This window comes from Pseudomonas sp. CFBP13528, assembly GCF_005233615.1.
Taxonomy (GTDB): Bacteria; Pseudomonadota; Gammaproteobacteria; order Pseudomonadales; family Pseudomonadaceae; genus Aquipseudomonas; species Aquipseudomonas fluorescens_AM.
Window position 1 is genome coordinate 676,240 of record NZ_QGAJ01000001.1, and the last position, 56,358, is coordinate 732,597.

At 60.4% G+C, this 56,358-nt stretch carries 51 protein-coding genes and 1 tRNA gene (2 of these 52 cut by a window edge); 24 read left to right on the forward strand and 28 right to left on the reverse strand.

Annotation, left to right across the window (positions count from 1 at the left end; translation table 11 throughout):
* Window positions 1–1,249 carry the 5' portion of an NAD(P)/FAD-dependent oxidoreductase gene (locus PspCFBP13528_RS03180; protein ID WP_101219922.1) on the reverse strand. The gene continues 434 nt to the left of window position 1, outside the view, so 1,249 of the gene's 1,683 nt are visible here — the first part of the coding sequence; the start codon lies at window positions 1,247–1,249; the stop codon falls past the left edge of the window.
* Between the two features lie 167 nt (window positions 1,250–1,416).
* Window positions 1,417–1,863, reverse strand: coding sequence for an Lrp/AsnC family transcriptional regulator (locus PspCFBP13528_RS03185; protein WP_065950928.1), 447 nt, complete (start codon window positions 1,861–1,863; stop codon window positions 1,417–1,419).
* Between the two features lie 269 nt (window positions 1,864–2,132).
* Here PspCFBP13528_RS03185 and PspCFBP13528_RS03190 point away from each other — a divergent pair, with 269 nt between their 5' ends.
* Complete coding sequence (locus tag PspCFBP13528_RS03190; RefSeq protein ID WP_065885492.1) at window positions 2,133–2,381, forward strand: CsbD family protein; 249 nt, start codon at window positions 2,133–2,135, stop codon at window positions 2,379–2,381.
* Between the two features lie 138 nt (window positions 2,382–2,519).
* Here PspCFBP13528_RS03190 and PspCFBP13528_RS03195 read toward each other — a convergent pair.
* From PspCFBP13528_RS03195 to rpsU, 5 genes are all read right to left on the reverse strand, one after another.
* Window positions 2,520–2,596: transfer RNA gene (locus PspCFBP13528_RS03195), tRNA-Ile, on the reverse strand.
* A gap of 17 nt (window positions 2,597–2,613) precedes the next feature.
* Window positions 2,614–5,985, reverse strand: coding sequence for an EAL domain-containing protein (locus PspCFBP13528_RS03200; protein WP_137199630.1), 3,372 nt, complete (start codon window positions 5,983–5,985; stop codon window positions 2,614–2,616).
* Between the two features lie 135 nt (window positions 5,986–6,120).
* Window positions 6,121–7,971: an RNA polymerase sigma factor RpoD gene (gene rpoD, locus PspCFBP13528_RS03205; protein WP_065950926.1), complete on the reverse strand. Its 1,851-nt coding sequence runs from the start codon at window positions 7,969–7,971 to the stop codon at window positions 6,121–6,123.
* A gap of 67 nt (window positions 7,972–8,038) precedes the next feature.
* Window positions 8,039–10,009 carry a DNA primase gene (gene dnaG, locus PspCFBP13528_RS03210; RefSeq protein WP_101219898.1) on the reverse strand — a complete coding sequence of 657 codons (1,971 nt, stop codon included), beginning with the start codon at window positions 10,007–10,009 and terminating at the stop codon, window positions 8,039–8,041.
* 442 nt (window positions 10,010–10,451) lie between these two features.
* Window positions 10,452–10,667 carry a 30S ribosomal protein S21 gene (gene rpsU, locus PspCFBP13528_RS03215; RefSeq protein WP_002551877.1) on the reverse strand — a complete coding sequence of 72 codons (216 nt, stop codon included), beginning with the start codon at window positions 10,665–10,667 and terminating at the stop codon, window positions 10,452–10,454.
* Window positions 10,668–10,869: 202 nt separating this feature from the next.
* Between rpsU and tsaD the strand changes: the two genes are divergently transcribed.
* Window positions 10,870–11,895, forward strand: coding sequence for a tRNA (adenosine(37)-N6)-threonylcarbamoyltransferase complex transferase subunit TsaD (tsaD, locus tag PspCFBP13528_RS03220; RefSeq protein ID WP_137199631.1), 1,026 nt, complete (start codon window positions 10,870–10,872; stop codon window positions 11,893–11,895).
* A 19-nt stretch (window positions 11,896–11,914) separates the two neighbouring features.
* Here tsaD and plsY read toward each other — a convergent pair whose 3' ends face one another.
* Entirely contained in the window at window positions 11,915–12,484 is a 570-nt protein-coding gene (gene plsY / locus PspCFBP13528_RS03225; protein WP_065950924.1) for a glycerol-3-phosphate 1-O-acyltransferase PlsY, read from the reverse strand.
* A gap of 74 nt (window positions 12,485–12,558) precedes the next feature.
* Here plsY and folB point away from each other — a divergent pair, with 74 nt between their 5' ends.
* Together folB and folK are read left to right on the forward strand one after the other, a co-directional pair.
* Window positions 12,559–12,912, forward strand: a complete 354-nt coding sequence (folB, locus tag PspCFBP13528_RS03230; protein ID WP_065894165.1) for a dihydroneopterin aldolase — start codon at window positions 12,559–12,561, stop codon at window positions 12,910–12,912.
* Window positions 12,903–13,421, forward strand: coding sequence for a 2-amino-4-hydroxy-6-hydroxymethyldihydropteridine diphosphokinase (gene folK / locus PspCFBP13528_RS03235; RefSeq protein ID WP_137199632.1), 519 nt, complete (start codon window positions 12,903–12,905; stop codon window positions 13,419–13,421). The genes folB and folK overlap by 10 nt, the downstream gene beginning before the upstream one ends.
* A gap of 71 nt (window positions 13,422–13,492) precedes the next feature.
* Here the strand turns inward: folK and PspCFBP13528_RS03240 are convergent, their stop codons facing one another.
* The 11 genes from PspCFBP13528_RS03240 to PspCFBP13528_RS03290 all read right to left on the reverse strand — a co-directional run bounded on the left by PspCFBP13528_RS03240 (window position 13,493) and on the right by PspCFBP13528_RS03290 (window position 27,594).
* Window positions 13,493–14,725 carry a multifunctional CCA addition/repair protein gene (locus tag PspCFBP13528_RS03240; protein WP_137199633.1) on the reverse strand — a complete coding sequence of 411 codons (1,233 nt, stop codon included), beginning with the start codon at window positions 14,723–14,725 and terminating at the stop codon, window positions 13,493–13,495.
* Window positions 14,726–14,788: 63 nt separating this feature from the next.
* On the reverse strand, window positions 14,789–16,354 hold the full coding sequence (locus PspCFBP13528_RS03245) for a SpoVR family protein (protein ID WP_065885501.1): 1,566 nt from the start codon (window positions 16,352–16,354) through the stop codon (window positions 14,789–14,791).
* Window positions 16,351–17,622: a YeaH/YhbH family protein gene (locus tag PspCFBP13528_RS03250; RefSeq protein WP_065950920.1), complete on the reverse strand. Its 1,272-nt coding sequence runs from the start codon at window positions 17,620–17,622 to the stop codon at window positions 16,351–16,353. The genes PspCFBP13528_RS03245 and PspCFBP13528_RS03250 overlap by 4 nt, the downstream gene beginning before the upstream one ends.
* Window positions 17,623–17,719: 97 nt before the next feature.
* Window positions 17,720–19,642, reverse strand: coding sequence for a PrkA family serine protein kinase (locus PspCFBP13528_RS03255; RefSeq protein ID WP_065885503.1), 1,923 nt, complete (start codon window positions 19,640–19,642; stop codon window positions 17,720–17,722).
* Window positions 19,643–19,927: 285 nt separating this feature from the next.
* Window positions 19,928–20,257, reverse strand: a complete 330-nt coding sequence (gene glpE, locus PspCFBP13528_RS03260) for a thiosulfate sulfurtransferase GlpE (protein WP_065950919.1) — start codon at window positions 20,255–20,257, stop codon at window positions 19,928–19,930.
* A 9-nt stretch (window positions 20,258–20,266) separates the two neighbouring features.
* Window positions 20,267–21,118: a symmetrical bis(5'-nucleosyl)-tetraphosphatase gene (locus PspCFBP13528_RS03265; protein ID WP_137199634.1), complete on the reverse strand. Its 852-nt coding sequence runs from the start codon at window positions 21,116–21,118 to the stop codon at window positions 20,267–20,269.
* Window positions 21,118–21,498 carry a Co2+/Mg2+ efflux protein ApaG gene (gene apaG / locus PspCFBP13528_RS03270; RefSeq protein WP_065950917.1) on the reverse strand — a complete coding sequence of 127 codons (381 nt, stop codon included), beginning with the start codon at window positions 21,496–21,498 and terminating at the stop codon, window positions 21,118–21,120. Before apaG ends, PspCFBP13528_RS03265 begins: the two co-directional genes overlap by 1 nt.
* A gap of 202 nt (window positions 21,499–21,700) precedes the next feature.
* The gene (gene rsmA, locus PspCFBP13528_RS03275; protein ID WP_065950916.1) at window positions 21,701–22,519 is read right to left on the reverse strand and encodes a 16S rRNA (adenine(1518)-N(6)/adenine(1519)-N(6))-dimethyltransferase RsmA; all 819 of its coding nucleotides are present in this window, start codon (window positions 22,517–22,519) and stop codon (window positions 21,701–21,703) included.
* Window positions 22,516–23,505 carry a 4-hydroxythreonine-4-phosphate dehydrogenase PdxA gene (gene pdxA / locus PspCFBP13528_RS03280; protein WP_137199635.1) on the reverse strand — a complete coding sequence of 330 codons (990 nt, stop codon included), beginning with the start codon at window positions 23,503–23,505 and terminating at the stop codon, window positions 22,516–22,518. The genes rsmA and pdxA overlap by 4 nt, the downstream gene beginning before the upstream one ends.
* Window positions 23,502–24,836 (reverse strand): peptidylprolyl isomerase, encoded by a 1,335-nt coding sequence (locus tag PspCFBP13528_RS03285; protein ID WP_083217966.1) that lies wholly within the window; start codon window positions 24,834–24,836, stop codon window positions 23,502–23,504. Before PspCFBP13528_RS03285 ends, pdxA begins: the two co-directional genes overlap by 4 nt.
* Window positions 24,817–27,594 (reverse strand): LPS-assembly protein LptD, encoded by a 2,778-nt coding sequence (locus tag PspCFBP13528_RS03290; RefSeq protein WP_137199636.1) that lies wholly within the window; start codon window positions 27,592–27,594, stop codon window positions 24,817–24,819. Before PspCFBP13528_RS03290 ends, PspCFBP13528_RS03285 begins: the two co-directional genes overlap by 20 nt.
* Window positions 27,595–27,724: 130 nt before the next feature.
* On the opposite strand from PspCFBP13528_RS03290, the gene PspCFBP13528_RS03295 reads away from it, so the two are divergent.
* From PspCFBP13528_RS03295 to PspCFBP13528_RS03305, 3 genes are read left to right on the forward strand one after another with little or no spacing between them, the layout of a single operon-like run.
* The gene (locus PspCFBP13528_RS03295) at window positions 27,725–28,750 is read left to right on the forward strand and encodes a phosphotransferase (RefSeq protein ID WP_137199637.1); all 1,026 of its coding nucleotides are present in this window, start codon (window positions 27,725–27,727) and stop codon (window positions 28,748–28,750) included.
* On the forward strand, window positions 28,747–29,421 hold the full coding sequence (gene murU, locus PspCFBP13528_RS03300; RefSeq protein WP_065950911.1) for an N-acetylmuramate alpha-1-phosphate uridylyltransferase MurU: 675 nt from the start codon (window positions 28,747–28,749) through the stop codon (window positions 29,419–29,421). Before PspCFBP13528_RS03295 ends, murU begins: the two co-directional genes overlap by 4 nt.
* 1 nt (window position 29,422) lies before the next feature.
* Window positions 29,423–30,190, forward strand: a complete 768-nt coding sequence (locus tag PspCFBP13528_RS03305; RefSeq protein ID WP_065950910.1) for a TerB family tellurite resistance protein — start codon at window positions 29,423–29,425, stop codon at window positions 30,188–30,190.
* Window positions 30,191–30,338: 148 nt separating this feature from the next.
* On the opposite strand, the gene PspCFBP13528_RS03310 is transcribed toward PspCFBP13528_RS03305, so the two are convergent.
* Window positions 30,339–31,307, reverse strand: coding sequence for an alpha/beta hydrolase family protein (locus PspCFBP13528_RS03310; protein ID WP_101219904.1), 969 nt, complete (start codon window positions 31,305–31,307; stop codon window positions 30,339–30,341).
* Window positions 31,308–31,384: 77 nt separating this feature from the next.
* On the opposite strand from PspCFBP13528_RS03310, the gene PspCFBP13528_RS03315 reads away from it, so the two are divergent.
* The 10 genes from PspCFBP13528_RS03315 to trpE all read left to right on the forward strand — a co-directional run bounded on the left by PspCFBP13528_RS03315 (window position 31,385) and on the right by trpE (window position 43,072).
* Complete coding sequence (locus tag PspCFBP13528_RS03315; protein ID WP_101219905.1) at window positions 31,385–33,379, forward strand: transporter substrate-binding domain-containing protein; 1,995 nt, start codon at window positions 31,385–31,387, stop codon at window positions 33,377–33,379.
* A 22-nt stretch (window positions 33,380–33,401) separates the two neighbouring features.
* The gene (locus PspCFBP13528_RS03320) at window positions 33,402–34,031 is read left to right on the forward strand and encodes a response regulator transcription factor (protein ID WP_065950907.1); all 630 of its coding nucleotides are present in this window, start codon (window positions 33,402–33,404) and stop codon (window positions 34,029–34,031) included.
* Between the two features lie 204 nt (window positions 34,032–34,235).
* Window positions 34,236–35,348 carry an ABC transporter ATP-binding protein gene (locus PspCFBP13528_RS03325; protein WP_065950906.1) on the forward strand — a complete coding sequence of 371 codons (1,113 nt, stop codon included), beginning with the start codon at window positions 34,236–34,238 and terminating at the stop codon, window positions 35,346–35,348.
* Window positions 35,349–35,391: 43 nt separating this feature from the next.
* A complete protein-coding gene (locus PspCFBP13528_RS03330; protein WP_101219907.1) occupies window positions 35,392–36,432 on the forward strand; it encodes an ABC transporter substrate-binding protein in 1,041 nt (346 codons plus the stop codon).
* Between the two features lie 86 nt (window positions 36,433–36,518).
* Entirely contained in the window at window positions 36,519–37,745 is a 1,227-nt protein-coding gene (locus PspCFBP13528_RS03335; RefSeq protein ID WP_065937056.1) for an ABC transporter permease, read from the forward strand.
* Window positions 37,746–37,757: 12 nt separating this feature from the next.
* Window positions 37,758–38,582, forward strand: coding sequence for an ABC transporter permease (locus tag PspCFBP13528_RS03340; protein WP_065950903.1), 825 nt, complete (start codon window positions 37,758–37,760; stop codon window positions 38,580–38,582).
* A gap of 216 nt (window positions 38,583–38,798) precedes the next feature.
* A complete protein-coding gene (locus tag PspCFBP13528_RS03345; RefSeq protein WP_101219909.1) occupies window positions 38,799–39,947 on the forward strand; it encodes an iron-containing alcohol dehydrogenase in 1,149 nt (382 codons plus the stop codon).
* Window positions 39,948–40,030: 83 nt separating this feature from the next.
* Window positions 40,031–40,705, forward strand: a complete 675-nt coding sequence (rpe, locus tag PspCFBP13528_RS03350; protein ID WP_137199638.1) for a ribulose-phosphate 3-epimerase — start codon at window positions 40,031–40,033, stop codon at window positions 40,703–40,705.
* Window positions 40,702–41,520: a phosphoglycolate phosphatase gene (locus PspCFBP13528_RS03355; RefSeq protein WP_137199639.1), complete on the forward strand. Its 819-nt coding sequence runs from the start codon at window positions 40,702–40,704 to the stop codon at window positions 41,518–41,520. Before rpe ends, PspCFBP13528_RS03355 begins: the two co-directional genes overlap by 4 nt.
* A gap of 70 nt (window positions 41,521–41,590) precedes the next feature.
* Window positions 41,591–43,072: an anthranilate synthase component I gene (trpE, locus tag PspCFBP13528_RS03360; RefSeq protein WP_065950899.1), complete on the forward strand. Its 1,482-nt coding sequence runs from the start codon at window positions 41,591–41,593 to the stop codon at window positions 43,070–43,072.
* Window positions 43,073–43,232: 160 nt separating this feature from the next.
* Here trpE and estP read toward each other — a convergent pair whose 3' ends face one another.
* Window positions 43,233–45,155: an esterase EstP gene (gene estP / locus PspCFBP13528_RS03365; protein WP_137199640.1), complete on the reverse strand. Its 1,923-nt coding sequence runs from the start codon at window positions 45,153–45,155 to the stop codon at window positions 43,233–43,235.
* Window positions 45,156–45,575: 420 nt separating this feature from the next.
* Here estP and PspCFBP13528_RS03375 point away from each other — a divergent pair, with 420 nt between their 5' ends.
* The 4 genes from PspCFBP13528_RS03375 to PspCFBP13528_RS03390 all read left to right on the forward strand — a co-directional run bounded on the left by PspCFBP13528_RS03375 (window position 45,576) and on the right by PspCFBP13528_RS03390 (window position 48,919).
* Window positions 45,576–46,169: an aminodeoxychorismate/anthranilate synthase component II gene (locus PspCFBP13528_RS03375; protein ID WP_101219912.1), complete on the forward strand. Its 594-nt coding sequence runs from the start codon at window positions 45,576–45,578 to the stop codon at window positions 46,167–46,169.
* Between the two features lie 9 nt (window positions 46,170–46,178).
* On the forward strand, window positions 46,179–47,228 hold the full coding sequence (gene trpD, locus PspCFBP13528_RS03380; RefSeq protein ID WP_057723690.1) for an anthranilate phosphoribosyltransferase: 1,050 nt from the start codon (window positions 46,179–46,181) through the stop codon (window positions 47,226–47,228).
* Entirely contained in the window at window positions 47,225–48,061 is an 837-nt protein-coding gene (gene trpC, locus PspCFBP13528_RS03385; RefSeq protein ID WP_065950896.1) for an indole-3-glycerol phosphate synthase TrpC, read from the forward strand. Before trpD ends, trpC begins: the two co-directional genes overlap by 4 nt.
* Window positions 48,062–48,223: 162 nt before the next feature.
* Window positions 48,224–48,919: a lipoate--protein ligase family protein gene (locus tag PspCFBP13528_RS03390; protein ID WP_137199645.1), complete on the forward strand. Its 696-nt coding sequence runs from the start codon at window positions 48,224–48,226 to the stop codon at window positions 48,917–48,919.
* On the opposite strand, the gene crp is transcribed toward PspCFBP13528_RS03390, so the two are convergent.
* Window positions 48,916–49,560, reverse strand: a complete 645-nt coding sequence (gene crp / locus PspCFBP13528_RS03395) for a cAMP-activated global transcriptional regulator CRP (protein WP_057723693.1) — start codon at window positions 49,558–49,560, stop codon at window positions 48,916–48,918. The genes PspCFBP13528_RS03390 and crp overlap by 4 nt on opposite strands.
* Window positions 49,561–49,805: 245 nt before the next feature.
* On the opposite strand from crp, the gene PspCFBP13528_RS03400 reads away from it, so the two are divergent.
* On the forward strand, window positions 49,806–50,228 hold the full coding sequence (locus tag PspCFBP13528_RS03400; protein ID WP_003210947.1) for an OsmC family protein: 423 nt from the start codon (window positions 49,806–49,808) through the stop codon (window positions 50,226–50,228).
* Between the two features lie 99 nt (window positions 50,229–50,327).
* Here the strand turns inward: PspCFBP13528_RS03400 and coq7 are convergent, their stop codons facing one another.
* The 6 genes from coq7 to hemJ form a co-directional block, all read right to left on the reverse strand.
* Complete coding sequence (gene coq7, locus PspCFBP13528_RS03405) at window positions 50,328–50,975, reverse strand: 2-polyprenyl-3-methyl-6-methoxy-1,4-benzoquinone monooxygenase (RefSeq protein WP_065950895.1); 648 nt, start codon at window positions 50,973–50,975, stop codon at window positions 50,328–50,330.
* Between the two features lie 85 nt (window positions 50,976–51,060).
* Window positions 51,061–51,399, reverse strand: coding sequence for a histidine triad nucleotide-binding protein (locus tag PspCFBP13528_RS03410; RefSeq protein ID WP_065885529.1), 339 nt, complete (start codon window positions 51,397–51,399; stop codon window positions 51,061–51,063).
* 45 nt (window positions 51,400–51,444) lie between these two features.
* Window positions 51,445–52,233: an SDR family oxidoreductase gene (locus tag PspCFBP13528_RS03415; protein ID WP_065950894.1), complete on the reverse strand. Its 789-nt coding sequence runs from the start codon at window positions 52,231–52,233 to the stop codon at window positions 51,445–51,447.
* A 63-nt stretch (window positions 52,234–52,296) separates the two neighbouring features.
* The gene (locus PspCFBP13528_RS03420; protein ID WP_101219917.1) at window positions 52,297–53,259 is read right to left on the reverse strand and encodes a DUF805 domain-containing protein; all 963 of its coding nucleotides are present in this window, start codon (window positions 53,257–53,259) and stop codon (window positions 52,297–52,299) included.
* A gap of 70 nt (window positions 53,260–53,329) precedes the next feature.
* On the reverse strand, window positions 53,330–54,292 hold the full coding sequence (locus tag PspCFBP13528_RS03425; protein WP_065950892.1) for a nitronate monooxygenase family protein: 963 nt from the start codon (window positions 54,290–54,292) through the stop codon (window positions 53,330–53,332).
* A gap of 25 nt (window positions 54,293–54,317) precedes the next feature.
* On the reverse strand, window positions 54,318–54,746 hold the full coding sequence (gene hemJ / locus PspCFBP13528_RS03430; RefSeq protein ID WP_137199642.1) for a protoporphyrinogen oxidase HemJ: 429 nt from the start codon (window positions 54,744–54,746) through the stop codon (window positions 54,318–54,320).
* 135 nt (window positions 54,747–54,881) lie between these two features.
* On the opposite strand from hemJ, the gene argC reads away from it, so the two are divergent.
* Both argC and erpA read left to right on the forward strand, forming a co-directional pair.
* Window positions 54,882–55,916 carry an N-acetyl-gamma-glutamyl-phosphate reductase gene (gene argC / locus PspCFBP13528_RS03435; protein WP_065950890.1) on the forward strand — a complete coding sequence of 345 codons (1,035 nt, stop codon included), beginning with the start codon at window positions 54,882–54,884 and terminating at the stop codon, window positions 55,914–55,916.
* Window positions 55,917–56,070: 154 nt separating this feature from the next.
* On the forward strand, window positions 56,071–56,358 hold the 5' portion of the coding sequence (erpA, locus tag PspCFBP13528_RS03440; protein WP_003176443.1) for an iron-sulfur cluster insertion protein ErpA. The gene runs 63 nt beyond the window's last position; 288 of the gene's 351 nt are visible here — the first part of the coding sequence; its start codon is at window positions 56,071–56,073; the stop codon falls past the right edge of the window.

Genomic DNA, 56,358 nt, shown 5'->3' on the forward strand with positions numbered 1-56,358 from the left:
AGTAGGACAGGCAGATCACCCCCGGCTTGTCGTCGCCGTTATCGAACAGATAGGTGCCACGGGTCAGGCGGTCGGTGAGGGTCATGCTCATCAGGTCGCGGCCGGTTTGCGGGTCTTTGTCTTTCCAGAACGGGCGGTCGACCATTACGAAGGTTTTCGACGACTGCATGTAACGCGTGCGGTCCAGGGCCATCCACATCTTTTGCGAGAACAGGGTTTCGTCGCATTCGATCTGGGTGGTCAGCAGCCAGCTCTGGCAAGTGGTCAACACGGCGGCGTACTCGCGGGTGTCACCGTAGTTGTCGGTGACGGCGAAACGACCGTCGGCGGCGTGGGCAATGCGCTTCACTCCAGCCCGTGGCGCGCCTCTGTGCAATGAGCTAAGGCTGGTGCCGGCGGGCCAGTGGGCACAGCGCTCGGGTACGTGACGCCAAATGCCCATGGGCACTTGCGCCACGCCGCCAACCACCAGGTGTTGATGATCGTCACAGTTGGTCATCACCACGCGGAAGATTTCCAGCATCGAGTTGGGGAAATCCGAGTCCCAGCCGCCGGTGCCGAAACCGACCTGGCCGAAGACTTCGCGATGATGGAACGACAGCTTGGCGAACGCTTTGGAGGTGGCGACGAAGTCGTAGAAGGTGCGGTCGTCCCACAGCGGTACCAGCTTATTCCACAGTGCCTTGAGGCGCGGCACGTCGCGGTCGCGGATCGCTTGCTGGATATCGCTGAACTGCGAACCGGCTTCCAGGGCATCGGCCCAGGCGTCGGCCACTTCCTGGAACAGCGCAGGCAAGTCGGACAGTTTTTGCGCGTAGTGAGTCTGGCCTTCCAGATCGATGACGGTACTGCCGGACGCCGGCGTCAGCGGGTTGGGGAAGGGTTTGGTGTCCAGGCCCAGTTTGTCCACATAGTGATAGAAGGCGGTGGACGACACCGGAAAACGCATCCCGCCCAGCTCGGCGATAATGCCTTCGGCCCCTTCAAACGCCTGCGAGCGCAGGCGACCGCCCATCTTCGAGGCTTCGTAAACCACCGGCTTCAAGCCTAGCTTCATCAATTCGTAGGCCGCCACCAGCCCCGCAATGCCGGCGCCCACGATCGCCACTTCAGCGCCGTGGTTAGCGGCAGGAATGCTGCCCAGGCCGGCGGGATGCTCGATCCAGTCATCAAAGGCAAACGGAAAATCCGGGCCGAAGATAGTGATGGGTTTTTTACCGTCGGTAGGGTGGCGATGGGGCTTGGCGATGCTGCTGGACGGAATGCTCATGGCTGACCTTACTGACGACTCGGCGGGATAGGGCCCGTTGAGTATAGGAAAAGATGGCAGCCAGTTTAGGGAGCGTTGCGCTCGTTAATAAGACGCAATGTGTCGTCGGATTGCACTCATTTTAGTCATTGTGACGAGATATTTGGTCAGACAGGCTGACCGCGGTCCAATTTGTTACTGAGAATGATCGAAGTCGTGGTTTTCTCCACCCCGTCGACACTGCCGATCTGATCGAGCAATTGATCCAGCTGCTCCGGCGACTCAGTGCGCAGCCAGGCCACATAATCAAACTCGCCGCTCACCGCGCACAACTGCTGCACCTGGGCCATTGCACTCAACCTGCGCAGCACTTCCTTGCCCGAGCGCGGCTGTACGGTAATCCCGACGTAAGCCTGCAAACCGCCATCCGCCAAGCGCTGGCCCAGGCGCACGCCATAACCGGTAATCACCTGTGTTTTCTCCAGGCGGGCCAGGCGCGACGTCACCGTGGTGCGCGCGATGCCGAGCTGCCGGGCAAGCATGGCCACGCTTTCGCGGGCGTTGAGCTGCAACGCGGCGATCAGTTGGCGGTCGATTTCGTCCAGGGTGGGCAAGAGAAGAGCTCCAGTGCAGGGGGGGGGGGCAGTGGGCATGCATGGTACAGGCTTGGTTCGGCTTACAGAACCGCTATGCCAGACACACGAAAGCCGCGCAATGCTCGGCTTTTTTGGGCTCAAGTGCCACTTGCCAACTGTGGTTTGGTATCTCTGGCGCTTTATCTACTTTGAACTTATCCCAAACCCCATCTCCCTAAAGATTTGCAGATAACCCTGGCCCAGGCAGACCCTGGGTTTCCCACTTACACGCAAAGGTTTGGTGAGTTATGAAGAGTGAACAAGTCGAAGGCGTTACAGAGAAGCTTGCTGGAAAGGCACAGAGCGCGGTAGGTAAATTGTTTGGTGATTCGAAGCTGGAAGCCGAAGGTGCTGGACGCCAAGCTGCCGGGCAACTGACTCAAACTTATGGCGATGCGCTGGACAGCGTGTCGACGTTCGTTAAGGAAAAACCGGTTGCGGCCATCGCGATTGGTGCAGTGGCTCTGTTGGTGCTGGACCGTTTGCTGCGCCGTTGAGGTGAAGGGAAACCTTCAACAATGAGTAAAATTCAACCGTGTGGGCGGTTTGTGGACGGAAGAGATTTTCTGGCGATTTTCAGTCAGGTTTCTTTTACCGCAAAAACGCGAAAGCCGCGCAATGCGCGGCTTTGGAGTTGGTGGGCCCACACGGACTTGAACCGTGGACCAAAGGATTATGAGTCCTCTGCTCTGACCAACTGAGCTATAGGCCCTTGTAACTGGACGCGGATTATAGCGACGGTTTCCTCGCTGTGCCATCCGTAAAATCCCTCATCCGTGTACGAAGGAAGGTTTCGGCAAATAGCTCCGGTGGCAGGGGCAGGCTGACGATGTAGCCTTGCATCTGTTCACAGCCTTCTGCAGCCAGGAATGCTTGCTGTGCGGGGTTCTCCACGCCTTCGGCGATGATGGTGAATTGCATGCTGTGGCCGAGGGCGATGATGGCGCGCACGATGGCGGCGTCGTGAGGGTCGTCGGGCAGGCCGCGGACGAAGGATTGGTCAATCTTGAGGAAGTCCAGCGGCAGGCGCTTGAGGTAGCTCAGGGAAGAGTAGCCGGTACCGAAATCGTCGATCGCCAGCTGTACGCCCAGTCCTTTGAGCTGGTGCAGCACCGCCAGGGCTTCTTCCGCCTGGCTCATGATGAAGTTTTCGGTGATCTCCAGCTGCAGGCAGCCGGGTTCCAGGCGATAGTCGCGCAGCAGTTGTTCGATGCGCGACAACAGATTGGGATGACGCAGCTGCGCGCCGGCGAGGTTGACCGACAGCGGCCCGAAGTCCTCGAAAGCGCCTTGCCAGGCATGCAGTTGCCGACAGGCCTGTTCCAGTACCCAGTCGCCAATTTGCAAAATAGTGCCGTTCTCTTCGGCCAGGGCGATGAAGTGTTCGGGCGGGACGTCGCCGAAGGTGGGGTGGTGCCAGCGAATCAAGGCTTCGGCGCCGATCAGTTCATGGGTGATCAGGCTGCGTTTGGGTTGGTAATACAGGCTTAATTCCTCACGTTCGATGGCGCGGCGCAGTTCATGCTCCAGCGCCACGCGTTCATTGGCCTGGGCCGTCAGGTCGCGGGTGTAGCTTTCAACGCGGTTACGGCCCTTGGCTTTGGAACGGTACATCGCGGCGTCGGCGTTTTTGACCAGGGTGGCAACATCGGTGCCGTCCTGTGGATACAGGCTGGTGCCGATACTCGCGCTGATAAAGAATTCGTGTTCGCCGGCCTGGAAGGGCGGTGTGAAGCAATCGAGCAGTTTGTTCGCCAGGTATTGCGCGTCGCTGGCCTGTTGCAGGCCGGGCAGCAGGATAATGAATTCATCGCCGCCCAGGCGGGCGACGGTGTCGATATCGCGCAGTTGTTCCTTGAGGCGTACGGCGATGTCTTTGAGCAGCAGGTCACCGACCGGGTGGCCGAGGCTGTCATTGATGTGTTTGAAGCGGTCCAGGTCGAGAAACAACACGGCGCCCTGATTGCCGCTTTCCTGCTGACCATTGAGGGCGGCTTGCAGGCGGCTTTCAAACAGCGTGCGGTTGGGCAGGCCGGTCAATGGGTCGTGATGGGCCTGATAGTCGAGGCGCGCCTGGGCGAGCTTGAGGCTGGAGATGTCGGCAAATACCGCAACGAAGTGCGTGACCACCTGGTCGCGATTGCGCACGGCGCTGATGGTGAGCCAACTTGGATAGAGCTCACCGTTCTTGCGGCGGTTGGAAATCTCGCCCTGCCAGTGTCCCTGGGTCGTCAACTGGTGCCACATCGCGGCATAGAAGGCGCTGTCGTGCAGGCCGGAGGCGAGCAGGCGAGGGGTGTGGCCAAGCGCTTCGGCTTCACTGTAGCCAGTGATTTCGCTGAACGCGCGATTGACGGCACTGATGTTCTGCCGCGTGTCGGTGATCAATACGCCTTCGGCGGTGCTCTCGAACACGGTAGCCGCCTGTTGCAGTTTTTCCTGCATTTGCTGGCGTTCGGTGATGTCGCGGGCGATGACCAGCATGCAGTCTTCTTCGCCGATGGGCAGCGGACGGCTGGACAGTTCGCAGAGGCGAATCCGACCATCGACGTGGCGAATATGGCAGATGAAGTCGCGCACAAAACCGTCGCGCTGCATCAATTCCAGCATGTGCTTGCGTTCATTGAGGTCGACCCATATGGCAAGGTCCAAGGCCGACTGATCAAGCGGCATAGCGCTGGTGTAGCCGGTCAGGTGGCTGAAGCCTTCGTTCACTTCTATCAGCAGACCATCGCTTTGACGGCTCAGCAACAAGGCATCGGGGGAGGCATGAAAAGCCTTGGCAAATTTCTGCTCGGACAGCAGCAGTGCCTCTTCCGTACGTTTGGCCTCGCTGATGTCGATCATCAGGCCGCGCAGCACCGGTTCCGGGCCGTATTTGATCAGGCTGACAATGTCGCGTACCCACAGGCAGCGTCCGTCGGCGGTGATGACACGGTAGTCGATGCTGTGATCACGGTTGGCGCGAGTTTCACGCAAGCAATAGGTTTCGGCGCGCGCCAGGTCGGCGGGGTGAATGATGTTGCGCCAGAAGCCGGGGATCAGCCAGTGGGCGCGGGGGTAGCCAAGCAATTGCTCGGCATGGGGCGACACGTAGCTGTAGGTGAAATCGCTGATGCTGGCTTCCCAGGCGATGGCGGACAGGCTCTCCACCAGGCCGCGATAGTGGTACTCGCTGCTGCGCAGTTGCTGCTCAAGGGCCACTCGGCGGGAAATCTCCGAGCTGAGCCGGCGATTGATTCGAATGACTATGACCAACACGGTACTCAGCAGCAACACCGCAGGCAGGCCGTACAGCAACAGATCTGCCCAGAATGTGCGGTGATCGCTGACGCTGCCCACCCAGTGCTGCTGGATCGCATCGGTCTCGGTTGGACTGAGATCGGCGAGGACCTTATCCAGGATACCCACCAGTATTTTTTCATCCCGTGGTACGCCCATTGCCAACTGATAGCGGTAGGGCGTTTCGCCGCTGACGTACAAACCATCGAGTTTCAGTTGGCGCAGGCTCCAGACGCTGGACGCCAGGTCACTGACTACCGCATCCACTTCATCGGTGGCCAGGGCCTGCAGCGCGGAACTGGCGTTAGGCATTGCGACGAGGTTGAGGTCCGGGTGATGGGTGCGCAGTAATTCATGGGGCGCATAGTTTTCCACCACCGCGATTTTCAGTCTGTACAAGTCCTTGAGGTTGCGTGGTTTGGCGCCACCTTCATGGGCCAGTATCACGATGGGGAAGTCGAGATAGGGGCGCGTAAAGGCCAGGAAATTCTGGCGTTCCGGGGTGGACATGATGCCGGGTAGCAGGTCGAGCTGATTGTTGCGTGCCTGCTCGAGCACAGCGGTCCAATTTGCCGGCTCGATCAGCTTGACCCTGACGCCCAGGCGATCCTGGATCAGGCGCACATAATCGGCGGCCAGGCCTTGATATCGGCCATTTTCGTCGCGGTATTCAAAGGGTGGCCAGGACGCATCCACCCCAATGCGCAGCTCCTGATGGTCCGTCAGCCAGCTACGCTCATCATCAGTGAGAGTCAACGCGCCAGCCGTTGCGGTCCAGGTCAGCAGCGACAGCAGTATCACGGTCGGCAATCTGGGCATAACGGTCTCGTTATGGCACGGGGAATGTCTCGAGTGTAGACGGGCATTGCGAAGGCGGGGTGATGCGGGGCAGTTAATCTGTGGAAAGAAATGGCTGGAAAGCAAAACCCCCGGCCTGGGCCGGGGGTTCTGTTATCACTCGTCGAGGAAGGAGCGTAGATGCTCGCTTCGCGTCGGGTGGCGCAACTTGCGCAGCGCCTTGGCTTCGATCTGACGGATCCGCTCACGGGTCACGTCAAACTGCTTACCGACTTCCTCGAGGGTGTGGTCGGTATTCATGTCGATGCCGAAACGCATGCGCAGTACCTTGGCTTCACGGGCAGTGAGGCCGGAGAGTACGTCGCGAGTCGCTTCCTTGAGGCTCTCAACAGTGGCGACATCGATGGGCGACTGCATGGTCGAGTCTTCGATGAAGTCACCCAGATGGGAGTCTTCGTCATCACCAATCGGCGTTTCCATGGAGATCGGCTCTTTAGCGATCTTCAATACCTTGCGGATTTTATCCTCAGGCATTTCCATGCGTTCGCCCAGCTCTTCCGGGGTCGGTTCGCGACCCATTTCCTGCAACATCTGCCGGGAAATACGGTTGAGCTTGTTGATGGTCTCGATCATATGCACCGGAATACGGATGGTGCGGGCCTGGTCGGCGATCGAGCGAGTGATCGCCTGACGGATCCACCAGGTGGCATAAGTCGAGAACTTGTAGCCGCGACGGTATTCGAACTTGTCCACCGCCTTCATCAGGCCGATGTTGCCTTCCTGGATCAGGTCGAGGAATTGCAAGCCACGGTTGGTGTACTTCTTGGCGATGGAGATCACCAGACGCAAGTTGGCTTCAACCATCTCTTTCTTCGCGCGGCGGGCCTTGGCCTCACCGATCGACATGCGACGGTTGATGTCCTTGATCTCGGCGATCGTCAGGCCTGTTTCAGCCTCCAGTGCGCTCAGTTTCTGCTGGCAACGGATGATGTCCGGCTGCAGGCGACCAATGGCTTCGGCGTATTTCGCCTTGCCTTTGGCCAGGGCGTCACTCCAGGTTTCGTCAACTTCGTTGCCCGGGAACTGGCGCAGGAAGTCGGTACGCGGCATGCGCGCATCACGGACACAGAGCTGCATGATGGCACGCTCTTGTGCACGCAGACGCTCAAGGGCGCTACGAACCCGTTCAACCAGGCCTTCGAATTGCTTGGGCACCAGCTTGATCGGCATGAACAGCTCAGCCAGGGCCAGCAGCTCGGCAATCGCCTGCTTGTTGCCACGACCATGCTTTTTCAGCGCCTTGCGGGTGATTTCCATTTGATCGGAAACCGCACCGAAACGCTGGGCAGCGATGACCGGGTCTGGACCGCTTTCGACTTCTTCTTCGTCGTCGGTGCTGGCTTCAGCCTCGTCGTCGTCGGTGTCGTCGTCCGCTTTCGGCGCTTTCGGATCTACCGGCGGCGGTACTTCGGCGGCAGGTGGCGCAATGCCGTCGTCCGGGTCGATATAACCGCTCAGAACGTCGGACAGGCGGCCACCTTCGGTGGTGACGCGAGTGTACTCGGAGAGAATGTGGTCAACCGTGCCAGGGAAGTGCGCGATTGCGCCCATCACTTCACGGATGCCCTCTTCGATACGCTTGGCGATTTCGATTTCGCCTTCACGTGTCAGCAACTCGACGGTACCCATTTCACGCATATACATGCGCACAGGGTCAGTCGTGCGACCGATGTCGGTCTCCACCGCGGCCAACGCGGCAGCGGCTTCTTCAGCGGCTGCCTCGTCGGTATCGGCGTCGGCCAACATAAGGGCGTCCGCATCCGGAGCACTCTCGTGTACGGGGATCCCCATGTCATTAATCATGCGGATGATGTCTTCCACCTGCTCAGGATCTGAAATATCCTCAGGCAGGTGGTCGTTGACCTCTGCGTAAGTCAGATACTTCTGCTCACGACCAAGGGTGATCAACTCTTTGATACGAGACTGCTGTTGCGCTTTTCCGGACATAACACCCTATCCACTGAAGGTCTTGGCGGGCAAAAAACAAGCCGAGGATTATACCCGAGCTATGACCTCACACGCCAGCTGAGGTCGGGTTTGATGTGCAAACGTTCTGTTTTAAAAGGTCGCGCATCTGTTTTGCTATCTGAATTTGCTCTTCAGCCGACAATCCCGGCTGTCTTGCTCTCTTAATGAGCTCATCGAGGGTCTGTGTATGCTGACCCGCGGATAACCTATTAATGGTGTCTAAAAACTGTTGTTCAAGGTTATCGCCGTCAATTAGCCACTCCTTTTCCGCAAGTGCCTTCAACAGGCGGCCCTGTTCGGTGCCATGCCAGCGAGCCATGAGCTGGATTGAGTTTAGCTTAGGATTTTTCTGCACGGCCTCGATCAAGGCGATAAGCACCTGGGCGTAGGTGTTGCTCTCGTTGGCGAAATGGTCGGCGCTTTCAACCTTGCCCGCCAATTGCGGGTGATGGATGAGCGTACGCAAGGCAATCAGCGTCGGCGCTTCCACGGCGACCGGAGTGCGCGGGGCATGGGCCTCATCGCGGTCGCCGCGTTTGCCGTTCTTGCTCCAGGGCTTCTTGTCCCATTTCTTGCCGCCGGCGCCGGGCTTTTTCGGCGTCCATTCCTGCTGGGGCGTATACGCCTCGTGCGGTTGGTGGAAGTCGGAATAGTCCGGCATGGCATCGTAATCCATGCCCGGATCGTAGGCGGGTGGCGCATCCTGTGGGGCGCTATGTACCAGCTGGCTCACGGCTTCGCCGCTCAGTCCGGTGATTTCCAGCAGACGCTGGCGCATCAAGGTGCGCAAATTGGCGCCCGGGACCTTGTCGATCAACGGCGCTGCGAGGGTGGCCATGTGGGCCTTGCCTTCAAGCGAGCGGGGGTCGGCTTCTTCGGTCAGTTGCTGGAAGAAATAGTCCGCCAGCGGCTGTGCGTGTTGATTGATGCGGGCACGGAACGCGTCGGTGCCTTCGGAGCGCACCAGGGTGTCCGGGTCTTCACCTTCGGGCAGGAACAGAAAACGTGCGCGGCGCCCATCCTGCAGGCTCGACAGCGTGGCCTCGAGTGCGCGCCAGGCGGCGTTGCGGCCGGCCTGGTCGCCGTCGAAACAGAACAGCACGCTGGGCACGACGCGGAACAGGCGCTTCAAGTGCTCTTCGCTGGTGGCGGTGCCGAGCGTCGCCACCGCATTGCGCAGGCCTTGCTGGGCCAGCGCGATGACGTCCATATAGCCTTCAACGACGATGATTTCGTCGAGGTTGCGGTTGTTCTTGCGCGCCTCAAACAGGCCGTAGAGTTCCTGGCCCTTATGGAAAACCGGGGTTTCCGGCGAGTTCAGGTACTTGGGTTTGTCGTCCCCCAGCACTCGGCCACCGAACGCGATGATGCGGCCACGGCTGTCGCGGATGGGGAACATCACGCGGTCACGGAAGCGGTCATAGCGCTTGCCGGTCTCGGCGTTTTCCACCAGCAGGCCGGCATCAATCATGGCTTTTTGCTGGAGCGTATCGCTGCTCAGGTGCTTGTACAGGTTGTCCCAGCCGGGCGGTGCAAAACCGAGGCCGAAGTCCCGGGCGATTTCACCGGTGAGGCCGCGGCCCTTAAGGTAATCGACGGCGGCTTTGCGCTGCGGATGGCTTTTAAGTGCCTGTCGATAGAAGTCGGCAGCGGCGGTCAGCAGTGGATACAGCGGCGAGTCAGTGGGCTGTCGCGGTTTGTGCGCGCGGCCACTTTCTTCGCGGGGGATCTCCATGCCGGCGGCTTTGGCCAGGTCCTCGACGGCCTGGGGGAAATCCAGGTTGTCGTGGTCCATCAGGAAGCCGAGGGCGTTGCCGCCTGCACCGCAACCGAAGCAGTAATAGAACTGCTTGTCCGGGCTTACGCTGAATGACGGGGTTTTTTCTTTATGGAACGGGCAGCAGGCGGTGTAGTTCTTGCCGGCTTTTTTCAATTGCACGCGTGAGCTGACCACATCGACGATGTCGGTGCGGTTCAGAAGGTCGTCAATAAAGCTCTGGGGAATCAGCCCGGCCATGGCGTTCTCGTCATCACTGCGTGTAAATGAGGGCCCGTGAAATGTTCAAGCGCACGTTGGGTGCCTGATCATTGTCGTCTGCATGGGATGTCAGAGAGTGTATCTGTCGAACATTCGCTGACGTTAGTCTCTATCAGTGTTCGACGAATAAAAGTTGCCCGTGAGTCCGGTCTTGACCTGCGGGCGGTCTCGGAAGCTCGACAATGGGCACAGTCGACACAGTATGATCGCCTGCTTGAAGAATTAGGTGTGCTCGTCAGTAGCCTTGTTAGGCTCGTCAGAAGAGACGTGCACCGCTGGCAAAAGAGCCAGTCCTGACGTTTGAAGCGGTGTCTCGGTCGCGTGTGCGGCGTCGACGATGAAGCATCAAGCGATATCCGCAAATGCCAACAGCCCGGCTGAGGGCCGGGCTTGGCAGAAGCTTGCTACGAACGTCTGTGTATTAGTACAGACGAACGGCGCGGCGCTGCTCGCGCTGAACTTTCTTGGCGTGACGCTTAACAGCGGCTGCTGCTTTACGCTTACGCTCAGAAGTTGGCTTCTCATAAAATTCGCGGCTACGAACTTCAGCCAGAACACCGGCTTTTTCGCAGGAGCGCTTGAAACGACGCAGAGCTACGTCGAAGGGTTCGTTCTCTTTTACTTTGACGGCTGGCATCCAGAGCTACCTTCTTTCATTACCGGGATCAACGTTCTCGTCGCAAAAAATTCGCGGCTGAGGTCGTCGGTTTTTAAGGGTTGCGGATGTTAACCCCTCATTGGCAGGAATGCAAAGCCTCTGATCGAAAACCGCTAGTCGGGAGGGGGAGTGGCGACTATTATGCGCGCCTTCGAATTCAGCCTCTACAAGGCGCAAACCCATGCTAGTACTGGGACTTGAAACCTCCTGCGACGAAACCGGTGTCGCACTTTACGACAGTGAACGCGGGCTTCTGGCCGATGCACTGTTCAGTCAGATCGACCTGCATCGCGCCTATGGCGGCGTGGTACCGGAGCTTGCCAGCCGCGATCACGTCAAACGCATGCTGCCATTGATCCGCCAGGTGTTGGACGAGGCCGGCTGCGTGCCGACCGAGATCGATGCAATTGCCTATACCGCAGGCCCCGGATTGGTCGGAGCCCTGTTGGTTGGGGCTTCCTGTGCCCAGGCGCTGGCATTTGCCTGGGGCATTCCGGCCCTCGGTGTGCACCACATGGAAGGTCATTTACTGGCTCCGATGCTGGAAAAAACACCGCCAGCGTTCCCGTTCGTCGCTTTGTTGGTTTCGGGGGGCCATACGCAGCTGGTTCAGGTCGACGGCATCGGTCAATACACGTTGTTGGGCGAGTCGCTGGACGACGCCGCGGGCGAAGCATTCGACAAGACCGCGAAGATGATGGGGCTCAATTATCCCGGCGGACCGGAAATCGCCCGCCTCGCCGAAAAAGGCGTGGCCGGTCGTTACACCTTCCCGCGGCCGATGTGTGATCGCCCTGGTTTGATGTTCAGCTTCAGCGGCTTGAAAACCTCGGCGTTGAATACCTGGCAGCAGAGCGTCAGCACCGGGGACGACGGCGAGCAAGCCCGTTGCGACATCGCGCTGGCGTTCCAGCAAGCCGTGGTAGAGACTTTAACCATCAAGTGCAAGCGTGCCCTGAAGCAGGCTGGCATGAAGCGGCTGGTGATTGCCGGCGGCGTCAGCGCCAACAAGGCCTTGCGCAGTTCGTTGGAGAAGATGCTCGGGGAGATGAAGGGCGATGTGTTCTACGCGCGCCCTGAGTTTTGCACCGACAATGGCGCGATGATCGCCTACGCCGGCTGTCAACGCCTGCAGGCCGGGCAACATGAAAGCCTGGCGATCAGCGTGCAGGCCCGTTGGCCGATGGAGCAGTTGTCGCCGTTGTAGGGGTTAACGTGGACCCTATTTAAAAATGCCGTTCGCGCCCGGCAAACAGGTCGCGTAGATTGCCGCGGTGGCGCCAGACGATCAGCACTGTCAGCACGCTCATCGGCAGCAGCGCCGCCGGTTCCTGCCAGGCCAGCAAGGGCAGGGTGAGCGGTGTGGCGATCAGTGCCGCCAGTGAGCTGGTACGGGTCAGGTAGAACGTCAGCAGCCAGGCAAGCACCGCCAGTAAGGCTGCCGGAGGGTAGATCCCCAACAGCATGCCGGCCGCCGTGGCGACACCTTTGCCGCCGCGAAAGCGGAAGTACAGGGGGAACAGGTGGCCGAGGACGGCGCAGATGCCCACCCAGGCCTGCTGTTGCAGGGTAAGGCCCGCAAGGCTGGCGATCAGTACGGGCAGCAGGCCCTTGCAGAGGTCGCCCAGCAGCGTCAGCACGGCAAGTTTCTTGCCGGCCAGGCGCAACATATTGGTGGCGCCGGCATTGCCTGAGCCACTCATTCGCGGATCGGGGTTTCCCGTCAGGCGGCTGAGCAAAATGGCAAAGGACAGCGAGCCGAGCAGGTAGGCGAGAATCGCCAGTGACCAAAACATGCTAACTATTCCGGGCGAGGACGCCCTGATTCTAACGGGGCATCGCGCCCTTGTCGTGCTGCGGAGAAGAGTGCTTGGACAGAGTGTTTATCGAAGGCCTGGAAGTCGACACCGTGATCGGCGCCTACGACTGGGAGCGCGGTATCCGTCAATGCCTGCGCCTGGACCTGAGCTTTGCCTGGGACAACCGTCCGGCCGCCGCTGGTGACGACCTGAGCCTGGCGCTGGATTATGCCAGCGTGTCCGCGCGCATCCAGGCCTTTGCCGAGCAGTCCCAGTACCAACTGGTGGAAACCTTCGCCGAGCGCCTGGCCCAGGTGCTGATGAGTGAATTCCAGATTCCCTGGCTGCACCTCAAATTGACCAAGCCAGGCGCCGTCCCGGCCGCCAAGGGCGTGGGCGTGGAGATCGAGCGCGGATGTCGCTGACTCAGGTTTACCTTGGCCTTGGCAGTAATATCGAGCGCGAGCTCAATTTACGTGCCGGCCTTGATGCGCTGGCGAGCTTCTTGACGGACATGCGCTGTTCGTCGGTGTTCGAAAGCCAGCCGGTGGGTATCAAGAGCGGGCCCTTCTTCAATCTGGTGGTATCGGGCTGTACCGACCTGCCGTTGATGGAGCTGGACCGCCGGTTGAAATCCATCGAGGCCGACAATGGTCGTTATGCACCCGATCGCAAAGGCTTGCCGTTGGATATCGACGTGCTGCTGTATGGCGATCTGGTGGGGAATTTCGATGGATTGATCCTGCCGCGGGCAGAAATCCTGAAAAACGCTTTTGTGCTGTGGCCGCTGTCGATGATGGCGCCGGATCGTGTTCACCCTGAGGCGGGCAAGACCATGGCCGAGCTGTGGCGCGATGCGCAGATTGACCAGGTGCTGGCGCCTGTCGGGTTTGAATGGCAGGGCGAGCAACTCACGCCGCCAGCTCTTTTGTAGGAGCGCGCTTGCTCGCGAAAAACCTGGGGGCGCTGCGTTATCGGTGACGTTCTTCGCGAGCAAGCTCGCTCCTACAGGGGCTTGTGTTGTTCCTTGTAGGCTTTGAGTGCGTCAAGCCGTTCGCGCTTGAGCGCCTCGCCCAGCTCGGGGCCTGTGAAGCCTTTGTCCAGCAACGGTGCTACCTGCACCTCGCGCGCAACCTTCGCCGCACCACGCAGATAATCGGCCTGTGGATAAGTGCGCTGTTCAAAGCCCTTGCGACCCCGCGCATCCATCTCGCAGGCGACCACAAACTCCTCAAAGCGTTGCGGACGACGGTAGACGTCAAAACTCTGCAGCAACTCCAGTAGCGTCGAGGCCTTCAGCTCCAGGGCTCGATGGCCGTGGGTGTGATATTGGCCCACCAGCAGCGCCAGTTCCTGGCAATCCCGTGGCACTTTGAAGCGTTCATTGACGGTCTTGATCAGCTTCAAGCCCCGGTGTTCATGGGCAATATGCTGCGGCAACTTATCCACAGGTGTAAGGCCTTTGCCCAGGTCGTGCAACAGGCAGGCCCAGCGTACGGTCAACGGTTGCTTGTACAAGGCCGCCTGCTCCAGCACGCTTAACGTGTGCAGGCCCGTGTCTATCTCGGGATGATGGGCTTCGGGTTGCGGCACGCCGAACAGCGCATCCACCTCCGGCATCAAGGTTTTCAGCGCATTGCAGTCGCGCAGCACTTGGATAAACACCTGAGGTTGATCTTCCATCAATGCCCGGGAAATTTCTTTCCAGCTGCGCTCCGGGGTCAGCGCATCCAGTTCGCCGGATTCGCTGAGCTGACGCATCAGCGCAAGCGTTGGCGCAGCCACAGTGAATCCCAGGTGCGCATAACGCGCGGCGAAGCGCGCAACGCGCAGCACTCGCAAGGGATCTTCGGCGAACGCGGGCGATACGTGACGTAAAATCCGCGCGTCCAAATCGCGTTGGCCGTGGTAGGGGTCGGTCAGATTGCCGTCGTCGTCTTCAGCCATGGCATTGATGGTCAGGTCGCGACGAATCAGGTCTTCTTCCAGCGTGACCTCGGGGCTGGCGTGAAACACGAAGCCGCCGTAACCCCTGCCACTTTTCCGTTCGGTGCGGGCCAGGGCGTATTCATCGCCGTTTTTCGGGTCCAGGAACACGGGGAAGTCAGCGCCGACCGGCTTGAAGCCTTTGGCCAGCATCTCTTCGGTGGTGGCGCCGACGACGACGCGGTCGATGTCGGTGACCTTGATGCCCAGCAGGCGATCACGCACCGCGCCGCCGACTTTGTAGATTTTCATGAAAAAGCCTCCATTAGCGGCACAGGATACCGCCTGTGCCTGGCCAATGGAGGCTTTACCGTTTCAGAGATGCACGACGGCCAGGTCCAGGCGGCCGTAGTCGTTGTCGTTGTGATCACTGCGCGGTGGGACATGATGGGTTTTCATCACCTGGTCGCCCTGCAGGGTTTCCAGGTGGATATCGAAGCCCCATAGCCGGTGCAGATGCTTGAGCACTTCCTCGGTGGATTCGCCCAGGGGTTTACGGTCGTGCTGCTGGTGACGCAAGGTCAGCGAGCGATCCCCCCGCACGTCGATGCTGTAGATCTGCACGTTGGGCTCGCGATTGCCCAGGTTGTACTGCGCCGCCAGGGTCTCGCGGATAGTCCGATAGCCAGGCTCGTCATGGATTGCCGGGACTACCAGGTCCTCCTTGAGGTCGTCGTCCATGATGCTGAACAGCTTCAGATCGCGAATGACCTGGGGGGACAGGTACTGCAGGATGAAGCTCTCGTCCTTGAAACTGCTCATGGCGAACTTGATGGTGGAGAGCCAGTCGCTGCCGGCGATTTCCGGGAACCAGCGACGGTCCTCCTCGGTGGGGTGCTCGCACATGCGCCGGATGTCGCGGTACATCGCAAAGCCCAGTGCGTAAGGGTTGATGCCGTTGTAATACGGGCTATCGAACCCGGGCTGGAACACCACGCTGGTGTGGGACGTGAGGAACTCCATCATGAATCCGTCGGTGACCAGGCCTTCGTCGTACAGGTCGTTCATCAGCGTGTAATGCCAGAACGTCGCCCAGCCCTCGTTCATCACCTGAGTCTGGCGCTGTGGATAAAAGTACTGGGCGATCTTGCGCACGATGCGCACGATTTCCCGCTGCCATGGTTCCAGCAACGGGGCGTGTTTTTCCAGGAAATACAGGATGTTTTCCTGAGGTTCGGCGGGGAAGCGAGCATTGTCCTTGTCGCTGTTTTTGCCGGCACGCTTTGGAATGGTGCGCCACAGATCGTTGATCTGCTTCTGCAGGTGTTCCTCACGCTCCTGCTGGCGCAGACGTTCTTCTTCTGCCGAAATCGGATAGGGGCGTTTGTAACGGTCGACGCCGTAGTTCATCAGGGCGTGGCAGGAGTCGAGCAAGTCCTCTACCGCGTCGATGCCGTGGCGCTCCTCGCACTGCATGATGTACTGCTTGGCGAACACCAGGTAATCGATGATCGAACTGGCATCGGTCCAGGTACGGAACAGGTAGTTGCCCTTGAAAAAGCTGTTATGCCCGTAGCACGCGTGAGCCACCACCAGCGCCTGCATGCAGATGGTGTTTTCTTCCATCAGGTAGGCGATGCACGGGTCGGAGTTGATCACGATCTCGTAGGCCAGGCCCATCTGGCCGCGAGTGTAGGACTTTTCGGTGCTGAGAAAGTGTTTGCCATAGGACCAATGGTGATATCCCAGCGGCATGCCGACGGAGGCGTAGGCATCCATCATCTGTTCGGCGGTAATCACTTCGATCTGGTTGGGGTAGGTGTCCAGCGCATAACCCGCCGCGATGCGGCTGATTTCCCGGTCATAGGCCTGGATCAGTTCAAAGGTCCACTCGGACCCGGTGGAGATAGGTTGGCGCTTATGCTCTTTTTTGGCGGTCATGTCACTAACCTGCGCTGGAAGAGTTCACGGAAGACCGGGTAGATATCGCCGGCCGAGACCAATTGCTGCTGGGCGAACGTGTCGGCAAAGGCTTCACCGATGCGCTCGTATTCGAACCACAGCGCCTGGTGCTCACGGGGGGTAATTTCGACGTAGGTGTAGTACTGCACGAAAGGCATGATCTGGTTGATCAGGATATCCCGGCAGATCGGCGAATCGTCGTTCCAGTTGTCACCGTCGGACGCTTGGGCCGCATAGATGTTCCACTCATTGGCCGGGTAGCGTTCGGCCATGATTTCCTGCATCAGTTTCAGTGCGCTGGAGACGATAGTGCCGCCGGTTTCGCGCGAGTAGAAGAATTCCTCTTCGTCCACTTCCCGGGCGCTGGTGTGATGGCGTATGAACACCACGTCGATCTTGTCGTAGTTTCGTTTCAGGAACAGGTACAGCAGGATAAAGAAACGCTTGGCGATGTCCTTGGTGGCCTGGGTCATGGAACCGGACACGTCCATCAGGCAGAACATCACGGCCTTGGAGCTGGGGTTGGGGTGCTTGACCAGCAGGTTGTATTTCAAATCGAAGGTATCAAGAAACGGCACACGGTGAATGCGTGCGCTGAGTTTTTCGATTTCGGCTTCTATTTCCTGGATATCACCGAAGTTATCAGGTTCTTCACGCTTCAAGCGCGCCAACTCTTCCTTGGCATGCTTGAGTTTTGCACGGCTGCTGCCTGACAGGGCGATACGTCGGGCGTGGGCTGAGCGCAGGGTGCGGATGATGTTGATACGGGACGGGTTGCCCTCGTTGCTGATACCGGCACGTACGGTTTTGAAGGTGTCGGTACCGGTCAGGTTGCGTTTGACCAGGTTGGGCAGCTCCAGGTCCTCGAACATGAATTCCAGGAACTCCTCCTGGGTGATCTGGAACACGAACTCGTCCATGCCTTCGCCGGAATTACCGGCCTTGCCCGCGCCCTTGCCTCCACCGCCTCCTTGAGGGCGTGCAATGTGTTCACCCGTGGTGAATTCCTTGTTGCCGGGATGCACAACCGTCTGCTTGCCGCCCCGGCCGTGGTGCAGCACGGGTTCGTCGATGTCGCGTCCGGGAATGCTGATTTGTTCGCCATGCTCCATGTCGGTGATGGAGCGCCGGCTGACGGCCTCTTCAACTGCTTTTTTGATGTGGTCACGGTAACGCCGCAGGAAACGCTGGCGGTTTACCGTGCTCTTGTTCTTGCCATTGAGGCGTCGGTCGATCACATAGCTCATGGGCCCCTCCGGGGAGCTTCAAGTTGTAAGCTGCAAGCGACAAGTAAAAGCGGATCGGCTTTTACTTGCAGCTTGTAGCTAAAAGCTTGCAGCTACTTCATTGCGATTTCCGGACCCGTAGGTACCATTCCGAAAGAAGGCGTACCTGTTTGTCGGTGTAGCCGCGCTCGACCATCCGTGTGACAAAGTCGTTGTGTTTTTGCTGGTCCTCTTTGCTCGCCTTGGCGTTGAAGCTGATAACCGGCAGTAGATCCTCGGTGTTGGAGAACATTTTCTTCTCGATCACCACCCGCAGTTTCTCGTAGCTGAGCCAGGTTGGGTTCTTGCCGTTATTGTTGGCGCGGGCGCGTAGCACGAAGTTGACGATTTCGTTGCGGAAATCCTTCGGATTGCTGATGCCGGCAGGTTTTTCGATCTTCTCCAGCTCTTCGTTGAGCGCCACGCGGTTGAGGATTTCGCCGGTTTCGGGATCGCGGTATTCCTGGTCCTGAATCCAGAAGTCGGCGTACAGCACGTAGCGGTCGAAGATGTTCTGGCCGTACTCGCTGTAGGACTCCAGGTAAGCGGTCTGGATTTCCTTGCCGATGAATTCGATATAGCGCGGCGCCAGGTATTCCTTGAGGAAACGCAGATAGCGCTCGCGGGTTTCGGCCTGGAACTGTTCCTGCTCGATCTGCTGCTCCAGCACGTAGAGCAGGTGCACCGGGTTGGCGGCGATCTCGTGGGGGTCAAAGTTGAAGACTTTGGAGAGGATCTTGAACGCGAAGCGCGTCGACAGCCCGTTCATGCCTTCATCGACGCCCGCCGTGTCACGGTATTCCTGGATCGATTTGGCCTTGGGGTCGGTGTCCTTGAGGTTTTCACCATCGTACACGCGCATTTTCGAGTAGATATTCGAGTTCTCCGGCTCCTTGAGGCGCGACAGCACGGTGAACTGGGCGAGCATCTTCAGGGTGTCGGGTGCGCAATGGGCCTTGGCCAGTGAGCTGTTGAACAGCAATTTGTCGTAGATCTTGATTTCATCGCTGACCCGCAGGCAGTACGGCACCTTGACGATGTAGATACGGTCGATGAAGGCTTCGTTGTTCTTGTTGTTGCGGAAGGTGTGCCATTCCGATTCGTTGGAGTGCGCCAGCAGGATGCCGGTGAACGGAATCGCGCCCAGGCCTTCGGTACTGTTGTAGTTACCTTCCTGGGTGGCCGTGAGCAGCGGGTGCAGCACCTTGATCGGCGCCTTGAACATCTCCACGAACTCCATCAGGCCCTGGTTGGCCCGGCACAGCGCGCCCGAGTAGCTGTAGGCGTCGGCGTCGTTCTGCGGGAATTCTTCGAGTTTGCGGATATCGACCTTGCCCACCAGCGCCGATATGTCCTGGTTGTTCTCGTCGCCCGGCTCGGTCTTGGCGACGCCGATCTGGTTGAGGATCGACGGATAAAGTTTGACCACGCGGAACTGGCTGATATCGCCGCCGAACTCGGACAGGCGTTTGGTGGCCCAGGGCGACATGATGGTATTGAGGTAGCGCCGTGGGATGCCGAAGTCTTCTTCGAGGATCGCGCCGTCTTCGGTGGCGTTGAACAGGCCCAGGGGCGACTCGAACACCGGTGAGCCCTTGATCGCGTAGAAGGGCACTTTTTCGATCAGCTGTTTGAGTTTTTCAGCCAGGGACGACTTGCCGCCGCCAACGGGGCCGAGCAGGTAGAGAATCTGTTTCTTCTCTTCCAGGCCCTGGGCGGCATGGCGGAAGTAGGAGACGATCTGGTCGATGCATTCTTCCATGCCATGGAAGTCTTCAAAGGCCGGGTAGCGCCGGATCACCTTGTTGGAGAATATTCGCGACAGGCGCGAATTGTTCGAGGTGTCCACCAACTGCGGCTCGCCAATCGCCAGTAGCAGGCGTTCGGCGGCAGATGCATAGGTGCTGCGGTCCCGTTTGCACAGCTCGAGATACTCTTGAAGCGTGAGTTCTTCCTGCTGCGTGGACTCGAAACGTTGTTGGAAGTGGCTAAAGATACTCATGACGTCGTCACCTCGCTCGATACGTGGAGCCGACGCCGGATCAATCAGTCGATGCTGGCAGCCATTGGTGTTCCCCAATGGCTGTTTTCCCCCCAGAACACCCTGAAACGTTACCGATGACCCGCGCGCCGGTGTACCGGCTCTCCCCTGATTTGGATGGCCTGCGCTTAAGGATAGTTCGGAATCGGGGAGGTCAAGGCGCGATACGTAATTAGTTTGGCTGCGCCGTTCGTCAGAAGCGGCGCAAGCCCAAGCGTCACGCGGGGTAGCGGGGTGTGAAAAAAATTATTGCGAATCGCCTGAAGAAATTTCCGCAGGATAGGTCGCACGCCACAGCTCAAAGCCGCCATCCAGGCTATAAACGTCGGAGAAGCCTTGGCTGATCAGATAGGCTGCGGCGCTTTGGCTGGAGTTGCCGTGATAGCACGCCACGATCACTGGCGCGTCGAGGTCGGCGGCGCGGATAAAGTCCGCGATGTTGACGTTGTCCAGATGCTGGGCGCCGGCAATGTGGGCTGCGGCGTAAGTCGGCTGGTCACGGATATCCACAACCACGGCGCCTTGCTCGCGCAAGGCCTGGGCTTGTTCGGGAGGGATACGTTTGAATTCGCTCATGGCGGGCTCCTAGGGCTTGGCGGCGGCCGTTTGTAGGGTGGGTGCAGGGGATTCACACTGGCAACTGATACGCTCGCCGGTGTCGATGTTCATCAGGGTCATGGCGCCGCCCCACACGCAGCCGGTGTCGAGGGCGAACACGCCGGGTTCTTCACATTTGCCTTCAAGGGCGGCCCAGTGACCGAAGATGATCTTGGTGTCTCGGGTCTTGCGTTCCTTGTGGGCGAACCAGGGCCCGTAGCCGGGCAGGGCGGTGTCGGCGCCTTCCTTGCTCTTGAGGTCCAGCTTGCCCTGCGCCGTGCAGAAACGCATGCGCGTGAAATAATTGGTGATCACTCTCAGGCGGGCTACGCCGGTGAGCGCGTTGTCCCACTTCACTGGCTCGTTGCCATACATGCCGTCGAGATAGGCGGTGTACAGGTTGTCATCGGCCAGGGCGCTTTCGACTTCGGCGGCGCACTTGAGGGCTTTCTTCAAGGTCCATTGCGGTGGGATGCCGGCGTGGACCAAGGCGATGTTGCGGGCCTCGTCGTAGTGCATGAGCTTTTGTCGGCGCAACCATTCGAGCAACTGCGCCCGGTCCGGTGCTTCGAGGATTTCGCGCAGGGTGTCGCCTTTTTTCAAGCGCTCGATGTTCTGGCCGGCCGCGAGCAGGTGCAGGTCATGGTTGCCCAGCACGCAGACCAGCGAATCGCGCAGGTTATAGAGGTAGCGCAGGGTTTCCAGCGACTGCGGGCCACGATTGACCAGATCGCCGACCAGCCACAGGCGATCGTTCGCGGGGTCGAAGGCGACCCGTTCAAGCAGGCACTTGAGGGGCTCCAGGCACCCTTGCAGGTCACCGACCGCGTATGTCGCCATCAGTGCAGGGCTCCGGGCACCGCGAGGCGGAAGGGCTTGATGGTGGCGTCGAACAAATGGCCGTCGGTGGCTTTCATCTGATACGAGCCCTGCATGGTGCCAACCTTGGAGGTCATCACCGTGCCGCTGCTGTAGGTATGGCTGGCGCCGATGTCGATCACCGGTTGCTGGCCGACAACGCCCGCGCCGCGTACTTCTTCAACCTGACCATCACCGTCGGTGATCACCCAGTGGCGTGACAGCAACTTGGCCGGCACCAGCCCGTTGTTTTTCACCGTGATGGTGTAGGCAAAGGCAAAGCGGTTGAGTTCAGGTTGCGATTGGTCCGCCAGGAAGCGGGTGACGACGCTGACGTCGATCTGGTAGCGAGGATCGGACATGCAAGAGGCCTTAAAAGCAAAAGCGGAGGACAGCAGATGCGGATCAGTCTAGGCCAAGAGCAGGGCACTAGGCCAGACATGCTATCGGGTATGACGCGGTTCACAGGTGGGAGGGGGCTTGCTCCCGATAGCGGTGTACCAGTCGCTGAATATATTGGCTGGTCTACCGCAATCGGGGGCAAGCCCCCTCCCACATGTGTGCTTACACCTGGTCTGCTACTGGCGCAGGCTGGATCGCCAACTGGTCGGCCAGGCGCACGAATGCGGCCAGGTCCAGTTGCTCGGGACGCAGGCTGCCATCGACGCCGGCTGCTTCGATCTCGGCATTGCTCAACAGCGCCTTGAGCGTGTTGCGCAGGGTCTTGCGGCGTTGGTTGAACGCTTCGCGCACGACGCGCTCCAGCAGTTTGTGGTCCTTGGCCGGGTGCGGCAGTACGGCGTGCGGCACCAGGCGCACGATGGCCGAGTCGACCTTCGGCGGCGGGTTGAACGCACCCGGGCCGACGTTGAACAGGTGTTCGACGCGGCAGTGGTACTGAACCATGATCGACAGGCGGCCCCAATCGCCACCCCCTGGGCCTGCGGCCAGGCGTTCCACCACTTCTTTTTGCAGCATGAAGTGCATGTCGCGGATGATCCCGGCGTTGTTCAGCAGGTGGAATATCAGCGGGGTGGAGATGTTGTACGGCAGGTTACCGACAACGCGCAGGCTGTTGGGCGCGGCGTTGAGCGTGTTGAAGTCGAACTTCAGCGCATCGCCCTGATGCAGGTTGAAGTTGGGCTTGTCGGCAAATTGCTGATTGAGGATCGGGATCAGGTCTTTGTCCAGCTCCACCACATCCAGTTGACCGCCACTGGCCAGCAGGCCTTGGGTCAGAGCGCCCTGGCCCGGGCCGATTTCCAGCAGGCGGTCTTCTGGCTTGGCATGGATGGAGCGCAGGATGCGGTCGATCACGCCAGCGTCGTGCAGGAAGTTTTGCCCGAAGCGCTTGCGCGCCCGGTGTTGGTAATGCTCGGTCATATACGGGTCTCGGCCATCTGATAGGCGGTTTCCAGGGCCACGTGCAGGCTGCCGGTATCGATCTTGCCGCTGCCTGCCAGGTCCAGGGCAGTGCCATGGTCGACGGAGGTGCGGATGATCGGCAGGCCCAGTGTCACGTTGACTGCGGCGCCGAAGCCTTTGTATTTCAGCACGGGCAGCCCCTGGTCATGGTACATCGCCAGCACTGCGTCGCAGTGCTCCAGATATTTGGGGGTAAACAGAGTGTCTGCAGGCAATGGGCCGCGCAGGTCCATGCCTTCTTGGCGCAGGCGCTCTAATGTCGGTTCAATGATGTCGATTTCTTCATGGCCCAAATGGCCGCCTTCACCGGCGTGGGGGTTGAGCCCACAGACCAGGATGCGCGGTTGGGCAATGCCGAATTTGTGTTGCAGGTCGGCGTGCAAGATGCGCGTGACGCGTTCGATGCGCTCGGCGGTGATGGCGTCGGCGATATCGCGCAGCGGCAGATGGGTGGTGACCAGCGCGACGCGAAGGCCGCGGGTGGCCAGCATCATCACGACTTGTTCGGTCTGGGTGAGTTCGGCAAGGAATTCGGTATGGCCGGAGAAGGCGATGCCGGATTCATTGATCACGCCTTTATGGACGGGCGCGGTGATCATGCCGGCGAAGTCGCCGTCGATGCAGCCTTGCCCGGCACGGGTCAGGGTTTCCAGGACAAAGGCGGCATTGGCCTTGTCCAGTTGCCCGGCGACGACCCTGGCGTGCAAAGGGGTGTCCCACACGTACAGGCTGCCCGCCGGCGCCGGCAGGTCGGGCCAGTTGTCCGGTGCGACGCTCAGCAGGTTGACGGCCACACCCAGTTGCGCGGCCCGCTCAAGGAGCAGGTCGCGGCTGGTAATGGCAATCAGGGGATGTGGCTGGGGTTGCGAGGCGAGCAGCAGGCACAGGTCTGGACCAATGCCGGCCGGCTCGCCGGGTGTTACCGCGAAACGCTGGGGTTTCACTGGGCTGCCTGGTCGGTGCCTGTTTGCTCGGCGCCTGGCAGCTTGTTTTCTACGTAGGCTTCGTCACGGATCTGACGCAACCAGGTTTGCAGCTCTTCGTCGTACTTGCGGTTGCGCAGTACGGTCAGGGCTTGCTGTTCGCGGGCCTGGTTGGTGTTGTCGGTGGCGCGACGGCCAAGGACTTCCAGTACATGCCAGCCGTATTGGGTCTTGAACGGCTTGGACAGCACGCCTTGCGGCGTATCGGCCATCACTTGCTGGAACTCGGGCACCAGGGCTTTCGGGTCGATCCAGTTCAGGTCGCCGCCGTTGAGGGCCGAGCCTGGGTCTTCCGAGAAACTCTTGGCCAGGGTGGCGAAGTCTTCACCGCTTTCGATGCGGTCATAGATCTTCTGGGCCAGCTCCTTGGTTTGTGCCTCGGTGCGGATTTCGCTCGGTTTGACCAGGATGTGACGAACGTGTACTTCGTCTTTCAGCGAGGTCTCGCCGCCGCGCTTGCCGAGCAGCTTGAGGATGATAAAACCGCCTGGGGTACGCGCCGGTTGAGTGATGTCACCCACGTTCATGGCACTGAGCTCACGGTCGAACGGCGGTGGCAGTTGTGCGGCTTTACGCCAGCCCATGTCACCACCGTCGAGCGCGTTGTCGCTGCCGGACTGGGCAATCGCCATCTGCGCGAAATCAGCGCCCGCCTTGAGGCGGTCGTAGATCGCCTGGGTTTTGGCCGCAGCGGCATTGAGCTGCTCGGCGTTGGCACTGTCTGGCGTCGGGATCAGGATATTGGCCAGGTGCAGCTCTTCGGAGAGTTGCATCTTGCCCAGGTCCGAGGCCAGGAAGTTCTTCACTTCCTGCTCCGACACCTGAACCCGCTCCGCTACGCGGCGTTGGCGTACACGGCTGATGATCATTTCCCGCTTGATCTGGTCACGCGCGTCCTCATAGGACAGGCCATCGTGCGCCAGGGCTGCGCGGAACTGATCGATGCTCATGTTGTTACGTTGAGCGATGGTACCGACGGCCTGGTTCAGCTCTTCGTCCGAAATACGGATGCCGGAGCGTTCGCCGATCTGCAGTTGCAGGTTTTCGACGATGAGGCGTTCCAGCACCTGGGGTTCCAGGACGCTGGTCGGCGGTACCCCACCGCCACGCTTGGCGATGGTTTGCTGAACTTCCTTGACCCGTTGGTCCAGCTGGCTCTGCATGATCACGTCGTTATCGACGATGGCTGCGACTTTATCCAGCTGTTGCACCGCGGCATGCGCCGAGGCGGCACCCAGGAACAGCGCGCCCAGCACTAGCGGGCGCAAACACTCAGAAAGCTTTGTCTTCACGTTCACGATAACCTTCAATGCCTTTGTCGAGGAAGCTCTCTACCTTGGCGCCGGTCAGGCCGCCGAGTCCTTTAAGGACGATCTGGAAGAAGAGCCCGTGGTCACCCTTTTCGTTAAGGGGGGCGATCTGGGTATATTCGTCGTTGGAAACCCAATAACGGTTGATCACGCGCAGTTTCCAGCAGCAGTTGTCGTACTCGAAACCACCAAAGGCTTCCAGGGTACGGTTGCGTGCATAGTCATACTGCCAGCGGGTGATCAGGTTCCACTGTGGAATGATCGGCCACATCATCGAGAAGTCGTGTTGCTGGATTTTGTAGTAATCCTTCACGTAGTTCTCTTCGCCTGGCCTGCCGTAGTCGCCACCGAACTGCCATCTGTTGGTCAGCTGGTTATAGACGACCTGGTCGTTGCGATAGCGATAACCGAGGTTGATAACCTTGTTCGGGTCGTTCTCCGGCTGGTAGTGGAACATCGCGCTGCCGGACCGTGGAGAGTGGCTCTCGGGATCCCAGTTGTAGTCGGCTGTGGCGCGCCAGTCGCGGTTGAAGTGGAATTCGTATTCCAGCGCGATAGGCGATACGTCGGTACGCGCGTCATCACGATCGGCGGCCAATACGCCTGGCAGTTGAACCTCACGGTCCTTGAAGTACACGGCCTGACCTACCGAAACACGTTGGCGCTCAAAACCGTTATCTTCGATCCAGCGGCTGGTTACGCCCAGGGACAGCTTGTTCTCGTCACCGATCCGGTCGGAACCGCTGAAGCGGTTGTCGCGGAACAATGAGGAATAGCTGAACGAGTATTCGCTGGTATCAAACACCGGAATATCGCTCTGGTCCTTGTTTGGTACGTAGAGGTAGTAGGCTCGCGGTTCGAGGGTCTGGTTGAAGTCCTTGCCGAACAAATTGGTTCTGCGGTCGAAGTACAGGCCGCTGTCTACGCTGGCTACAGGTATTGCGCGGTCCTGGGAGCTCTTGAAAGTTTGACCGGCAAGGGCCATTTGGCTCTTGCCTGTACCATCCAGGTCAAGATCGTACTTGGTGTAGACGTATTTGAGCTTCGGCGTAATAAAACCGTAAGTCCAGTTCATCGGGTATTCGACGGCTGGCGCAACGTTCAGGCGAGTACCGTTCGCACGGGTAAGCCCCAGTACGTTGCTATCCAGGCGAGGTGAAACCAAGCCGTTTTCGTCGGTGAACGTACCGCTCTGCAAGTCACGATCAAAGCGTACGGCTTCGGTTTCATAACTGAAGTTCAAGCCGCCCGGATGAAACGGCAGTTGGCCGTTCAGCGTGAGCTGCGGCAACCGGTCATACGGCGTGATCTGAGAGATTGTGGACAGTTGGTACGCTTGGACATTCAAGCGAGCCTGATAAGAGTCGCCGCGATACGTCAGGGAACCCTGCTGGTTCAGGAAGTCCTGGTTCTCTACACCTTCCTCGAACGACTTCAGATCCTGGAAGTAATAAGGGTCGCTGATCTTGGTGTAGTCCACCTGGGACGTCAGGCGCGAATCCAACCCGCCCCTGTGCTGCCAGTTGAGCATGTAACGGGTTTTTTCGTAATCGGTCTGGTTCTTGCGCTCGTCGTTATCGTCGTTCAGGTACGCCCCGCCGAACTGGCCTTCGCTGGACTTGGTGAGGTAGCGGAATTCGCCTTCCATCAACAGGCCGCGCTTGGTCATGTATTGCGGGTACAACGTGGCGTCGTAGTTCGGTGCCAGGTTGAAGTAGTACGGCGTCACGAGGGTAAAGCCAGTTTCACTGCCGGTGCTGAAGCTCGGCGGCAGGAAGCCGGATTGACGGCGGTCGTCAATCGGGAAGTAGATGTAAGGGGTGTACAGGATCGGGATGTTCTTGACCCGCAACGTCGCGTTGGTGGCGGTACCGAAACCGGTGGCCGGGTTCAACGTGATGTTGTTGCCCTTGAGCTGCCAGGCGTTGCTGTCCGGCTCGCAGGTGGTGTACGTACCGTCCTTGAGGCGGATGATCGCATTCTCGGCACGCTTGGCGTACAGCGCGTTACCGCGGATACGCGACTTGTGCATCACGTACTCGGCGTTGTCGATCTGGGCCGCGCCGGTATCGAGCTGGACCTGGGCACGGTCGCCCACGATCAGCGCGCCGTTGTCGCGCAGGCGCACGTTGCCGTTCAGCTCGCCACGGTTCTCGGCCTGGTACAGGCTGGCTTCGTCGGACTCCAGTTGCATGCTGCCCTGGCGCATGACGACGTCACCGGCCAGTGTGGCAACCTGCTGTTCCTGCTCGTAACGAGAGGCCTTGGCACCGATGAAAGTCGGCGCATCGCTCTTGTTCGTCTTGTCGTTCATGCCAGGACGCGTCGGCTCGATGTAGGAGCCGCCGCAGTAAGGGCCGGTTTCGGCCAGCTGTGCTGCGGTCAGTTTCTCGCGAGGCACCCAGTCCAGGTGGCTGTAGTCTTTGCTGCGCGAACGCAGCCCACGGCCCTTGGCTTCGGTGACCAGCATGGTCTTGGGCTCGGCGTCGACGCTGCCGCCAGCTTCGCCCTGCGGCGTGCTGTTGGCCGAGCTGACGGCAGAACCGTCATGCACCGGGCGCGGTGGCAATGGGGCGGCGGCCGTCTTCGGCGCGCAATCCCAGGCACCCGAAGCAGAGACTGAGCAGTCATACTGTTCCGCGGCGACCACGAATGAGGTGGCGAAAGGTTGCAAGGCCAGCAGACTGCCGGTTACCAGCAACGGAAATTTTCTACGAAACGCGGGGGATTTCAATGCCATCTTATTAGTCCGGGCTTCCTGCGTGCCATCTGCCCGCGGTTTGGGCCGCACGCCTCTCGATGGTCTGAAAAAGATGCGTGATAATAAAGCATGCCCCGCTTGACGGCTAGCGCCGTCGGAGACCCTTGTAATGCCCGAGCACGATCTACGTTTACAACAGCTGGAAGTCTGGCTGGATGAGCAGTTGCCGATTCTCTTCAACGCTCAGGACTGGGGCGCCGTACCCCCGGCCACATTGACCGCGGCCAGCAGTGACGCGAGTTTCAGGCGCTACTTCCGGTGGGAGGGCGGGGCGCATACATTCGTCGTGATGGACGCGCCACCGCCCCAGGAAAACTGCAAACCTTTCGTCGATATCGCGCATTTGCTCGCGAAATCGGGAATTAATGTGCCAAAAATTTATGCAGAAGATTTGCCCCGTGGCTTTCTTTTGCTCAATGACCTGGGCCGAAAAACCTACCTGGACGTGATTGACGCGCAAAACGCCGATCAATTGTTCGCCGACGCCATCGATGCGTTGCTGGCGTTCCAGCAGTTGCCGATGGACGCGCCGCTGCCCAGCTATGACGTCGCCTTGTTGCGTCGCGAGCTCGAGTTGTTCCCTGAATGGTACGTACGCCGGCACCTGGGTATCGAGCTTGATACCCGGCAGCAGGCCCTCTGGCAGCGGGTGAGTGAGCGGTTGATCGAAAGCGCCCTGGCCCAGCCCAACGTGCTGGTGCACCGCGACTATATGCCGCGCAACCTGATGATCAGTGAACCCGGTCCTGGGGTGCTGGATTTCCAGGATGCGGTCTATGGCCCGGTGACCTATGACATTACCTGCCTGTTCAAGGACGCCTTCCTCAGCTGGCCCCAGGCCCGCGTGCGCGCGTGGCAGCGCGGCTATTGGGAACGCGCCGGGCAGTTGGGCATCCCCGTGCAGGATGATTTTGAAGACTTCCTGCGCGCCAGCGACCTGATGGGCGTGCAACGTCACCTCAAGGTCATCGGTATCTTCGCGCGGATCTGTCACCGGGATGGCAAGCCGCGCTATCTGGCGGACGTGCCGCGCTTCTTTGCCTATATAGAAGCGGTGCTCGCCGACCGACCTGAGTTGAGCGACCTGGGCGAACTGCTCGGCAGCCTGCGCCAACCCGCCGAGGCTTGCGTATGAAGGCGATGATCCTGGCGGCCGGCAAGGGCGAGCGCATGCGCCCGCTGACGCTGCATACGCCCAAGCCGCTGGTGCAGGCAGGCGGCAAACGGCTGATCGAGTATCACCTTGAAGCGCTGGCCAAGGCCGGCTTCACCGAGATCGTGATCAACCATGCCTGGCTCGGTCAGCAGATCGAAAGCTATCTGGGGGACGGTGCCCAGTTCGGCGTGCGTATCCGTTATTCAGCCGAAGGCGAGCCGCTGGAAACCGGCGGCGGAATTTTCCAGGCGCTGGCGTTGCTGGGGGACGAGCCGTTCCTGGTGGTCAACGGCGATATCTGGACCGATTACGACTTCAGCCAATTGAAGCGACCGCTCCAGGGCCTGGCCCATCTGGTGATGGTCGACAACCCGGCGCATCATCCGTCCGGCGGTGACTTCCACCTGAGCGACGGCGTGCTTCATGATGCGGCGCCCGGTGCCGATAACCTGACCTTCAGTGGCATTTCTGTGCTTGACCCTCAATTATTCGCGGGTTGCAGTGCGGGTGCCTTCAAGCTTGCGCCGTTGTTGCGTGCGGCGATGACCAAAGGTCGGGTAACGGGTGAACACATGAAGGGACGCTGGGTGGATGTTGGAACGCTTGAACGTCTGGCGCAGGTCGAAACCTTGCTGACAGCAGGACGATAGGATGTTGTGGCCAGGGACGCTGATCGGCGCCGGGGCTGGCTTTGCGATTGCCAGCATCCCGGGGGCTTTGTTGGGTGCATTGCTGGGGCAGGCGCTGGACCGGCGCCTGCAATTGCACAGCTGGGCGCAGTTACGCGAACGCCTTGGCGGGCGCCCCGCGTTGCGCAACGACGAATTGTTGTTCGTGCTGCTGGGGCGTCTGGCCAAAAGCAATGGGCGCATTGTGGACGGGCATATCCAGCAGGCGCGCCAGGAAATGCGTGCGCTGGACATGACCGAGCCGGCCCAGCGCCGGGCCATCATGGCCTTTAATCGCGGCAAGTCCGGCACTGACCGTGTCCGCCGTTATCTGCGCGTGCTCAAGGCGCAACCCCATGCCGCCGAGGGGGTTCTACGTGCCTGTTGGCGCATGGCCTGGGCCGATGGCCGGGCGGATGATACCGAGCGTGAGCTGATCCAGTTGTGGGGCAAATGGCTGGGCTGGACGCCGCAGCAAATCCGCGCGTTGGCTTCCGATTACGCGCCGGCGCGCAAGCCGTTGGCCAATCGTGGCGGGGCTTATCAGGAAGCGCTGCGGATTCTGGGAGTGACGGCCACCGCTGAGCCCTCGGTGATCAAGCACGCCTATCGCCGCTTGCTCAGCCGCCACCACCCGGACAAGATCGCCGGCAGTGGCGCCAGCCCCGCACAAGTGCGCGAGGCGACCGAGCGTACCCGTGAGTTGCATAACGCTTACGCATTGATTCGCGAGCGGCGGGACTTTCGTTGAGAGTGCCAGCCTGAGAACGCCGATCGAATGTGGGAGGGGGCTTGCCCCCGATGGCGGAGTGTCAGTCAGCACGTGTGGCAGCTGATACACCGCTATCGGGGGCAAGCCCCCTCCCACATTGGTTATTCAGCACTTTCGAAAAATGTGTTCAATCGGCCTGCGGGCTCAACCAGCCGCGAACTCTGCGGTACAACTGCTCCTGCTCGGCGGCATCGTTGCCGGGCAGGGCGTGGAGTTGCACCGGCTTGTAGCCGTCATTCTTGCCGCGTTTGGCCGCCTGCATACGGGCCAGTGCATTTTTGCCGTCCTGGGCGCCGTCCTGGTAGAACACATCCGCGGTAGGCACTTTCAACGCCGGCGCCAACTGCTGCAGGTCCGGTTGACGAGCGGCGGGTGTCTTCCCGGCCACCATCACCAGTTTCTGCACCTGGGCGGGTTGTTTCTCGCTCAGGTAGCGCGCAGCCCACCATGCACCGGTGCCGTGACCGAGCAGTGCCACACTGCGGGCGCCCTGGGTCTGGGCGAAAGCGACGGCAGCGTCGATGCGGTCGAAGATACGTTTGGCGTCGGTCTTGTCCTGTTCATCCGCGCCCGGTACCACCGCCGGGTCAGTGCCTTCGGCTTCCGCGCTGGCAGCCTGTTCGACGGGTTTGGCGACCGTGCTGCCGTCCTTGCTGCTGGTATCGACCGCCGCTTTGGGCGGCTCGATGACGCGTGGCGGCAAGGTGTCCAGGTTGACGTCCGGCAATGACAGGCTGAGGGTGCCCCAGGCAGCGTCCGGCAGTTTACGGCGCAACGGGCCGATTGCTTGCGGCCAGTCGGCATTTTCGCCGGCGCCTGGCACGATAATCACCACACCTTGGGGGTCGGCTCCGTTGGCGGGCTTCCACAGGGCCAGGAACGACTCGCTGCCGGCCTGCAATTGTTGTTGTTCCTGTTGCGCAACCTGACGTTCGAGCGCGCGCGCTTCTGCCTCGCTGCGCTCGGGCAAGGGCTGGCGCTCGGCGGGTTTTTCCGCGACGGCTGCTGGCGCATCGGCGGCTTGAACAGAAAAGGCGCTGGTAAATAGCAGCGACAGGCACAATGCTGGCAGTGCCGAACGGTTTCGAGGTGGCATCGTTAAATCCCGGCCAGAAGTGATTCCAGCAGCCTAATGGGTTGATCGGTATTTGTCAGTGATGTGAGACGTGGATCATGGGTTTTCGCTTGCTGCTGGTTATCGGCTGTCTGTGTGTTGCCTTGATGGGCAACGCCGCGCCTGCTCCCGTCGTGCCCCAGGCGCAGCTGAATGCGCAGCAGCGTGCGTGGCTGGCGCAGCACCCGCAACTGCGGGTGGGCCTGGTATTGCAGGCGCCTTACGCGCAATACGACCGACGGCTGCAGCGGTTGTCCGGGGCCAATGTCGAGTTGATGCAATGGCTGGCCAAGGCGCTTGGCATCGAGCTGACCTGGCGCAACTTTCCCGATCAGCAGCAGTTGGAAGCCGCCGTGCGCGATGGCGAGGTGGATATCGCTCCGGGCCTGCAGCAAACCCCGGCCGGCTTGCGCCTGTGGTTGTTCAGCGACCCTTATATGCGTGTGCCTCAGCATATCGTCGGTATTCGCGAAGGCGGCGGCGCGGTGGAGCTGGAAAAACTCGACGCACAATCGCGCATCGCGGTGCGCATGCCCAGCACGGTGGCCGATTACCTGCGCAGTACGTACCCCAACCTTAACCTGCAAGGCGTGCCCATGGAGCGCCAGGCCCTGCAGTTACTGGTGAGTCGGCAGGCGCGCTATGCAGTGGTGGATGAGGCGCAACTGGGGCGGTTGTCCGGCGAGGCGGAGTTTGCCGGGCTGGCGGTGGTCGGCGATATCGGCTTGCCGCAGTTGCTGCGAGTGGCCACTCGGCGTGAATGGCCGCAGCTGGCCGGCATCATGCAAAGCGCCTTGCGGGCGATACCCGCCCGCGACCTGGATCAATTGCACAGCCGCTGGCTGCAACCTCAGTACCCGCGTTTATCGGACGCCATGGGCTTGTGGAAAAACCTCAGCGTGCTGTTGGGGCTGATGCTGCTCGCCAGCCTCGCGGCGGTGCTCTGGCAGCGCCGCCAACAGCGTCACCTGGAGCACGACCTGTTGGCGGCGCGGGAGGAAAGTGCAGCGCGCGCCGCTGGCGCTGAAGCCTTGCGCCTGACGCAGTTTTCCATCGATCAAAGTACGGTCGGCATCCTGTGGGTGAATTGGGACAGTCACGTGCGTTACGCCAATCGCGCCGCCGAAACCATGCTCGGCTATGGCGCTGGCGCATTGATCGAGCGACCGCTGATCGATTTCGACCCGACGTTGACCATGGACCGCTGGCTCAATCTGTGGAAGCGTGGGCGTGCCAGCGAGGAAGGCGCGCAGACCTTCGCCACCGACTGCCTGCGCGCCGACGGCAGTATCCTGCCGGCGGACGTATCGTTGAGTTTTCTGCGCTTTGCCGACGGCGAGTACCTGGTGGTTTACCTGACTGACGTCACCGAGCGCCGCCGTTATGTGGCCGCCTTGCTGCAGAGCGAGGCACAGTTGCGCGAATTGTCGGCCCACCTGGAAACGGTGCGCGAAGAAGAAAAGGCGCGTATCGCCCGCGAGGTACACGACGAACTCGGGCAGATGCTCACCGTGCTCAAACTGGAAACCTCTATGTGTGAATTGGCCTATGCGCAACTCGACCCGGGCCTGAACGAGCGCTTGAACAGCATGAAGCGCCTGATCGCCCAGCTTTTCCAACTGGTCCGTGATGTCGCCACCGCGCTGCGCCCGCCGATTCTCGACGCCGGCATTGCCTCGGCCATCGAATGGCAGGCGCGCCGTTTCGAAGCGCGCACGCAGATTCCCTGTCTGGTACGCGTCCCGGAAAACCCGCCGGTACTGAGCGACGCCAAGGCCATCGGCCTGTTCCGCATCCTGCAGGAAGCGCTGACCAATGTGATGCGCCATGCCCAGGCGCATACTGTGGAGCTGACGCTGGGCGTAGATGGCCCGAACCTGCGACTGACCATCAGCGATGACGGAATCGGCTTCGTGCAGGCGCAGGGGCGAGCGGTGTCGTTCGGCCTGGTCGGCATGCGTGAACGGGTGCTGATCATGGGCGGGCAGTTGAGCCTGGTCAGCGAGTTGGGGGAGGGCACCACCCTGAGTGTCACGGTGCCGTTGGATGCCTGATAACAATTAAGAGGAAACCCCTGTGATCCGCGTACTGGTAGCCGAAGACCACACCATTGTCCGAGAAGGCCTCAAGCAATTGATCGGCCTGGCCAAGGACCTGCTGGTGGTGGGCGAAGCGAGCAATGGCGAGCAATTGCTGGAGACCCTGCGCCATGTGCCGTGCGAGGTGGTGTTGCTGGATATCTCCATGCCCGGCGTGAATGGCCTGGAGGCTATCGCGCGTATCCGGGCGCTGAGCAACCCGCCGGCGATCCTGGTGTTGTCCATGCACGATGAGGCGCAAATGGCTGCTCGCGCCCTCAAGGTCGGCGCGGCCGGCTATGCCACCAAGGACAGCGACCCGGCACTGCTGCTGATGGCGATTCGCAAGGTCGCGGCGGGCGGGCGCTATATCGACCCGGACCTGGCAGACCGCATGGTCTTCGAAGTCGGCCTGACGGATTCACGCCCCTTGCACTCGCTGCTGTCGGAGCGCGAGTTCTCGGTGTTCGAACGTCTGGCACAAGGCGCCAACGTCAACGACATCGCCCTGCAGTTGGCCCTGAGCAGCAAGACCATCAGCACCCACAAGGCGCGCTTGATGCAAAAGCTCAATATCACCTCCCTGGCCGAGTTGGTGAAATACGCCATGGAACACAAGCTGCTGTAGCGGCGTATCCATTAACGACACCTCGCAAGCGCCGCCCGACACGGGCTTGCCGCTGCACTGTCCCATGCCCGTCATCCGGGTAGGGCGATCCCTACCCCGAACCTTCCATCCGGCTGATGCGATTCTCTCCTGGCCCCCGATTTCCGGGGCCTCGCGCCTGGACTACGCTTGTGTCACAGCGGTCCAAAACACAAAGGTGCGGGTATGAGCGAGGCGGATACAAATGATGTGCTGGTCAGCTTTCGTGGCGTGCAGAAAAGCTACGATGGCGAAAACCTGATCGTCAAAGACCTCAACCTGGAGATTCGCAAGGGCGAGTTCCTCACCCTGCTCGGGCCGTCCGGTTCGGGCAAGACCACCAGCCTGATGATGCTGGCCGGCTTCGAAACCCCCACCGCCGGCGAAATCCAGCTGGCCGGACGCTCGATCAATAACGTGCCGCCGCACAAGCGCGACATTGGCATGGTGTTCCAGAACTACGCATTGTTCCCGCACATGACCGTGGCCGAGAACCTGGCGTTTCCCCTGTCCGTGCGTGGCTTGAGCAAGACCGACATCAGCGAGCGGGTCAAGCGCGTGCTGAGCATGGTCCAGCTCGACGCCTTCGCCCAGCGCTACCCGGCGCAACTGTCGGGGGGCCAGCAACAGCGGGTGGCACTGGCCCGCGCATTGGTGTTCGAGCCGCAACTGGTGCTGATGGACGAACCCCTGGGTGCCCTCGACAAGCAATTGCGCGAACACATGCAGATGGAAATCAAGCACCTGCATCAGCGCCTCGGCGTGACCGTGGTGTATGTGACCCATGACCAGGGCGAAGCCTTGACCATGTCCGACCGTGTGGCGGTGTTCCACCAGGGCGAAATCCAGCAGATCGCCGCGCCGCGCAGCCTGTATGAAGAACCGAAGAACACCTTTGTGGCCAACTTCATCGGCGAAAACAACCGCCTCAATGGCCGTCTGCACAGCCACACCGGCGAGCGCTGTGTGGTGGAGCTGGCGCGCGGAGAGAAGGTCGAGGCGCTGGCGGTGAATGTCGGCGCGATCGGCGGCCCGGTGACCCTGTCGGTGCGTCCGGAGCGCGTCAGCCTCAATGGCGCAAGTGACCGCTGCATCAACCGTTTCTCCGGGCGGGTGGCGGAGTTCATCTACCTGGGCGACCACGTGCGTGTGCGCCTGGAAGTCTGCGGCAAGACCGATTTTTTCGTGAAACAACCGATTGCCGAGCTGGACCCGGCCCTGACGGTCGGCGACGTAGTACCGATTGGCTGGCAAGTCGAGCACGTTCGCGCACTCGACCCACTTCTAGAGGCGAATTGATCGCCCCCTGGCTTCACCAACCCTGCACGTGGAGAGCACAACAATGTTGAGATCCCTTAAGTATTCGGCCCTGGCTATCGGCTTGATGGGCGCGACACAGGTCATGGCAGGCCCGGACCTGACTGTCGTTTCCTTTGGCGGCGCGAACAAGGCGGCCCAGGTCAAGGCCTTCTATGCCCCGTGGGAAAGCGCGGGCAACGGCAAGATCATCGCCGGTGAATACAACGGTGAGATGGCCAAGGTCAAAGCCATGGTCGACACCAAGAGCGTGTCCTGGGACCTGGTGGAAGTGGAGTCGCCGGAACTGTCCCGTGGCTGCGACGAAGACATGTTCGAGCCCCTGGACCCGAAACTGTTCGGCAACCCCGCCGACTACGTCAAAGGCGCGATCCAGCCCTGCGGCGTGGGCTTCTTTGTGTGGTCGACCGTGCTGGCCTACAACGCCGACAAACTCGCCAGTGCACCGACCAGCTGGGCGGATTTCTGGGACACCAAGAAATTCCCCGGCAAGCGCGGCCTGCGCAAAGGCGCCAAATACACCCTGGAATTCGCGCTGATGGCCGACGGTGTAGCGCCCAAGGACGTCTATAAAGTGCTGGCCGGCAAAGATGGCCAGGACCGTGCGTTCAAGAAACTCGACGAACTCAAACCGTCGATCCAGTGGTGGGAAGCCGGTGCACAGCCGCCGCAATACCTCGCCTCGGGCGACGTAGTGATGAGCTCGGCCTACAACGGCCGGATCGCCGCCGTGCAGAAAGAAAGCAACCTCAAAGTGGTGTGGAACGGCGGCATCTACGACTTCGACGCCTGGGCCATTCCAAAGGGCCTGGCCAAGGACCGCGCCGAAGCGGCGAAGAAATTCATCGCCTTCTCGGTGCAGCCGCAACAGCAGAAGATCTATTCGGAAAACATCGCCTACGGCCCGGCCAACACCCAGGCCGTGCCGCTGCTGGCCAAAGACGTGCTCAAAGACATGCCGACCACCCCGGAAAATATCGCCAACCAGGTGCAGATCGATGTGAGCTTCTGGGCGGATAACGGCGAGCAGCTCGAGCAGCGCTTCAATTCCTGGGCCGCTAAATAATCCATGTGGGAGGGGGCTTGCCCCCTCCCACAGGGGATCTGTTGTGTTTGACAGATTGCATCCACTTTCAAGACCCGGAGTTTTCCATGGCCCTCGCCATTCCCACCCTCAAGCAGCGCCTGGCCCGTGCCGAGCGGCTCAATCGCTGGAAAGCCCAGGCCTTGATTGCGCCGCTGGTGCTGTTTTTGCTGCTGGTGTTTCTGGTGCCCATTGTTGCGCTGCTCTACAAAAGCGTCGGCAACCCGGAAGTGGTGGCAGGCTTGCCGCGCACGGTGGTGGCAGTGACGGCCTGGGACGGTCGTGGCTTGCCCGGCGAGTCGGTGTACCAGGCGCTCAGTGAAGACCTGGGCGAAGCGCGCAAAAACCAGACCCTGGGCGATCTGTCCAAACGCTTGAACATGGAACTGGCCGGCTATCGCAGCCTGCTGACCAAAACCGCGCGGGCGCTGCCGTTCACCGACGCGCCGGCCTCTTATAAAGCTGCGCTGGAAACCCTCGACGAACGCTGGGGCGACCCGGCGTACTGGCAGGCGATCCGACGCAATACCAGCAGCCTGACGCCTTACTACCTGCTGGCGGCCGTCGATCACCGCATCGACGACCTGGGCGAAATCGCGCCGGCCACACCCGACCAGGCGATCTATCTGGATATCTTCGCCCGAACATTCTGGATGGGCCTGGTCATCACTGTGATCTGTCTGCTGCTGGCCTATCCCCTGGCATACCTGCTGGCCAACCTGCCGGCGCGTAAAAGCAACCTGCTGATGATCCTGGTATTGCTGCCGTTCTGGACCTCGATCCTGGTGCGGGTGGCGGCGTGGATCGTACTGCTGCAATCCGGCGGCCTGATCAACAGCGCCCTGATGGGCATGGGCCTGATCGATACGCCGCTGGAGTTGGTGTTCAACCGTACCGGTGTGTACATCTCCATGGTGCATATCCTGCTGCCGTTCATGATTCTGCCGATCTACAGCGTGATGAAGGGCATTTCGCCAACTTACATGCGTGCGGCGATTTCCCTGGGCTGTCACCCCTTCGCCAGCTTCTGGCGCGTGTACTTCCCGCAGACCTACGCCGGTGTCGGTGCCGGCTGCCTGTTGGTGTTCATCCTGGCGATTGGTTACTACATCACCCCGGCCTTGCTGGGCAGCCCGAACGACCAGATGGTCAGCTACTTCGTGGCCTTCTATACCAACACCAGCATCAACTGGGGCATGGCCACGGCGTTGGGCGGCTTGCTGCTGCTGGCGACGGTGCTGCTGTACCTGATCTACAACCGGCTGGTGGGCGCCAGTCGCCTGCGCCTGAGCTGAGGAGACCTTGCAATGCTGAGCCCATATAGGTCACCGGTGGAGCGGCTGTGGTTCTACAGCCTGCGGATTCTGTGCGGCCTGATCCTGCTGTTCCTGATCCTGCCGGTACTGGTGATCATCCCGCTGTCGTTCAACAGCGGCAGTTTCCTGGTGTACCCGTTGCAGGGCTTTTCGCTGCAGTGGTATCAGGACTTTTTCGCGTCGGCCGAATGGATGCGCGCCCTGCGCAACAGCCTCATCGTCGCCCCGGCGGCCACGGTGCTGGCGATGGTGTTCGGCACGCTGGCGGCGATTGGCCTGACGCGCGGCAACTTCCCCGGCAAGGCATTGGTGATGGCCCTGGTGATTTCGCCGATGGTAGTGCCGGTGGTGATTATCGGCGTGGCCAGTTACCTGTTCTTTGCCCCGCTGGGGCTGGGTAACAGCTTCTTCTCGTTGATTGTGGTGCACGCGGTGCTGGGTGTGCCGTTTGTGATCATTACCGTGTCGGCGACCTTGCAGGGGTTCAACCACAATCTGGTGCGGGCGGCGGCCAGCCTGGGCGCGTCACCGTTGACCGCGTTTCGCCGGGTGACCTTGCCGCTGATCGCGCCGGGGGTGATTTCCGGTGCGCTGTTTGCATTCGCCACCTCGTTCGACGAAGTGGTGGTGACATTGTTTCTCGCCGGGCCGGAGCAAGCTACCTTGCCCAGGCAGATGTTCAGCGGCATCCGTGAAAACCTCAGCCCGACGATTGCGGCGGCGGCGACGTTGCTGATTGGGTTTTCAGTGGTGCTGTTGCTGACGCTTGAATGGCTGCGCGGACGCGGCGAAAAGCTGCGTACTGCCCAGGTCTGAAGCCTCGAACAGAGCAAAATGTGGGAGAGGGCTTGCCCCCGATAGCGGTGTATCAGTCTCAGATGGCTGGCTGATACACTGCTATCGGGGGCAAGCCCCCTCCCACATTGGTTATTTGTTCATTCAGATGATGACCATTCAGCTCTTGAATGGCAGACAACCCATTTGTCTCAGCTACTCTTGTGCCAGCCCATCTCTCAATAAGAGGCCGCGCACATGAGTACTTCCTCATTCAAGATCGCCCATAAACTGCTCACCGGCGCTGGCGCCATCGAACAGCTCGCCACCGAACTCACCCGCCTGGATGTGGATAACCCGTTGATCGTCACCGATGCCGTGCTGGTCAAGTCCGGCACGATCGCGCTGGCGCTCGAGCACTTGGGCGGGCGCCCTTATGAAATTTTCGACCGCGTGCTGCCCGACCCGGAAATCGCCATTGTCGAAGACTGCATGCAGGCCTACCGCGATGGCGGGCACGATGGCCTGATCGGCGTGGGCGGCGGCAGTGCCATCGACATCGCCAAGAGCGTGGCCGCTTACGCCGGTTACCACGGCGCCCTGGCGGATTTGTTCGGTGTTGACCAGGTACCGCGCAAGGGCCCACCGTTGATCGCCATTCCCACCACGGCGGGCACCGGCTCGGAAGTGACCAACGTGGCAATCCTCTCGGACAAGGTCGCCCAGCTGAAAAAAGGCATCGTCAGCGACTACCTGCTGCCGGATGTGGCGCTGATCAGCCCGCAAATGACCCTCACTTGCCCCCGCAGCGTCACCGCCGCCAGTGGTGTCGACGCGCTGGTGCATGCAATTGAGTCCTACCTGTCGCTGAACGCCTCACCGATCACCGATGCCCTGGCGATTGGCGCGATCAAGCTGATTGCTGGCGCACTGCCCAAGGCTTACGCCAACCCGGCCAACTTGCAGGCCCGTGACGATATGGCCACCGCCAGCCTGATGGCCGGCATGGCCTTCGGCAACGCGGGCGTGGGCGCAGTGCATGCACTGGCGTATCCGTTGGGCGGCCGGTTCAACATCGCCCACGGCGTGAGCAACGCCCTGTTGCTGCCCTATGTGATGCACTGGAACAAGCTGGCCTGTGTCGAACGGATGCGCGATATCGCGCAGGCCATGGGCGTGAATGTCAGCGGGCTGAGCGTGAATGATGCCGCCGATCAGGCTGTCGAGGCGATGACGCGACTGTGCGCCGCCGTCGAGATCCCTGCCGGCCTGCGCAGTTTCGGCGTGCCTGAGGAGGCTATCCCGGCGATGGCCACCGAAGCGGCGGGCATCGAGCGCCTGATGCGCAATAATCCGCGCCAGCTCAGCGCGGCCGATATCGAAAAAATCTACCGGGCGGCATATTAATCGTTGAGTGAGGTCACGGTGCGCAGGGCAAAGCTGAGGTATACAATGCGCGCCATCGTGATTTAGCTCAAAAAAGGTGCGTCATGCAGCCCTTCGTCATTGCTCCATCGATTCTCTCCGCCGACTTCGCCCGCCTGGGCGAAGAAGTGGACAAGGTGTTGGCCGCCGGCGCCGACTTCGTGCACTTCGACGTCATGGACAACCACTACGTGCCCAACCTGACCATCGGCCCGATGGTCTGCGCAGCGTTGCGCAAGTATGGGATTACCGCGCCGATCGACGCACACCTGATGGTCAGCCCGGTGGACCGCATTGTCGGCGACTTCATTGAGGCCGGTGCGACCTACATCACGTTCCATCCGGAAGCCACGCTGCACGTCGACCGTACCCTGCAACTGATCCGCGAAGGCGGCTGCAAGGCAGGCTTGGTGTTCAACCCGGCCACACCGTTGAGTGTGCTGGAATACGTGATGGACAAGGTCGACATGGTGCTGTTGATGAGCGTCAACCCGGGCTTTGGCGGGCAGAAGTTCATCCCCGGCACCCTGAACAAACTGCGCGAAGCGCGGGCGCTGATCGATGCGTCGGGCCGCGATATCCGCCTGGAAATCGACGGTGGGGTCAACGTCAACAATATTCGCCAGATCGCTGCCGCGGGGGCTGATACGTTCGTGGCCGGTTCGGCGATCTTCAATGCCCCGGATTACCAGGAAGTGATCGCCAAGATGCACGCCGAATTGGCGCTGGCGCGTCCATGAGCGGCTTTGAGCAGCTGTTCCCCGGCAAATTGCCACGGCTGGTGATGTTCGATCTGGACGGTACCTTGATCGACTCGGTGCCCGACCTGGCGGCGGCGGTGGACCAGATGCTGCTCAAACTGGGGCGCAAGCCTGCGGGGCTCGAGGCGGTTCGCGAATGGGTCGGCAACGGCGCGCCGATGCTGGTGCGCCGGGCGCTGGCCGGTAATATCGACGCCAGCGGTGTGGATGAGGTCGAGGCCGAACATGCCCTGGAGTTGTTCAATGCCGCCTATGAAAGCAGCCACGAACTGACGGTGGTGTATCCCGGCGTGCGTGACACCCTCAAATGGTTGAGCAAGCAGGGCGTGGAAATGGCCTTGATCACCAACAAGCCGGAGCGCTTCGTCGCACCGCTGTTGGACCAGATGAAGATCGGCCGGTATTTTCGCTGGATCATCGGCGGCGATACCCTGCCGCAGAAAAAACCCGACCCGGCGGCGCTGTTCTTCGTGATGAAAATGGCGAATATCCCGGCGTCCCAATCGTTGTTCGTGGGCGATTCGCGCAGCGATGTATTGGCGGCAAAAGCCGCAGGGGTGCAGTGCGTGGCCTTGAGTTACGGCTACAACCATGGCCGGCCGATTGCCGAAGAATCGCCGGCGCTGGTGATTGACGACCTGCGTCTGTTAATCCCCGGTTGCCTGGGCGCGGGCGCTGAGATAACGTTGCCCGATAATGATCCGTCTCCTTCTGGAAATCCCATCGTGGTGGTCACTCGCAAACTCTGGATGAAAGTCATCAAGGCCCTGGCCCGCTGGCGTTGGCGCGCCTGACTGATCCTGGCCGCATTTTGCGGCACGTTTGCCTACCTGACCGATTGACCCTCACACCACGAGGCACCTGATGATCCGCGAAGAATTCCTGCGTTTGGCCGCTGCCGGCTACAACCGTATCCCGATGGCCCGCGAAACCCTGGCCGACTTCGACACGCCGCTGTCGATCTACCTGAAACTGGCCGACGAGCCGAACTCGTATCTGCTGGAGTCGGTACAGGGCGGCGAGAAGTGGGGCCGTTATTCGATCATCGGCCTGCCGTGCCGCACGGTACTGCGGGTTCACGACCATCATGTGAGCATCACTCATGATGGCGTCGAGATCGAAAGCCATGACGTAGACGACCCCCTGGCCTTCGTCGAGGTCTTCAAGGCGCGCTACAACGTGCCGACCATTGCCGGCCTTCCGCGTTTCAACGGCGGCCTGGTGGGGTATTTCGGTTATGACTGCGTGCGCTATGTGGAGCAGCGCCTGGGTAAATGTCCGAACCCGGACCCGCTGGGCGTGCCGGACATCCTGCTGATGGTCTCCGATGCGGTCGTGGTGTTCGACAACCTCGCCGGCAAGATGCACGCGATTGTGTTGGCCGACCCGTCCCAGGCGGATGCTTACGAACAAGGCCAGGCCAGTCTCGAAGCATTGCTGGACAAGCTGCGCCAACCGATCACGCCGCGTCGTGGCCTGGACCTCGGCCGTCCGCCTGCCGCAGATCCGGTGTTTCGCTCCAGCTTCACTCAGGCGGACTACGAACGCGCGGTGGACACCATCAAGGAATACATCCTCGCCGGTGACTGCATGCAGGTGGTGCCGTCGCAACGGATGTCCATCGATTTCAAGGCGGCGCCGATTGACCTGTACCGAGCGCTGCGTTGCTTCAACCCGACGCCGTACATGTACTTCTTCAACTTCGGTGATTTCCACGTGGTGGGCAGCTCACCGGAAGTGCTGGTGCGCGTCGAAGACAACCTGATCACCGTGCGCCCCATCGCCGGTACGCGCCCGCGGGGCGCCACCGAAGAAGCGGACCTGGCGCTGGAAGAAGACCTGTTGAGCGACGACAAGGAAATCGCCGAACACCTGATGCTGATTGATCTGGGGCGTAATGACACGGGGCGAGTCTCGGAAATCGGCTCGGTGAAGTTGACCGAGAAGATGGTCATCGAACGCTACTCCAATGTGATGCACATCGTGTCCAACGTCACCGGGGAACTGAAAGCCGGGTTGACCGCGATGGACGCACTGCGCGCCATTCTGCCGGCCGGTACCTTGTCGGGCGCGCCGAAGATTCGCGCGATGGAAATCATCGACGAGCTGGAGCCGGTCAAGCGGGGCGTCTATGGCGGCGCCGTGGGGTATTTCGCCTGGAACGGCAACATGGACACCGCGATTGCGATCCGTACGGCAGTGATCAAGGATGGCGAACTGCATGTGCAGGCCGGTGGCGGCATTGTGGCTGACTCGGTGCCGGCCCTGGAATGGGAAGAAACCCTGAACAAGCGCCGGGCGATGTTCCGGGCGGTGGCGTTGGCGGAGCAGACCCCACAGGACTAAAGCCAAATGTAGATCAAACTGTGGGAGGGGCGCTGCGACGATTCGACTTGCTCCCGATAGCGGTCTTCCAGGTCATGATGCACTGGCTGACACATTGCTATCGGGGGCAAGTCGAATCGTCGCACCGCCCCTCCCACATTAGACCTTCATTGTGCTGTCGTTAGAAATCCAGGCTCACCCCGACACTGACCCCTTGCTGGGTCAGGTTGTCGTCCTTCCTCAGGTTATACGCCGCCCGCAACGCCAGCTCCTGCGTCAGCTTGTGGCTGACACCCAGGCTCAAGCGATCCGAATTGCTGCGCGGCGTGTACCCGTCCAGCTTGAAGTCGATCCCCTGCACGCTGTTGAGCGCGATGTTGACCTTCTGCGTGTCGTTCTCGAACTCATGCTCATGAGCCACTTCCCCAAACACCTGGGTCTGCGGGGTGATGCGGTAGCTGCCTTGCAAGCCGACGCCAAGGCGCTTGGAGTCGCGCTGCTGGTCATCAAAGGTCAGGGCGGTGGAGCGGCTGTCTTTCTCCGAGTAGCCGTTCACTTCAACGCGCGCGTAATCGGCGCTGATAAAGGGTGACAGGTGCCAGTCGCTGCCCGGCGCGGCGATGTCGTAGCCCACGCGGCCGCTCAAGGCCCAGAGCCAGCCATCGGTGTCACCTTTCTCCGACCCTTCGCTGACGCCCAGGGCGAACTTGCGCTTGAGGTTGTCGAAGTCCAGTTTGCCGCCGGTCAAGGCCGCATCGGCCCACCAGTGATTGTGCTGATACTGGGCAAACGCGGTGCCCATGTAGCTGTTGAGCTTGTAATCCGAATCGCTGGCGCCGGCTTCCAGTGTCTGGCGGTACAGGCCTGCGGCGACACCTACGCGCCAGGCTTCGTTGAGTCGGTAGCTGCCGCCGATATTGAGGTTATAACCGCTGCCATCGCCGCTTGCCGAGCTGTTCTGGTCGTCGAAATCCAGCCGTTGGCCACCGGCTGCCACGATCGCTCGCCATTGGCCGACGGCTTGCCAGTGGCCGGTGTCTGCCTGCCATTGATTGCGCAACTCATCCTGATGGGCGCGCAATGTGCCCTGGGCCATTTCCGGCAGCAGCGTGATTTCCCACGGCGCGGCGAGCAGCGAATAGGCGTAGTCGGCGATCAGCTGTTGCCCGGCTATGGTCGGGTGGACCGAGTCGTTATAGATCAGCTTGGTCGGGTCCGGGTTGGTGCCACCGATGCCGTATACCGGATTGGCGGTGCAACTGTTGCCACTGAAGCAGGTGCCCGTGAGGTTTTGCCCGGTGGCGAGGCCGAAGCGGGCCGGATTGGCGAAGGCTTCATTCAATAACAATGGAATGTTCAGCGGGATGACCTGCGCATCGAGCTGCGACAGGCGCTGTACCAGGGACTGGTTGAAAACAGCGCTCAGGGCCGACGTCGCTGCCTGCTGCGGCGTGCCGTTGACGGCCGGCGTCAGGCCGATGTCGGGCAACATCCATACCATGATGTAACGCGCACCGGCTTGTTGCAGGGCTTGGGCACTGTCGGCCAATCGCCCGCCGGCGGCGACCGCTTGAGCGGGGCTGAGTACGCGACCCTGGAGGAAATCATTGCCTCCACCGGACAGAAAGTACAGCGCATTCGGATCGGCCAGCCCGCCGTTTGCCGGCAGGTAACCCTGTCGACTGCGCAGCACCGTGCCGCCCCCGGCATTGCCGGGTGGGATCGCAGCGTTGGAGACGTTGGTGATGGAGTCGAGGATATTGTCGGTACGGTAGCCGCCGACCGCCCAGTTGTTTCCGTCCGGCAAGCCCTGGATCGCGCGCACCGGTGAGGTGGAGGCATTCAGGTCGCTTGGCGCTACACCCAGCTTCGCGCCGAGCAGCGTCGAAGAAACCAGACCATAGTCTCCCTGGAACGTCGGCCCGGTACGGTTGGTGAAGCGCAGGGTCGATCCGGCACTGCCGTCGGGAAACTGGCCGGCATCGGCGAGGCTGTCACCGAATACCACCATCGTTGAATAGGGTGACGATGCTGCATGAGCCTGTGCACAAGCCAGGGAAAGCAAGCCGGCGGCCAGGGGCGCGAAGAACGAAGTTCTGAGCATGGAAAATTCCATTGAGTTATTTTTGTGTCGGAACCGAAACACTAGCAAAGTATCGAGCGTTTTCTATAGCGCAAAACCGGATTTTGCTGTGGGCATCGCATTGAGCGCAGCCCGTATTTGCGGCGCCATATTGCACCGTTGGCGAGGCTACGTTACTGTGCCTGGACGTATGAATGAGACCCTCCCCGTGTTGATCATCAGCAGACTCTTGATGCGAGTAGTCAAGGCACACGCCCGTTGGCGTTGGCGCGCCTGACATTTTTCTCTGCCGGCCTGGCCGGACCTGTACCGATTTGCCTTCTTCACCCTGTTTGACGCCCCTTGCCACTCACCCGGCAACCGGAACGTGCGTCTGGCAGCGGGCCAAACGCTTTGAAGGCGGTCATTTGAAATCAGTGAATTCAAGAGGTTTGAACCCACATGTTGCTGATGATTGATAACTACGATTCCTTTACCTACAACGTTGTGCAGTACCTGGGCGAGCTGGGTGCCGAGGTCAAGGTGGTGCGCAACGACGAGCTGACAGTCGCCCAGATTGCCGCGCTGAACCCTGAGCGCATCGTGGTATCGCCCGGCCCGTGCACGCCGACCGAAGCGGGCATCTCCCTGGAAACCATCCAGTATTTCGCCGGCAAGCTGCCGATTCTGGGCGTGTGCCTGGGGCACCAGTCCATTGGCCAGGCCTTTGGCGGTGATGTGGTGCGCGCGCGCCAGGTGATGCACGGCAAGACCAGCCCGGTATTTCACAGGGATCTGGGAGTATTCCAGGCCCTGAACAATCCGGTGACCGTGACCCGTTACCATTCCCTGGTGGTCAAGCGCGAAACCCTGCCCGAGTGCCTGGAACTGACGGCCTGGACCCAGCTGGAGGACGGCTCGGTCGACGAGATCATGGGGTTGCGCCACAAGACATTGAATATCGAAGGGGTGCAGTTTCACCCTGAATCGATCCTGACCGAGCAGGGCTACGAGCTGTTCGCCAATTTTCTCAAGCAGAGCGGCGGCACGCGCTAAGGACTTTCCATGGATATCAAGACTGCCCTGGGTCGTATCGTCGGCCACCTGGACCTGAGCACCGCTGAAATGAGCGATGTGATGCGCGAGATCATGACCGGTCAGTGCTCCGACGCACAGATCGGTGCCTTTATGATGGCCATGCGCATGAAGAGCGAAAGCATCGACGAAATCGTTGGCGCCGTGTCGGTGATGCGTGAACTGGCGGACAAGGTCGAACTCAAGACCCTCGACGGCGTGGTCGATGTGGTTGGCACCGGCGGCGACGGTGCGAACATCTTCAACGTATCGACGGCATCCTCGTTCGTGGTCGCGGCAGCGGGTTGCACCGTGGCCAAGCACGGCAACCGCGCGGTGTCCGGCAAAAGTGGCAGCGCCGACCTGCTGGAAGCAGCCGGTATCTACCTGAACCTGACGCCGGTCCAGGTGGCGCGCTGCATCGACAGCGTCGGCATTGGCTTCATGTTTGCCCAGTCCCACCACGGCGCGATGAAACACGCCGCCGGCCCGCGCAAGGACCTCGGCCTGCGTACCCTGTTCAATATGCTCGGCCCGCTTACGAATCCGGCCGGTGTGAAACATCAGGTCGTCGGTGTCTTCAGCCAGGCGTTGTGCCGGCCGTTGGCTGAAGTGCTGCAGCGCCTGGGCAGCAAGCATGTGCTGGTGGTGCACTCCAAAGATGGCCTGGATGAATTCAGCCTGGCCGCACCGACCTTCGTGGCAGAGTTGAAAAACGACCAGGTCACCGAATACTGGGTCGAGCCTGAGGACCTGGGCATGAAGAGCCAGAGCCTGCACGGCCTGGCGGTGGAAAGCCCGGCGGCGTCGCTGGAATTGATTCGCGATGCATTGGGGCGACGCAAGACTGAGAACGGTCAAAAAGCCGCGGAGATGATTGTGCTCAATGCTGGCGCGGCACTTTACGCAGCGGACCATGCCTATAGTCTTAAGGAAGGTGTGGCCTTGGCCCACGATGCACTGCACACCGGTCTGGCTCGCGAGAAACTCGAAGAACTCGGAGCATTCACCGCCGTATTCAAGATGGAGAATGAAGCATGAGTGTTCCGACCGTTCTGGAAAAAATCCTGGCGCGCAAGGCTCAAGAAGTTGCCGAGCGCCGTGCCCGTGTGAGTCTGGCTGAATTGGAAACCCAAGCAAAGGCTGCCGATGCACCGCGCGGCTTTGCCAATGCCTTGATTGCCCAGGCCAAGCTCAAGCAGCCGGCTGTGATCGCTGAGATCAAGAAGGCATCCCCGAGCAAGGGCGTTATCCGCGAGCACTTCGTGCCACATGAAATCGCCGTCAGTTATGAAAAGGGTGGGGCGACATGCCTGTCCGTACTGACCGATATCGATTACTTCCAGGGTTCCGACGTGTTCCTGCAACAGGCACGCGCCGCGTGCAAGTTGCCGGTGATCCGCAAGGACTTCATGGTTGATCCCTACCAGATCGTCGAAGCCCGCGCCCTGGGTGCCGACTGTGTGCTGCTGATCGTTTCCGCCCTGGATGACGTGAAGATGGCCGAGCTGGCGGCTGTGGCCAAGGGTGTCGGCCTGGATGTATTGGTCGAAGTGCACGACGGTGATGAGCTGGAACGCGCACTCAACATCCTCGACACCCCGCTGGTGGGAGTCAATAACCGTAACCTGCATACCTTCGACGTCAGTCTGGAAACTACCCTCGATCTGCTGCCGCGTATCCCGCGTGATCGCCTGGTGATCACAGAGAGCGGCATCGTCAACCGCGCCGATGTGGAACTGATGGAGATCAGCGAAGTGTATTCGTTCCTGGTCGGCGAGACGTTCATGCGCGCTGAGAACCCAGGGGCCGAACTGCAGCGTCTGTTCTTCCCGGAGCGTGGCGTGTCGGTCAGCGGTTCGACCCTGGATTGATTCCAGCGCAGTCGGTATGTTTTTGCCATGCAGTAAAAGTGTGGGAGGGGGCTTGTTCCCGATAGCGGTGGTTCAGTTGGCTGATTCGCAGCTGATGCACCGCTATCGGGGGCAAGCCCCCTCCCACATTGGTCTTGTGCTCCTTCAGGTAGGTAAATGTTGATGACCAAGCCGGTTTCAATGACTGTAGAAGCAGGGCTTGCAGCCGAACAAGCGCTGCTGGCCGCCGTTTGTGCGGGAGAGCAGGCATTCGGACTGTTGTTCTGGCAACCCAGCGATCAAGCGTTGGTCATGCCGCGCCGTTTGAGCCGATTAGCGGCCTTTGAGGCCGCCAGCCAAGTCTCGGCAGACGCCGGTTGGCCGGTGTTGTTGCGCGAAACCGGCGGTGAGCCGGTACCGCAGTCCGCCGCTACGGTCAATATCGCCCTGGTCTACGCGCCCCCGCGCAGTGAAGGTGATCAAGGGCGCATCGAAACCGGCTATCAACGGTTGTGCCAGCCGATTTGTGATGTGTTGATCGAGTTGGGCGGCGACGCATCCGTTGGCGAAATCGACGGCGCGTTCTGCGACGGTCGTTACAACGTCAATCTCAACGGCCGAAAAATGGTCGGCACGGCCCAGCGTTGGCGGCAGAGCGGTGGCCGCCCGGTGGGCTTGGTGCACGGTGCTTTATTGCTGGACAACGATCGCGATGAGTTGATCATGGCGGTCAATCGTTTCAATGAAGCCTGTGGCCTGGAGCAGCGGGTGCGGGCCGAGAGTCATATCGCACTGCAAGAGGTCTTCACCGCGCCAGACGCGATCACCCGGCTCGACACCTTGTACCGTCAGATGTTGGCGGGCTTGCTGCCCGGTTAACGGGTTCCGAATACCACCATCGTCTTGCCTTTGACGTGCACCAGGTTGCGCTCTTCCAGATCCTTGAGCACGCGCCCCACCATTTCCCGTGAACAGCCCACGATGCGCCCGATTTCCTGGCGTGTGACTTTGATCTGCATTCCATCGGGGTGGGTCATGGCGTCAGGTTGCTTGCACAGCTCCAGCAGGCAGCGAGCGACACGTCCGGTCACATCGAAGAATGCCAGGTCGCCGACCTTGCGCGTGGTATCCCGCAGGCGTTGGGCAATCTGCCCGCTCAAGGCATACAGAATGTCCGGATCCTGTTGGGCCAGTTCGCGAAATTTCGTGTAGCTGATCTCGGCCACTTCGCATTCCACCTTGGTGCGCACCCAGGCGCTGCGCTGCTGCTCCTTGCCCGCCTGCTCGAACAGTCCCAGTTCGCCAAAGAAATCCCCGGTGTTGAGGTAGGCAATGATCATCTCGCGACCGTCTTCGTCCTCGATCAGGATAGTGACCGAGCCCTTGATAATGAAGAACAGTGTTTCGGAGCGCTCGCCCGCGCAGATGATGTTGTGCTTGGCCGGATGACGCCGGCGCTGGCAATGCATCAGCAGCTTGTCGAGGTTCTTGATCTTGGGTGTGGGAGTAAGAGCAACCATGGTTGTATCCCGAAAGACTGCGCGATGGGGTTGGATTTGTTTTTATCAGCGATGCTGGCATTGATGCACGCTGTACAAAGGATGGCAATGCGCCATTGATTTGGCGCCAGCTTACCAGACACATTCTGACTCGATTAGCGTATTTCACCGGCAAACGCGGTTATTGATCATTTTCATGCAGCGCACGGCCGTCCTGAGGCCCTGTGCTAAGCTGGCGACCCTTTTTTAGCAGTGGAGTCTGGGCGATGAAGGCACGCATCCAATGGGCGGGCGAAGCCATGTTCCTCGGTGAGTCGGGCAGTGGCCATGTGGTGGTCATGGACGGCCCGCCGGAAGCCGGTGGCCGCAACCTGGGTGTACGCCCGATGGAAATGCTGCTGCTGGGTGTCGGCGGTTGCAGCAATTTCGACGTGGTGAGTATCCTGAAAAAATCCCGTCAAGCCGTGGAAAGCTGCGAAGCCTTTCTGGAGGCCGAGCGCGCCACTGAAGATCCCAAGGTGTTTACCAGGATCCATATGCATTTTGTGGTCAAGGGTCGGGCGCTGAAGGAGGCGCAGGTCAAGCGTGCCATCGAGCTGTCGGCAGAGAAGTACTGTTCGGCCTCGATCATGCTCGGCGCGGCCGGTGTAGCCATCACCCATGATTACGAAATTATCGAGTTGGGTTGATCGTCGATCGACGGGCAAAAAGAAGGGCGCTTTGATAGCGCCCTTTTTTCTGGATCAGATGAGCGTTCCCAGGCTCTGTGTGGGAACGATCTTCATGCTTCACATTCTGTAGGTGCTTTTGGTCATGACCTTGGCCAGCATGCTCATGCCGAACCTCACTGGCGCAGGGAAGCGAAAGCCGCCGGCATCCAGCGCGCTTTCTGCGTGATGCTCTTCGTCGATGCGCATCTGCTCGAGAATGGCCCGGGATTTTTCGTCCTCCGCCGGCAGTTGTTCAAGGTGTTCGTCCAGGTGCTTGCACACCTGATGCTCAGTGGCCGCGACAAAACCCAGGCTGACCTTGTCACTGATCAGGCCGGCAGCGGCGCCAATCCCGAACGACAAGCCATAAAACAGTGGGTTCAGCACGCTGGGATGACTGCCCAACTGGCGAATGCGTTGTTCGCACCAGGCCAGGTGGTCGATCTCTTCCTCGGCCGCATGCTCCATCGCTGCGCGTATCTGCGGCAATTTGGCGGTCAGGGCCTGGCCCTGATACAACGCCTGGGCACAGACTTCGCCGGTATGGTTGATACGCATCAGGCCGGCCACGTGGCGGGTCTCGCTCTCGCTCATCTGTGCGTCCGGCTGCACGATGGCGGGTGACGGGCGGTACGGTTGGCCGCTGAATGGCAGCAGCGTACGCATGGCCATGTCGGCTTGCAGCAACAGACGGTCAATCGGCGAGTAGTGACGTTGGGTAGTCATGCTGACCTCCGGAAAGAATCTCGGCGGCCAGTTTACCGCAAGAGAGGACGGCGCGTTTGCGCTGAGTCAATTGGCCCCGGTGCACTCAGCCCGGCGGCCAGTTCATCTGGCGCTGACCCAGCACGTGCATATGGATGTGGTACACGGTTTGCCCGCCGTCTTCGTTGCAGTTCATCACCACGCGAAAGCCTTTCTCGCAGCCTTGCTCCACCGCCAGGCGTTGGGCGGTGAACAGAATATGGCCAGCCAGGGCTTTATCGTCCTCGGTCAGGTCGTTGAGGGTGCGAATGGGCTTTTTCGGGATGACCAGAAAATGCACCGGCGCCTGCGGGGCGATATCGTGAAAAGCCAGTACCTGGTCATCTTCATAGATGATGTTCGCAGGTATTTCTCGATTGATGATCTTGGTGAACAGAGTATCCACAGCTGTTTCTCCATGGTGAACGAGAGGGTGAGTGTACTGGGGTGCTCAACGTGGGCAATAGGCCTTATTGATCGCACCGGCAATTTTTCGGGTAAGCCAGCGTGGGCTAAAGCGCGGGCTGAAGGCGAGCCAGCGATTGCGACGCCCCGGAATGATGATCGCCTTGTTCTTCTCCAGCGCACGCACGGTGAAGAGCGCAACTTCTTCTGGGCTCATCAACTGCTGGCTGCGGTCGAGTTTTGCAGTGTCCATTTGCGCGGTGCCGAAGAAAGCGGTGCGCGTGGGCCCTGGGCAGAGCACCGAAACCTTGATACCACAAGTCTTGAGCTCCTCGCGCAGGCCTTCGGAAAAATGCAGTACATAGGCTTTGCTCGCGTAGTAACTGCTCATCCACGGGCCCGGCTGGAACGCGGCAATCGAGGCGACGTTGAGAATCTGCCCGCCGCCATGCAGCGCCATGGCATTGCCCAAGGCGTGACACATGCGGGTCAGGGCGAGAATGTTGACTTCGATCAGGTCCTGCTCGGTCATCCAGTCCTGGGCCAGGAACGGCCCACTGGTGCCGATACCGGCGCAGTTGACCAGCAGGTCGATCTGTCGCTCACCCTCTTCGAGTTCCAGCAAAAAGCCCGACAACCGCAGCGGCTCGCCCAGGTCACAGGCACGGAACAGCACCTCGACGCCGAAACGTTGAGTCAGTTCGGTTGCAATGCTTTCCAACTGATCACGCTGGCGGGCCACCAGAATCAAGCTGCGGCCACGTCGAGCCAGGGCCTCGGCCAAGGCCAGGCCGATGCCGCTGGAGGCACCGGTGATCAGAGCGTAACGGGTCATGCCTTTCTCCATCGCAACGCCGCCGGGCCTGTGACAGAGGCATCACAGGCGGCGGGCGTTTCTTCACTGTTCTGGAGAGTCTACAGGTTCGGCCGCGTCGTCAGCACTTTGCGCTGCTTCTTCCTCATCGATGACGCTTTGGTCGGCATCTTCATCGGTGGTGATGGAGCTGTTTTCATAGCCGCTGCCCATGTTGGCTTCGAGCTGATCCAGGTAGCCGTTCATGCCCAGGGTTACCACCACGATGAGCATCAATGGGATGAACGCCAGCCACAACGACGCGAGGATTTTAACCGCGGTGGAGTTGCGCGGTGGAGGTGCACCATACTGGTTGGCGCCGGTGTTGCCCGGCAGTACCAGCAGCAGCAGAGGGAAAACACTGTTCACCAACGGAACCAGGTTCAGCAGGTACAGCCAGCCAGACCAGCCCAGGTCGTGCAGGCGCTGCACGCCGATTTGCACGCTGACGACCACGAGTGCGACAAACAGCGCGAAGCCCAGCAACGAGCCGAGAATGATCGCGACCGTCGGCGAAGCAGTGGCCACGGCGAAACCCACGGTACTGATGATCCCGCCAGCTACCAGCATCGCGACGGTCAGTGCGAGCGTCCAGGCGAGATAGCGCAGGCGGCCGATACGCCCGTGGATAGTGAAGACCTTGAGCGTGGAGTACTCCGGCAAGTCATCGCCGACGGCGGCGCGTGGTGGTGCATAAGGCGATGCAGCGGAGTTTGAATAGTCCGAGGCAGAGGAGCCTGTTTCGTGGGTTTCGGCAAGGTTGAACGCTACGGGTTGTTCGGCTTCGATGCGCGCGTCGACCCCTGCGTTTTTCAACGCGGTGAGGTAGGTTTCGGCGTCCGGACGCGAGAGGTCGCGTTTGAGCGCGACCGGGCGGCCGGTGAAGAGTTTCTCAATGGCTTCGACGTCGCTCTTGAACAGCTCGGCCAGGTTCAGCTTGGCCGTGGTGCTTTCGACACCCGGGAGCAAGGTTCCATCAAACACGATCTTGAAACGGTTGTCGCTCATGCGGGCATCCTTGGCACTTGTTTCAGGGAGGTTGTGCAGGCCGGCTCACTTGGCAGGCCTGGCATCTGGGTCAACGTGGCCAGCGCAATTGTGCTGCGTTTTCGCGTGCCTGGCGGTATTGCGCGCCCAGGCGTGCGACGAGTTCATCCACGCCGGGTAAATCATTGATCTCACCGACGCCTTGGCCGGCAGACCATACAGTCTTCCATGCTTTGGCCTCATCGCTCAACGGTTTGAGCTTGGAGCCGAAGTTGACCTCACCTTTTCCTTGAAGGGCAGCGAGATCAAAACCGGCATTTTCCAGGCTCTGGCGCATGAAGCTTGCAGGCACGCCGGAAACAGCCGGAGTGTGCACGATGTCGGCGGCGCGCGCTGTGAGCAGCATCTCTTTATACGCATCCGGTGCATGGCTTTCGGTGGTACCGATAAAGCGTGTGCCGAGATACGCCAGGTCCGCGCCGAGCAGTTGCGCGGCGAGAATTTCCCGGCCGTGGTTGAGACAGCCGGCGAGCAGCAGGGTTTTGTCGAAGAACTGGCGTATCTCGGCAATCAGCGCAAAGGGACTCCAGGTGCCGGCGTGACCCCCCGCGCCGGCGGCGACCGCGATCAACCCATCGACGCCCGCTTCAGCGGCTTTTTCGGCATGACGACGGGTGGTTACATCGTGAAACACCAGGCCACCGTAGCTATGCACGGCATCGACCAACTCCTTCACGGCACCTAGGCTGGTGATGACGATGGGCACTTTGTGCTCGACGCAGATGGCCAGGTCGGCTTCCAGTCGTGGGTTGCTGTTGTGCACGATCAGGTTGACGGCATAAGGGGCGGGATTATCCAACTGCGCCAGGCCTGCTTCGATTTCCTCCAGCCAGGCCTTGAAGCCGCTGCTTTCGCGCTGGTTGAGTGCCGGGAAGCTGCCGACCACCCCGTTGCGGCAGCAGGCCAGCACCAGTTGCGGGTTGGAGATCAGGAACATTGGCGCAGCCACCACGGGCAGGCGCAGACGTTGTTCAAGCAGGGCGGGCAGCGACATTGAAGGTTCCCCCGAGTAATTGAAGTTAAAACGGTTTGACCACGACCAGAATTACGATTGCCAGCAATATCAGAACCGGTACTTCATTGAACCAGCGATAAAAGACATGGCTGCGGCTGTTCTCGCCACGGGCGAAGCGTTTTACCTGCGCACCGCACATGTGGTGGTAACCGATCAGCAGAACCACCAGAGTGAGCTTGGCGTGAATCCACGCGCCTGATTGGAATATGCCGGGGTTGAGTATCAGCAACCAGATGCCGAAGACCAGTGTGGCAACCATCGCCGGGCCCATAATGCCGCGGTACAGCTTGCGCTCCATGACACTGAAGCGCTCCTTGCTGACGGTGTCTTCGCTTTGGGCGTGGTAGACAAACAGGCGTGGCAGGTAGAACAGCCCGGCAAACCAGCAGACGATGCTGACGATATGGAAGGCTTTGACCCATAAATAAAGCATTTTTAGTTATTCCCAGGTTCACGGTAGCGAAGATAGTAGTAGCTCAGGCGCCCGTACGTCACGTTGGCGGTTGTCGCAGGACGATGCGGCCCCTATTATCGACGGCTTTCCAGTGGGTTCGTTGAGGGCAGGTTTATGGTCAAGGTCGGTATCGTCGGCGGCACGGGTTACACCGGTGTCGAATTGCTGCGTCTGTTGGCTCAGCATCCGCAGGCTGAGGTGGTGGTCATCACTTCACGCTCCGAAGCGGGCCTGGCCGTGGCCGATATGTACCCGAACCTGCGAGGCCATTACGACGGCCTGGCCTTCAGCGTGCCGGACATCAAGACCTTGGGTGCCTGTGATGTGGTGTTCTTCGCCACGCCTCACGGGGTAGCGCACGCACTGGCCGGTGAACTGCTGGCGGCGGGCACCAAGGTGATCGATCTGTCCGCGGACTTCCGCCTGCAGGATGCCGATGAGTGGGCCAAATGGTACGGCCAGCCTCACGGCGCGCCAGAGTTGCTGGAAGAAGCGGTGTACGGCTTGCCGGAAGTCAATCGTGAGCAGATCAGGCAGGCACGCCTGATTGCGGTGCCAGGTTGCTATCCGACGGCGACTCAGTTGGGTTTCCTGCCGTTGCTGGAAGCAGGCCTGGCGGACCCCTCGCGTTTGATCGCGGACTGCAAGTCGGGTGTCAGCGGCGCCGGTCGTGGTGCCGCGGTAGGTTCGCTGTATTCCGAGACGGCGGAGAGCATGAAGGCCTATGCGGTCAAAGGGCATCGTCATTTGCCTGAGATCCGTCAGGGGCTGCGCCGCGCTGCGGGTAAGGACGTGGGCCTGACCTTCGTACCGCACCTGACGCCGATGATCCGTGGGATTCACTCCACGTTGTACGCAACGGTTGTCGAACGTTCGGTGGATCTGCAGGCATTGTTCGAAAAGCGTTATGCCAATGAGCCGTTCGTCGACGTGATGCCAGCAGGCAGCCATCCGGAAACTCGTAGCGTGCGCGGCGCCAACGTCTGCCGGATCGCGGTGCATCGCCCGCAGGATGGCGACCTGGTCGTGGTGCTGTCGGTGATCGATAACCTGGTCAAGGGCGCCTCGGGCCAGGCGGTGCAGAATATGAACATTCTGTTTGGCCTGGATGAGAAGCTCGGCCTGTCCCACGCAGGTATGCTGCCTTAAAAGCAGCTGCAAGCTTCAAGTTGTCAGCGGCAAGCTTGTAGCTAAAGGCTTGAAGCTTGCCGCTGCCCCGCATAATAGTTGACCGCTTTTCTAGGAGAAGCGGATAATGCTCGCCATTACGCATATGACGGCGCTACGCCGGGAGATTATCAGCATGAGCGTTGAATCCTTCACCCCCACGGCTTTGCAATTCACCCACGGTGCTGCGCACAAGGTGAAGAGCCTGGTCGATGAAGAGGGTAATGATCGCTTGAAGCTGCGCGTATTCGTTACGGGCGGCGGTTGTTCAGGGTTTCAGTACGGTTTTACCTTCGATGAAGATGTAGCCGATGATGACACCATCGTTGAGCGAGAGGGCGTGAGCCTGGTGGTGGACCCGATGAGTTTCCAGTACCTGGCGGGTGCTGAAGTGGATTATCAGGAAGGGCTGGAAGGGTCGCGT

Bases quoted from the DNA above. Each gene is read 5' to 3' on its own strand.
- PspCFBP13528_RS03315 (WP_101219905.1), top strand. From the start codon at position 31,385: ATGGGTTTTCGCTTGCTGCTGGTTATCGGCTGTCTGTGTGTTGCCTTG.
- PspCFBP13528_RS03400 (WP_003210947.1), top strand. From the start codon at position 49,806: ATGAAGGCACGCATCCAATGGGCGGGCGAAGCCATGTTCCTCGGTGAG.
- PspCFBP13528_RS03425 (WP_065950892.1), bottom strand. From the start codon at position 54,292: ATGTCGCTGCCCGCCCTGCTTGAACAACGTCTGCGCCTGCCCGTGGTG.
- PspCFBP13528_RS03340 (WP_065950903.1), top strand. From the start codon at position 37,758: ATGCTGAGCCCATATAGGTCACCGGTGGAGCGGCTGTGGTTCTACAGC.
- PspCFBP13528_RS03330 (WP_101219907.1), top strand. From the start codon at position 35,392: ATGTTGAGATCCCTTAAGTATTCGGCCCTGGCTATCGGCTTGATGGGC.
- PspCFBP13528_RS03355 (WP_137199639.1), top strand. From the start codon at position 40,702: ATGAGCGGCTTTGAGCAGCTGTTCCCCGGCAAATTGCCACGGCTGGTG.
- PspCFBP13528_RS03290 (WP_137199636.1), bottom strand. From the start codon at position 27,594: ATGGCATTGAAATCCCCCGCGTTTCGTAGAAAATTTCCGTTGCTGGTA.
- PspCFBP13528_RS03345 (WP_101219909.1), top strand. From the start codon at position 38,799: ATGAGTACTTCCTCATTCAAGATCGCCCATAAACTGCTCACCGGCGCT.
- PspCFBP13528_RS03250 (WP_065950920.1), bottom strand. From the start codon at position 17,622: ATGAGCTATGTGATCGACCGACGCCTCAATGGCAAGAACAAGAGCACG.
- glpE (WP_065950919.1), bottom strand. From the start codon at position 20,257: ATGAGCGAATTCAAACGTATCCCTCCCGAACAAGCCCAGGCCTTGCGC.
- trpD (WP_057723690.1), top strand. From the start codon at position 46,179: ATGGATATCAAGACTGCCCTGGGTCGTATCGTCGGCCACCTGGACCTG.
- PspCFBP13528_RS03325 (WP_065950906.1), top strand. From the start codon at position 34,236: ATGAGCGAGGCGGATACAAATGATGTGCTGGTCAGCTTTCGTGGCGTG.
- rpoD (WP_065950926.1), bottom strand. From the start codon at position 7,971: ATGTCCGGAAAAGCGCAACAGCAGTCTCGTATCAAAGAGTTGATCACC.
- PspCFBP13528_RS03375 (WP_101219912.1), top strand. From the start codon at position 45,576: ATGTTGCTGATGATTGATAACTACGATTCCTTTACCTACAACGTTGTG.
- PspCFBP13528_RS03415 (WP_065950894.1), bottom strand. From the start codon at position 52,233: ATGACCCGTTACGCTCTGATCACCGGTGCCTCCAGCGGCATCGGCCTG.
- dnaG (WP_101219898.1), bottom strand. From the start codon at position 10,009: ATGGCCGGGCTGATTCCCCAGAGCTTTATTGACGACCTTCTGAACCGC.
- PspCFBP13528_RS03305 (WP_065950910.1), top strand. From the start codon at position 29,423: ATGTTGTGGCCAGGGACGCTGATCGGCGCCGGGGCTGGCTTTGCGATT.
- murU (WP_065950911.1), top strand. From the start codon at position 28,747: ATGAAGGCGATGATCCTGGCGGCCGGCAAGGGCGAGCGCATGCGCCCG.
- PspCFBP13528_RS03390 (WP_137199645.1), top strand. From the start codon at position 48,224: ATGACCAAGCCGGTTTCAATGACTGTAGAAGCAGGGCTTGCAGCCGAA.
- PspCFBP13528_RS03310 (WP_101219904.1), bottom strand. From the start codon at position 31,307: ATGCCACCTCGAAACCGTTCGGCACTGCCAGCATTGTGCCTGTCGCTG.
- coq7 (WP_065950895.1), bottom strand. From the start codon at position 50,975: ATGACTACCCAACGTCACTACTCGCCGATTGACCGTCTGTTGCTGCAA.
- PspCFBP13528_RS03335 (WP_065937056.1), top strand. From the start codon at position 36,519: ATGGCCCTCGCCATTCCCACCCTCAAGCAGCGCCTGGCCCGTGCCGAG.
- estP (WP_137199640.1), bottom strand. From the start codon at position 45,155: ATGCTCAGAACTTCGTTCTTCGCGCCCCTGGCCGCCGGCTTGCTTTCC.
- rsmA (WP_065950916.1), bottom strand. From the start codon at position 22,519: ATGACCGAGCATTACCAACACCGGGCGCGCAAGCGCTTCGGGCAAAAC.
- argC (WP_065950890.1), top strand. From the start codon at position 54,882: ATGGTCAAGGTCGGTATCGTCGGCGGCACGGGTTACACCGGTGTCGAA.
- rpe (WP_137199638.1), top strand. From the start codon at position 40,031: ATGCAGCCCTTCGTCATTGCTCCATCGATTCTCTCCGCCGACTTCGCC.
- PspCFBP13528_RS03245 (WP_065885501.1), bottom strand. From the start codon at position 16,354: ATGACCGCCAAAAAAGAGCATAAGCGCCAACCTATCTCCACCGGGTCC.
- apaG (WP_065950917.1), bottom strand. From the start codon at position 21,498: ATGTCCGATCCTCGCTACCAGATCGACGTCAGCGTCGTCACCCGCTTC.
- PspCFBP13528_RS03255 (WP_065885503.1), bottom strand. From the start codon at position 19,642: ATGAGTATCTTTAGCCACTTCCAACAACGTTTCGAGTCCACGCAGCAG.
- crp (WP_057723693.1), bottom strand. From the start codon at position 49,560: ATGGTTGCTCTTACTCCCACACCCAAGATCAAGAACCTCGACAAGCTG.
- PspCFBP13528_RS03190 (WP_065885492.1), top strand. From the start codon at position 2,133: ATGAAGAGTGAACAAGTCGAAGGCGTTACAGAGAAGCTTGCTGGAAAG.
- rpsU (WP_002551877.1), bottom strand. From the start codon at position 10,667: ATGCCAGCCGTCAAAGTAAAAGAGAACGAACCCTTCGACGTAGCTCTG.
- folK (WP_137199632.1), top strand. From the start codon at position 12,903: ATGTCGCTGACTCAGGTTTACCTTGGCCTTGGCAGTAATATCGAGCGC.
- trpC (WP_065950896.1), top strand. From the start codon at position 47,225: ATGAGTGTTCCGACCGTTCTGGAAAAAATCCTGGCGCGCAAGGCTCAA.
- trpE (WP_065950899.1), top strand. From the start codon at position 41,591: ATGATCCGCGAAGAATTCCTGCGTTTGGCCGCTGCCGGCTACAACCGT.
- PspCFBP13528_RS03240 (WP_137199633.1), bottom strand. From the start codon at position 14,725: ATGAAAATCTACAAAGTCGGCGGCGCGGTGCGTGATCGCCTGCTGGGC.
- PspCFBP13528_RS03420 (WP_101219917.1), bottom strand. From the start codon at position 53,259: ATGAGCGACAACCGTTTCAAGATCGTGTTTGATGGAACCTTGCTCCCG.
- hemJ (WP_137199642.1), bottom strand. From the start codon at position 54,746: ATGCTTTATTTATGGGTCAAAGCCTTCCATATCGTCAGCATCGTCTGC.
- tsaD (WP_137199631.1), top strand. From the start codon at position 10,870: ATGCTAGTACTGGGACTTGAAACCTCCTGCGACGAAACCGGTGTCGCA.
- PspCFBP13528_RS03200 (WP_137199630.1), bottom strand. From the start codon at position 5,985: ATGCCCAGATTGCCGACCGTGATACTGCTGTCGCTGCTGACCTGGACC.
- PspCFBP13528_RS03265 (WP_137199634.1), bottom strand. From the start codon at position 21,118: ATGGCGACATACGCGGTCGGTGACCTGCAAGGGTGCCTGGAGCCCCTC.
- PspCFBP13528_RS03295 (WP_137199637.1), top strand. From the start codon at position 27,725: ATGCCCGAGCACGATCTACGTTTACAACAGCTGGAAGTCTGGCTGGAT.
- plsY (WP_065950924.1), bottom strand. From the start codon at position 12,484: ATGTTTTGGTCACTGGCGATTCTCGCCTACCTGCTCGGCTCGCTGTCC.